The organism is Streptomyces tropicalis (assembly GCF_029269835.1).
Taxonomy (GTDB): Bacteria; Actinomycetota; Actinomycetes; order Streptomycetales; family Streptomycetaceae; genus Streptomyces; species Streptomyces tropicalis.
On record NZ_JARJBB010000019.1, the window covers coordinates 56,589 to 109,453 of the forward strand.

Genomic DNA, 52,865 nt, shown 5'->3' on the forward strand with positions numbered 1-52,865 from the left:
CTCGATGAGCCGCCACAGCGCGTCGGTGTCCGCGTGCTGTTCGATCAGGTCGCCGAGCAGGTCGAGCTGCTCCTCGCGCAGCGCGGCGAACGAGGTGTCCGGGGCCGGGACGAAGCGGCGGCCCGCGGCGGCCGCCACCTCGCGCAGGAAGGCCCGCCGGAAGGCGTCGGACTCCAGCGCGCCGTGCCAGTGCGTGCCCCAGGTCCGGCCGGACCGGCACCCCCCGAGGAAGGGCTCACCGCCCAGGACGTCGGCGACGCCGTGATGGATCTCGTAGCCCTCGACGGGCGCGCCGAGCGCTTCGCCGGACGGCCGGGCGAGGGTCTTCCCGCGGGCGAACCGCACCCGCACCGGAAGGACGCCGAGCCCGTCCACGTGCCCCTGGCGGCTCTCGACGTCGTCCTCGATGTGCTCGCCGAGCATCTGGAAGCCGCCGCAGATGCCGAGGACCGGCCGGCCCTCCGCGGCCCGCCGGACGACCGCCTCCGCCAGGCCCCGCTCGCGCAGCCACTGGAGGGCGCGGACCGTGCCGCGGGTGCCCGGCAGCACGACCAGGTCGGCGTCGGCGAGTTCCTCGGGCCGGTCCACGAACCGCACCACGACGCCCGGTTCGGCGGCCAGCGCGTCCACGTCGGTGAAGTTTGACATCAGCGGCACCGCGCAGACGGCGACCCGCAGCACCTCCTCGCCGACCGGCGGCGCCACCGCGGACTCCCGGACCGTGCCCCGGAGCGAGACGCGCAGGCCGTCCTCCTCGTCGATGCCGAGCCCGTGCCGGAACGGCAGCACCCCGTAGGTGTGCCGCCCGGTCAGCCCGTGCAGCATCTCCAGACCCGGCTCCAGCAGCGAGACGTCCCCGCGGAACTTGTTGACCAGGAATCCGGCGATCAGCTCCTGGTCCCCGCGCGACAGCAGGGCGACGGTGCCGAAGAAGGACGCGAAGACGCCGCCGCGGTCGATGTCGCCGACGACGAGCACCGGAAGTCCCGCGGTGCGGGCGATGCCCATGTTGACGATGTCGGTGCGGCGCAGGTTGATCTCCGCCGGGCTTCCCGCGCCCTCGCAGATCACCGCGTCGTGGGTGGCGCGCAGTTCGGCGAGGCAGTCCAGGACCGTGCCCAGCAGCTGCTGCTGGCGCCCGCCGTGGTAGCCGCGGGCGCTCAGCTCGCCGACGGGGCGGCCGAGCAGCACGACCTGGCTGCTCCGCTCGCCGCCCGGCTTGAGGAGGACCGGGTTCATCAGCGCGGTGGGCTCCAGCCGGCACGCCTGGGCCTGCATGGCCTGCGCCCGCCCGATCTCCGCGCCCTCGCGGGTGACGAAGGAGTTGAGGGACATGTTCTGCCCCTTGAACGGCGCGACCTTGACCCCCTGCCGTGCGAGCCACCGGCAGATCCCGGCGGTGACGACGCTCTTGCCGGCGTCGGAGGTGGTGCCGGCGACGAGGAGACCGCCGCTCATGACGTACGTCCCTTCCCGAGGATCCTGCGGACGGCGAAGCGCCCGGCCGTGCCGGCGCCGAGCGCGAGCAGGCCCACCCGGCGGGAGAGCCGTACGGCCCGTTCGATGTCGGCGCTCCGCACGGCGCGTCCGGGGCCGTTGAGCACCGGCCGGTGCTCCACGCGCCCCCCGTACGAGAGGGTGCCGCCGAGCCGCACGCCGAGCGCCCCGGCGAACGAGGCCTCCACGGGACCGGCGTTGGGGCTGGGATGCCGGGCGGCGTCGGCCCGCCAGGCCCGCACCGCGGCGCGCGGGTCGGGGCCCGCGACGGCGGCCAGCGCGGCGGTGAGGCGGGCCCCGGGCCAGCCGGCGGCGTCGTCCAGGCGGGCGGCGGCCCAGCCGAAGCGCCGGTAGCGCGGGGACCGGTGGCCGACCATGGCGTCGAGGGTGTTGACGGCGCGGAAGCCGAGCAGACCGGGCACGCCGGCGGCGGCCCCCCACACCAGGGCGCCGACCACGGCGTCGGAGGTGTTCTCGGCGACGGACTCCACCACCGCGCGGGCGATGCCGTCGGCGTCGAGGGCGTGCGGGTCCCGGCCGCACAGGTGGGGCAGCCGCGCCCGCGCCGCGGCCAGGTCGCCCGCGTCCAGCGCCCGTCCCACGGCGCGCGCCTCCCGGGCCAGCGAGGTGCCGCCGACGACGGCCCAGGTCGCGGCGGCGGTCAGTGCGGCGGAGGCGGCGGGGGAGCGGCGGACGGCGGACGCGGCGAGCGAGGCCGAGGCCACGGTGGCGCCCACGCACACGGCGGTGTGCAGGACGCCCCAGCCCCGGTGGTCCCGCCACAGCGCGTGCTCCACGGCGCCCGCGGCCCGTCCGAACGCGGCGACCGGGTGCCCGCGGCGGGGATCGCCGAGGAGCAGGTCGCCGAGGAGGCCGGCAGCGGCGCCGTACGCGAAGACGCGGTCGGCACCCATCGGTTCAGCCCGCCGTGGGGGCGGGCGGGGTGTCGCTGGTGAACCTCGGTCGGCAGCCGCGCATGGCGATGTGTCCTCACTCAGGGTGTCCGCGCCCTGGTACGACGAGACCGGAGGCGAGAGTTCCTGGCTCCCGGGGATCGCTCCCCGGTGACAGTGGCGGGACCGCGCCGGATTCGCACCGGCTTCCTCTTCTGCCTCCGTATATGGCTCCGGAAGTCCACCACGGGCCGCGAACACCCGTCAACTCGCCTTTGACCAGGGACGCACCGGTGTGCAGAACCCCACATCGCGGTCCGGACGGGCACCGGCGGGAGCGGTGCGGGCCCCGCCGCGCCGCCAGGACGCCGCGGACCCCCGTACGCGCCCCGGTGGGGGACGCGTACGGGGGTCCTGGTCGACGACGGGCCGCCGGGGTCCGGGGGACCCGGGGTACGGAGCCCGCGGGGACCGCCGGTCCGGTGGCGGGTGTCAGGCGACGATGAGTGAGATGCCGTAGGCCACGGCCGCCGCGCAGAGCGCGAAGCACGCGGAGGCGCCGACGGTCGCGGCGACCGCCGACTCGCCGCGGGTGGAGGCGGACTCACGGCGGGACAGGCCCGCGATGCCGAGGGTGAACAGGGTCACCAGCCCGACGGTGACCACGAGGCTGACCCCGAAGACGGAGCCGATGGCTGCCCAGTCGATCTTCATGCTGATGCTTCCTCAGATATCCGGGTGCGCGGACTCAGGCGGCGGCCGACGGGCTCGCCGGGGTGGCGGAGTCGGTCGTGGACGGGGACGCCTGGGCCGGGACGGAGGCCGTGAGCTCCTCGGTCACCGGGGCGGCCGGGGGCGGTGAGACGGCGGCGATGGCGGCGGTCACCACACCGGCCGGCTCCTCGTCGTTGACGTTGGTGTGGTCGACGACCTCGCGGCGGGAGAACTTCCAGATCGCGGCGCTGGAGGCCACCAGGAAGAGGGCGACGAGCGCGGTGCCCCAGTCGCCGAGGCCGGTCACGGCCTCCGCGCCGGCGCCGACGAGCGCCGCGGCCGGCAGGGTCAGCACCCAGGCCACCAGCATCCGGGTCGCGGTCGACCAGCGGACCACGCCGCCCTTGCGGCCGAGGCCCGCGCCCATCACCGAGCCGGAGACCACGTGCGTGGTGGAGAGCGAGAAGCCGAGGTGCGAGGAGGCGAGGATCGCGGTGGCCGCACTGGTCTGGGCGGCGAAGCCCTGCTGCGGCTGCAGCTCGGTCAGCCCCTTGCCCATGGTGCGGATGATGCGCCAGCCGCCGATGTAGGTGCCGAGCGCGATGGCGAGGCCCGCGGAGAGGATGACCCAGGTGGGAGGGTTGGAGCCGGGGGCCAGCGTGCCGCCGGCGATCAGGGCGAGGGTGATGACGCCCATCGTCTTCTGGGCGTCGTTGGTGCCGTGCGCCAGCGAGACGAGCCCGGCGGAGGCGATCTGGCCGGCGCGGTGGCCCTTGTCGGCGGCGCGGCCGTGCGCGTCCCGGCTCACCCGGTAGCTGAGGCGGGTGGCGGCCATGGCCGCGATGCCCGCGACGACCGGGGCGGCGACGGCGGGCAGCAGCACCTTGGTGACGAGCACGTCGCCGTGGACCGCGCCGAAGCCGGCCGAGGCGACGGTGGCGCCGATCAGTCCGCCCATCAGGGCGTGCGAGGAGCTGGAGGGGAGGCCGACGAGCCAGGTCAGCAGGTTCCAGAGGATCGCGCCGACCAGCGCGGCGAAGATGACCTCGGGACGGATGCCGGTCTCGTCGACGAGACCCTTGGAGATCGTGTTGGCGACCTCCACGGAGAGGAAGGCGCCCACCAGGTTGAGCGCGGCGGACATGGCCACCGCGACCTTGGGCTTGAGTGCACCGGTGGAGATGGTGGTGGCCATCGCGTTGGCGGTGTCGTGGAAACCGTTCGTGAAATCGAACGCGAGTGCGGTGATCACCACAATCGCGAGGATCAGCGAGAAGCTTTCCATTTACCCAGGCAATCGTTCGAGGTCATTGGCTGGTCGAACGTAGGCAACCAGGGTGAACGGAAGATGAACTGGGCCGGTCTTCGGAGTGTCCGTCCGCGGGGGTGCCCGGCCCGCCTCCGGCGGCCCGGGCCCGCGGTCACCGGGCCGCCGGGTCAACGGGCCCCCGGGCGAGCCGCTCCAGCAGGTCCGGCGACCCGTTGAAGAGATTCTGGTCACCCGGGAGGCTGCCGCGGTCGTCGTACTGCCAGAAGGTCCACGACGTCCAGCCGGGCGGCAGCGCCCCGGTGTCCGCGGCCGAGTGCCGGGCGATCCACAGGGCATGGTCCGCGGCGAAGGCGCTGCTGCCCCCGGTGCAGGTGTTCCACCAGTTCGTGGTCGTGTAGATCACCGGCCGGCGGCCGGTGATCCGCAGGACCTCGCCGCTGAAGTCCGCGATCCAGGCGACCATCGCCTCCTGGCTCAGCCCGTAGCACGGCAGTCGTGGGTCGTAGGGGTCGTCCTCGAGGTCCAGTGCGGGCGGCAGGGTCCGGCCGTCCGGCTGCCACGCGCCGCCGTGCTCCAGGAAGAACGCGGCCTGGGCCGCACCGGAGGACCGGTCCGGCAGGGCGAAGTGGTAGGCCCCGCGGAACAGGCCCGCGGCTCGGGCGCCCTCGTACTGCCCGGCGAAGTACGGGTTGCGGTAGCGCGTGGCCTCGGTCGCCTTGACGTAGACGAAGGCGGCGCCGTCGGCCTGCGCGGTCGGCCAGTCGACGGCGGCCTGGTGCGAGGAGACGTCGTTGCCCCGCGGCCGGTCCTCCGCGGCGGCCGGCGGCGCGGCGAGCACGCAGGCCCCGGCGGCGAGGGCCGCCAGGGCGGCCACGGCGGCCAGGGAGCGGCGGGCGGCGCGGGGGAGCCGGGCCCGGCTGGGCGGGGGCAGCGGGGTGCCGGTGGACGGGAGTTGTGGGGTGCGGGTGTTCGGGAGCAGGGAGGTGAGGGCGGGCGGCGGGGTGCGGGTGTCGGACATGGGTCTCCGGAGCGGCGGCGGGGCGGATGGGGCGGCGCGCCGGTCCGTCGTGCGCCGCGCGCCGCGGCGAGTGGCCATTCCAGCGGTGGGTCGCGGCGGCGAGCCGCAGACACGAGGGCATATGAACCGATCTGCACTCTTATGGAGGTGGCATTTTCGGCCACGGCCACTGCCGTGCCGCCCCGTGCCGCCCCTTCCCGCCGTCCCGGCTGGCAGGATCGGGCCATGGCGGACGAACGGCGGGACACGGGAGCGGGACGGGACGCGGGGGCGGAGCGGGACGGCCGGACCGGCGCGGGCGGGTCCGGGCCGCGCGGCCCCCGGACGCGGGCGGTGCGGCCGGAGGAGGCCGAGGCGTGGGCGGCCCTGGTCGCCACGGCCCGCCGCACAGTGGCCGACGGCCTGGTCGTCGGCACCTCGGGAAACGTCTCGGTACGGGTCGGCGACACGGTGCTGCTCACCCCGTCCGGAGTGCCCTACGACCGGCTCGCCCCGGACGACGTCACCGGCGTCGGCCTCGACGGCCGCCAGGTGCTCGGCACGCTCGTGCCCACCAGCGAGCTGCCCCTGCACCTGGCGATCCACCGCACCACCGACGCGGGCGCCGTCGTCCACACCCACGCCGTGCACGCGACCGCCGTGTCGACACTCGTCCCCGAACTCCCGCCGATCCACTACATGACCGAAGCGCTCGGCGGACCGGTCCGGGTCGCCCCTTACGCGACCTACGGCACCCCGGAACTGGCCGAGAACATGCTCCGGGCGCTCGACGGCCGCACCGGCTGCCTGCTCCAGAACCACGGGACCGTCACCTACGGCGCCACCCTCGACCAGGCCTACGACCGCACCGCGCAGCTGGAGTGGATGTGCCGCGTCTGGCTGACGGCCTCCTCGCTCCCGGGCCGTACCCCCTCCCTGCTGTCCCCGGAGCAGCTCGCGGCCGCGCAGGAGCGGCTGCGCGGCTACGGGCAGCGGACGTAGGAACCGCCGGGCGGCCGCCCGGCTCCGTCACCCCGACCCCGCCTCCCACTGGCCTGTGGCCCGGTGCGCCGGGACACTGGACCCGTGCGCACAGTCAAAGCGACGGCGGCGGCCGTCACCGCAGCCCTGGCGGCCGGCACGGCCGGCGTCGCCGCCGGCCGGCTCGCCAGCGACGCCGCGCTGAAGGCACCCCCCGGCCGGCCCCTGCCCACCGAGCCCCGGCTCACCGTGCACGCCACCGCGCCGGGCCGGATCACGCTCACCCGGCACCTGGCCTCCCTGCGCCCCGGCACCTACGGCCTGGCGGGCGACGGCTCCCACGCCGTCGTCGGCCCCGTGCTGCCCACGGCCCCGCACCACGCCGACGCCGTCGTCCGCCGTCTGGAGAGCGTCACCCACGGCTCGCCGGCGAGCGGCGACAGGATCTGGCTCACCCCGAACCTGCACGTCGGCAACCCCCGTTCCGCGCTCGGCCTGGACTACGCCGACGTCGACGTGCCGGGCGAACTCGGCGCGCTCCCGGCGTGGTTCGTGCCCGGCGTCCGGGACACCTGGGTGATCACGGTGCACGGCCTCGGCAGCACCCGCGAACTCGCCCTCAACGTCATGGGTTTCCTGCACCGTCGCCGCTTCCCGGTGCTGGGCCTCTCCTACCGCGGGGACCTCGGCGCCCCCCGGCCCCCGGACGGCCTCAACCACCTCGGCGACACCGAGTGGCGCGATCTGGACGCCGCCATCCGCTACGCCGTCCGCTACGGCGCCGAGCGGGTCGTCCTGCACGGCTGGTCCACCGGCGCCACCATGGCGCTGCGCGCCGCCGCCCTCTCCGGACTGCGCGAGCGCATCTCCGGGCTGGTCCTCGACTCCCCGGTCCTCGACTGGGAGGCGACGGTACGGGCGCTGGCCGCCGCCCGGCACACCCCGGCCGCCCTGCTCCCGCTCGCGGTGCGCGCCGCACAGGGCCGCACCGGACGGTACGGCGACCACGCCGCCGACCCGGCCGACCCCGCCCGGCTCTCCGTGCCGACGCTCGTCTTCCACGGGCCGGACGACCGGGTGGCCCCCTGGCTGCCCTCCCGCCGCCTCGCCGAGCGCCGCCCCGACCTGGTGGCCCTGCAGACGGTGCGCCAGGCCCCGCACTCGGCCATGTGGAACGCCGACCCGGAGGCCTACGAGGAGGCCCTGCGCCGCTTCCTGATCCCGCTGATGTGAGGGACCGTCGCGGCGCCCGGCACCGGGACCGGCGTTCGCCCGGCACCGGGACCGGCGTTCGCCCGGCACTGGGACCGGCGTTCGCCCGGCACTGGGACCGGCGTTCGCCCGGCACCGGGACCGGCGTCCGCCCGGCACCGGGACCGGTGCGCGGAACGGCCGGGGGCGCTGCCCCCGACCCCCGGGCGGCCTGGCCTGATCATGCCGCCCGGGGCGCCGCGCGAGGCGGTGCGTTGGCCATCCCCGTCGCCGCGGGTGACATTCCGTTTGGGTTTTCGGACCGTCAACCGGAAGACTGCTCCCGTGACGTCCCGTATCCCGCGCGACTCAAGGCTTCGACTCGTCCGCCCGCGACCCCTGGCCGCCGCCCCCCGAGCCGTGAACCAGCGACGCACGCGCCGCCCCGCACCGCGCCCGCCGGAGGGCACCCCGGCCCCCGCGGAGCTGGCCGGAATGGCGCGCTCCTGTCTGGCCGGGGCGGCCCGCGTCGCCCGCTGGGCCGACACCGCACTCGGCCCCGGCGGCGACGCCACCGCCGACGGCCGGGCCACTCTCTCCGACCCGGCCTCCGAACGGGCCGCCCGGGAACTGGGCCTGACCACGGCTCAGGTCCGCGCCGACTGGGACACCTCCCGGCTCGCCGGCCTCATCGAGGTGCACGGCGGTACCGCCCTGCCCGGCTGGCGGCTGCGCGCCTGGGACCGGGACGACGGCGCCGTGCTGCGCGGCTGGGTCGCCCTCTTCGACGCCTGGTCGCTCGCCAGCCCCGAGCCCGACGGCCACGAGGCCGCCGCGGTCGCCGAGGTGGTCTCCGCGATGCCTCAGGTGCTGTCCTTCCTCCAGCTGTCCGCCGGACCCGTCCCGGTCGAGCAGCTCCTGGACCTCCTGGAGCAGCGGGTCACCGAGCTGCGCACGGAGCGCTGCGAGGTCCCGTACGGGCCGCATCCGGTGTCCCCGCGGTCCGCGGCCGCCCCGGTGCCCGTCGTCCCGGCCGCCGCCGTCCCCGAGCCCGTCGCCCCGGACCCGGCGCCGCTGGCCCCGCTCCTGCAGTGGGCGCTCGGCGCCCTCGCCGCCGTCGGCGCGCTCACCTGCGGCGACGGCCAGGCCACCCTCACCCCGCTCGGCAGCTGGGCGGTGTGGGTCAAGCTGGAGCAGATCTGCGTGGCCGCCCAGAGCCCCGCCGGGAACATCGAGCAGTCCGCCGGCGACATGCTGCGCGGCTGCGCCCAGCTGCGGCCGAACGCGGCCCGGGCCGAGTACCGCGCCTGGCTCGCCGCCCGCCCCGTGGGCAGCGCCGTCACCGAGCTGCTCGGCGCCGCCCGCGGCGAGGACGCCCTGCTGCGGGGCCTCGCCTTCGAGGCGCTGCGGGTCGTGGGCGCCCCCGCCGAACCCGACGTGCGGGGCGTGCTGGACGAGTCCGCCCTGCGGCCGTACGCCCTGCTGTGGCTGGCCGAGCACGACGGGATCGACCCCGAGGACGCGCACGAGGTCCTCACCCGCGAGGAGGCCACCTGGCTGTGGGTGGACACCGCCGCCGCCGTCGCCGACCACGGCGAGGCGCCGATGCTGGTGCGCCACCTGGAGTCCGCGCTGCAGCCCACGGTGCCCGCGCTGCTCGCCGAGGTCCGCGCGGTCGGGCACCCGCGCACCGTGCAGGTGCTGGTCGCCCTCGCCGCCGCGCACCCCGACCCTGCGCTGGCGAAGGCCGTGCGGCGGGCCGCCTTCCAGGTCCACACCTGGGGGAGCTGACCCGGTGCGGGCGGCGGCTCCCGCCGCCCGGGCCCAGCCCTCCGGGCGGGGGCGCAGGTGCCGAAGCCCCGGATGCCGCCGTCGAGGTCCCGGGCCGTGCAGTCCCGGGACGCGCACTCCTGGTCCGTCGGGTGCATCAGGATCTCCACGCCGTGGTCCATCGCGCGCCGGCAGTGTCCGTCCCCGTCGTCCACGACGCCGTACACCCCCGCCGGCCCGGCGCCCCGCATCGCCTCGTCGAAGCGGCCGCCGCGGCCCCTGGAGCGGGGCGTCACGGCGCCGTGCCCAGGCTCGGCCCGGCATGCCGCACCAGGCCGTCCTCGCCCTCGTAGCCCTCGTACACGGACAGCCCGGTGAAGCCGGAGGCCCCGGTGAGCCGGCGCACCGCCGCGCGGGCGTCCGCGTGCGGCAGGGCCGGGAAGACGCCCGGGCGTCCGCCGGACGTGTCCGCCCTGCCGGTCGCTCCCCGGTGGGTCGTCGGTGCCGGCGCGTCCGGCCCGGCCCGCCGCCCGGTGCCGCAGCGGGCGCCCCCGGAACCCGGCAGCCCGGCTTGGACCGTGCCGCCGGGGCACCCGACGGCACGGAAATGAGCTTGCACCGCCCCGTTAGACTGGCTCCCATGGCCATTCTCCTCGCGCATTAGACGGCGGGAACGTCCTCAGCCGCCCATCCCGCCACCGCCCCCGAGCAGGGGCCCACGCTCCAGGAGTCTGTCCGTGATCTCCGCGTCCGGTATCGAGCTGCGCGCCGGTGCCCGCATCCTCATCGAGAACGCCACGTTCCGCGTCGCCAAGGGCGACCGCATCGGCCTGGTCGGGCGCAACGGTGCCGGCAAGACCACCCTCACCAAGGTGCTGGCCGGCGAGGGCCAGCCCGCCGCGGGCGCCGTCACCCGCTCCGGCGAGGTCGGCTACCTCCCGCAGGACCCCCGCACCGGCGACCTCGACGTGCTCGCCCGGGACCGGGTCCTCTCCGCGCGCGGCCTGGACGTGCTGATCCGCAAGATGCGCGACAACGAGCAGCGCATCGCGAACGGCCAGGGTGCCACCCGCGAGAAGGCCCTCAGGCAGTACGAGCGCCAGGAGACCGAGTTCCTGACCAAGGGCGGGTACGCCGCCGAGGCCGAGGCCGCCACCATCGCCGCCGCGCTCAACCTGCCCGACCGGGTGCTGGGGCAGCCCCTGCACACCCTGTCCGGCGGTCAGCGACGCCGCATCGAGCTGGCCCGCATCCTGTTCTCCGACGCGGACACGCTGCTGCTGGACGAGCCGACGAACCACCTCGACGCGGACTCGATCGTCTGGCTGCGGGACTACCTCAAGACCTACCGCGGCGGCTTCATCGTGATCTCCCACGACGTCGACCTGGTGGAGACGGTGGTCAACAAGGTGTTCTACCTGGACGCCAACCGCTCCCAGATCGACGTCTACAACATGGGCTGGAAGCTCTACCAGCAGCAGCGCGAGGCCGACGAGAAGCGCCGCAAGCGCGAGCGCGCCAACGCCGAGAAGAAGGCCGCGGCCCTGCACTCGCAGGCCGACAAGATGCGCGCCAAGGCCACCAAGACGGTCGCCGCGCAGAACATGGCCCGCCGCGCCGACAAGCTGCTCTCCGGCCTGGAGGCCGTCCGGCAGTCCGACAAGGTGGCCAAGCTCCGCTTCCCCGACCCCTCGCCCTGCGGCAAGACCCCGCTGATGGCCGAGGGCCTGTCCAAGTCGTACGGCTCGCTGGAGATCTTCACCGACGTCGACCTGGCCATCGACAAGGGCTCGCGCGTCGTCATCCTCGGCCTCAACGGCGCGGGCAAGACGACCCTGCTGCGCCTCCTCGGCGGCGCCGAGCAACCGGACACCGGTGCGGTCGTGCCCGGCCACGGCCTCAAGCTGGGGTACTACGCGCAGGAGCACGAGACCCTCGACGCGGACCGCACCGTCCTGGAGAACATGCGCTCGGCCGCCCCCGACATGGACCTGGTCGAGGTCCGCAAGGTGCTCGGCTCGTTCCTGTTCTCCGGCGACGACGTGGACAAGCCGGCCGGGGTCCTCTCCGGCGGTGAGAAGACCCGTCTCGCCCTGGCCACCCTCGTGGTCTCCTCGGCGAACGTCCTGCTCCTCGACGAGCCCACCAACAACCTCGACCCCGCCAGCCGCGAGGAGATCCTCGGCGCGCTGCGCACCTACAAGGGCGCGGTCGTCCTGGTCACCCACGACGAGGGCGCCGTCGAGGCGCTGCAGCCGGAGCGGATCATCCTGCTGCCCGACGGCGTCGAGGACCTGTGGGGCTCCGACTACGCGGACCTCGTCGCCCTGGCCTGAGGCTCCGGGCCGCCCGGTCCCGAGGGGTGCGGGCGGGCTCCCGGGGGGCGCGTCCGCACCGCGGGAGCGGTGATCACGGGCCGCTGGATCATTCGGCCCATCCGTGATCCATCATCTGTGTGAGATCTCCTCGTACCGAGGTGTGTCGTACACCGATTTCCCGGCCGAGCCCTTATGTAGCAAGGGTTCGGCCGTCCCGCGCCGCTGACCTGGTACTTCGCGGAACAACCCGATCGGCCCCCCGGGCCCCGGCGTGTGGAATTGCTAATTCCGCTTGTGGGGACCCGCTCCCGTCGTCACAACCCTGTCCCACGGACCTTGCCGAATGGGTGGCCATCCCGCCCCGGAGGGGTGATCATGAGGAGACCAGAGCGCACTTCCCATGAGGAGGCACGGGTGGCCGAGACTCTGAAGAAGGGCAGCCGGGTGACCGGCGCCGCGCGCGACAAGCTCGCGGCAGACCTGAAGAAGAAGTACGACGCCGGTGCGAGCATTCGGGCGTTGGCCGAGGAGACCGGCCGCTCGTATGGCTTCGTCCACCGCATGCTCAGCGAGTCGGGCGTCACGCTCCGTGGGCGTGGCGGCGCGACCCGGGGCAAGAAGGCCACGTCGGCCTGACGTCGGGCGGCCATCGGCCACTCCGGTGGCCACCCGGTCGGTCTGCCGATCGGCCGGGTGGTTACTGTGCAGTCACTTAGGGATGTCCCGTCACGGCATCCCGGATGACCGCACCCATCGGAGGCGCCCCATGGCTTCGCCCGAGCACGAACTCGATCCGGTACTCGACAAGGACGGCGTACGGCTCACCGTCGACGACGCGATCGCCACGGTGACGCTGGCCAACCCGGCCAAGCGCAACGCGCAGAGCCCCGCTCTGTGGCGCGCGCTCACCGAGGCCGGGCGGCTGCTGCCGGGCTCCGTCCGCGTGGTCCTGCTGCGTGCCGAGGGGAAGTCCTTCTCGGCCGGGCTGGACCGGCAGGCGTTCACGCCCGAGGGGTTCGACGGGGAACCGTCGTTCATCGACCTCGCGCGGGGCGGCGACGCGGAGCTCGACGCGACCATCGCCGAATACCAGGAGGCGTTCACCTGGTGGCGGCGCAACGACATCGTGTCCGTCGCCGCGGTCCAGGGCCACGCCATCGGAGCCGGCTTCCAGCTGGCCCTGGCCTGTGACCTGCGCGTCGTCGCGGACGACGTGCAGTTCGCCATGCGCGAGACCAGCCTCGGGCTGGTGCCGGACCTCACCGGTACGCACCCCCTGGTCGGCCTCGTCGGGTACGCGCGCGCCCTGGAGATGTGCGTCACCGGCCGCGCCGTCACCGCCGAGGAGTCGGTGCAGTCCGGCCTGGCGAACGTCGCGGTGCCGCTGGACCAGCTCGACGCCACGGCCCGCGACCTGGCCGGGGCGCTCCTCGCCGCGCCCCGGGACGCCGTGATCGAGACCAAGGCGCTGCTGCGCGGCGCCCAGGGCCGCTCCTACGAGGAGCAGCGCACCGCGGAACGCGCGGCCCAGGCCCGCCGCCTGCGCGACCTGGCCGGTACCGGCGACTGACCGCCCCCCCCCGGGGGCTCGCAGCCCGGCAGTCCCGGGGAAGACACCCCGTGCCCGCCCCGTCGGCGCGACCCGGTCGCGGAGGCCGGGCCGGCGGTGCCGTCGCGTCCGCCGGGGAGCACGGGTGTCAGCCGACCTCGGTGATCAGTACCGCCACGCTCGGGCGGTCCGGCAGGGAGGCCGTCACGGCCGCGCGGACCGCGCGGGCCACCGCCACGGCGCGGTGATCCGCGCGCACGGCCAGCTCCACCCGCACATGCCGGTGCGGCAGGGCCGCGGCCCGGCTCCGTGTCTCCACGAGCACGACACGGTCCGGGCCGCCGCCGAGCGCGCCGGTCAGCCGGAGCACGCCGGGCACCGCGAGAGCCGCGCCCGCCGCCCGCCGTGCGTCGGCGGCAACGGAGCCGCCGGCCCCGCCGCCACCGATGCCCCTGCTTCCGCCGACGCCCCTGTCCTCGGCCCCGCCGTCGCCGACGCCGCCGGCACCCGTGCCTGCGGGGCCCGCCGTGTCCGCCGCGGTCGGGCCGCCTGCCGCGTCCGGGGCGTCCGCGGGGCCGGTGGGGTGCGCGGGGCGCGCCGAGAACGCGGTGTCCGCGGGAGCAGCGGTGGTGTGCGCCGGGCCCGCCGTGTCCGCCGCGCGGGCGGTGTCCGCAGAGCCGGCCTGGGGCGTCCGGGCCGCCAGGCCCGTCGTGCCGGATCGGTCCGCCGGGCCGGTTCCCCCGTTCAGCAGAGTCGTGACGTGCAGGTCGACGTCGGTCACCGTCAGGCCCAGGGAGCCGGTCGCGGCGGCGGCCAGGACCTCCCGCAGCCGGGCCGCCACGGCGGGCAGCGGCTCGTCCGCAGTCGCCGCGAACTCCGCGCGGACACGCAGGTCACCGGGCGGCAGCGCGCTCGGCGGCGGCGGTACGACCGGGGCCGCGGTCAGGGCCGGGTCGCTCAGGGCGATCCGCAGCGCGCCCAGCCGGACCCCCGGCGCGTCCTGCGCGGCGCGCCGCAGCACCGCCTCGGCCGCCCGCTCCGCGATCCACGCGCCGTCCCGCGGCCCGCCCAGGGGCAGCAGCCGCCCGAGCGTCATCCTGCTCCGCACCGTTCGGGTCCATCCGGCATCCGTCATTGCCCCAGCCTGCCGTATGCCGGGCGCGCGACACGGCAGCCCCACTTACGGTGGTCGGGGGACGACCGAAAGGGGCGTGAGGCGATGAGCGACATGACGGAGCCGAACCGGACGGACGCGCCGGACCCGTCCGGGGTGCGCAGGACCCAGGGAACCCGGCGGGGCACGGGCGACCCCGGCACCCGGGGGCGGACGACCATCGCCGACGGGGTCGTGGAGAAGATCGCCGGACTGGCCGCGCGCGACGTCCTCGGCGTGCACGCCATGGGCAGCGGGATCTCGCGGACCTTCGGCGCCGTGCGCGACCGCGTGCCCGGCGGGGCCAAGTCGGTGACGCGGGGCGTGAAGGCCGAGGTCGGCGAGGTGCAGACGGCGCTCGACCTGGAGATCGTGGTCGACTACGGCGTGTCGATCTCCGACGTGGCCCGGGACGTCCGGGAGAACGTGGTCGCGGCGGTGGAGCGGATGACCGGCCTGGAAGTGGTCGAGGTCAACATCGCGGTGAGTGATGTGAAGCTGCCCGAGGAAGAGGACGAGGAGCCGGAGCCCCGGCTCCAGTGAGTTCCGGACCCCCGCAACCCGTGGCCCCGCGACCCGCGGCCGAGCTGAGGAGCGCACCATGAGCATGGCCGTGGCCGGCATGATCGCCGGCATGGCGTTGGGCTTCGCCGGGTACTTCGGCGGATTCGGCGCCTTCCTGCTGGTGGCGGCCCTGGGCGCCGTCGGCTTCGTCGTCGGCCGGTTCCTGGAGGGGGACCTGGAACTCGGCGACTTCTTCCGCTCGCGTGACAACCGCCGGCGGTGACTCCGGTGAGCGGCGGCGCCGAACAGCTCCGCAGACCCCCGGGCCCCGTCGCGCCGGGTGAGCGCGGCGCGACCCGGATCGCCGACCGGGTGGTGGCGAAGATCGCCGCGCAGGCCGCCCGCGAGGCGGTCGGACCGCTCCCGCCGGACGCCGCGATCCCGCACGCCACCGTGGCCGTCCGGCACGACACCGCGCACGTCCACGTGTACCTCGACCTGGGCTATCCCTGCGACATCGGCCGGACTTGCCACGAGGTGCGTCGTCAAGTGGTCGAGCGGGTAGGCGCGTTGGTGGGCATGAAGGTGCCGGAGGTGGCCGTCCGCGTGGAAGGGCTGCACACGGCACCCGGACACGGCGCGGCACGCGGGAGGACGGTATGAGCGAGCCAGGGGGATCAGAAGGCACCACCCAGCCCCTTCCTGTCATCGACAAGGGGGCGGACCCGGGGCCGTGGGGCCCGGCGGAACCCGCCGCGTACGAACCGGCGCCGGTGCTGGACGGCACGGACGGCCGCAGCCGGCGCTTCTGGTCGGCGCGCCGGGTCCCCGCCGGCATCGTCGCGGCCGTGGTGCTGGTCGCGTCCGCCGCGTTCCTCTACGACGTCGCGGCGGTACGCGCCCACCACCCGGCCATGCGATGGCGCCGTGAACTGGCCCGCCAGCTCGCGCGGCGGCCCCTGGACGACACCTGGGTCCTGGTCGGCGCGGGCGTCGCGGCGGTCCTCGGCCTGTGGCTGCTCGTGCTGGCGCTCACTCCCGGGCTGCGCCGGCTGCTGCCGATGCTCCGCCCGCACCCCGACGTCCGGGCCGGGCTGCACCGGAACGCGGCCGCGCTCGTGCTGCGCGACCGGGCCATGGAGATCGCCGGGGTGCAGTCGGCGCGGGTGCGGCTGCGCCGGCGGCGGGCCGAGGTGCGCACGATCGCGCACTTCCGGGAACTGGACGAGGTACGCGCCGATCTGGACGTCGTGCTCTCCGACGCGGTGAGGGGGCTGGGCCTGTCCCGGCCGCCCGCGCTGTCGGTGCACGTGGCCCGGCCCGGCCGGAAGGGGTGAGGACGGTGCTCGCGGTCGTCAACCGTGTGCTGATCGGATTGGCCGGCCTGGTGCTGCTGGTGCTCGGCGGCTCGGTGCTGGCGGTGGGGCTGGGGGTGCGGCCGCCGTCGTGGTGGATCCACCACGGGCGGCACGACGTGCTGCTCACCGCGGCCGAGCGGACCCGCTGGCGGGACCAGGGCTGGTGGTGGCCGACGGTGATCGCGGTGCTGGCGGTGCTGGTGCTGCTCGCCCTGTGGTGGCTGGCGGCGGTGCTGCGCAGGCGGCGGCTCGCCGCGGTGCTCGTCGACACCGGCGACGGCGCCGGTGCCCTGCTGCGGGGCCGGGCCCTGGAGGACGTACTGGCCGCGGACGCCCGTGAGCCCGACGGTGTCGAGCGGGCGCAGGTCCGCCTCGTCGGCCGCCGCCACGCCCCCGCGGCCCGGATGCAGCTCCTGCTGGAGCCGCACGTGGACCCGGGGACGGCGCTGTACGACCTGTCGTCCGGCGCGCTGGCACACGCCCGCGAGTCGGCCGGCCTCGCGTCGCTCCCCGCCGAGGTCCGCCTCCGCAGCGCCCGCCACCGCGCGGAACGCGTCACCTGACGCACCGGCACGGAGGCACCGGCACCGTTCCCGGCCCCGCGGTCCACGCGGGGTCCGGGACGCCGGGCCGACTGTGCCGGGTCGTCAGAACCCGTGCCGCATGCCGCCGTCCACCGGGAGCATGATGCCGGTCAGGTACGAGGCCGCCGGCGACAGCAGGAACGCCGCCGTCCGCCCGAACTCGTCCGGTGTGCCGTAGCGGCGCAGCGGGATGCGGGACTCGTTCGCCGCACGCGTCGCCTCCGGGTCCGCCGACATGCCGTCCAGTTCGCGCACGCGGTCGGTGTCGATCCGGGCCGGGAGCAGCCCGACGACACGGATGCCGCGCGGGCCCAGCTCGTCGGCGAGGGACTTCGCGAACCCGGCGAGGCCGGGACGCAGGCCGTTGGAGATGGTCAGCGCCGGGATCGGCTCGTGCACCGAGCCGGACAGCACGAAGCCGACGACGCCGCCCGCCTCCAGCTCGGCGGCCGCCGCGCGGGCGAGCCGCACCGCGCCCAGGAAGACCGACTCGAAGGCGGCCCGCCACTGGTCGTCGGTGTTGTCCGCGACGAAGCCGGGCGGCGGCCCCCCGACGCTGATGAGGACGCCGTCGAAGCGGCCGAAGTGCTCGCGGGCGGCGGCGATCAGCCGGTCCGGCGCCTCCGGGTCCGCGTTGTCCACGGCCAGGCCGACCGCGCCGTCGCCGAGCGCTGCCGCGGCGTCGGCGACCCGCTGCTCGTCCCGGCCCGTGACGACCACCTTCGCCCCGTCGGCGAGCAGTTCGCGCGCGGCGGCGTGGCCCAGCCCGCGCGTGGCCCCCGTGACGACGTACACCCGGTCCTTCAGTCCAAGATCCATGGCGCCTATCCTGCCTCCTCGTCCGCGTGCAGGGCGAGGGCGGTGCCGACCAGGCCGATGTGGCTGAAGGCCTGCGGGAAGTTGCCGAGCTGCCGCCCGGCCACCGGGTCGTACTCCTCCGAGAGCAGTCCCACGTCGTTGGCGAGGCCCGCCAGCCGCTCGAACAGCGCGCGCGCCTCCTTCGTCCGGCCGGTCAGGTGCAGCGCGTCCGCCAGCCAGAACGAGCAGACCAGGAAGGCGCCCTCGCCGCCGGGAAGCCCGTCGACGGTGCCCGCGTCGGTGCTGTAGCGGCGCAGCAGCCCGTGCTCGTCCAGCTCCGCGCGGACCGCGTCCACGGTGCCGAGCACGCGCGGATCGTCCGCGGGCAGGAACCCGACCCTCGGTATCAGCAGCAGCGCGGCGTCCAGTTCGGCCGAGCCGTAGGACTGGGTGAAGGTGTTGCGGTCGGGGTCGTATCCCTTCTCGCACACCTCGCGGTGCACCTCGTCGCGCAGCTCCCGCCAGCCGTCGAGGTCACCGGGCAGCTCCGGGTCCTCCTCCAGGGTGCGCACCGCGCGGTCGGCGGCCACCCACACCATGACCTTGGAATGCACGAAGTGCCGGCGCCTGCCCCGCACCTCCCACAGCCCCTCGTCCGGCTCCCGCCAGGTCCTGCGCAGGAACTCCAGCAGGGTGCACTGGAGCGACCAGATGTGCGGCCGGGACGGCAGACCCGCGCGCCGGGCCAGCCACAGCGAGTCCAGCACCTCGCCGTACACGTCGAGCTGGCGCTGGCCGACGGCCTCGTTGCCGATCCGCACCGGCGCCGAGCCGGCGAAGCCGGACAGCCACGGCAGCTCGAACTCCGGCAGCCGCCGCTCGCCCGCCACCCCGTACATGATCTGCAGGTCCGCCGGGGCGCCCGCGACCGCGCGCAGCAGCCAGTTCCGCCACGCCTCGGCCTCGTCCCGGTAGCCGGCGGCGAGCAGCGCGCCGAGGGTGAGGGTGGAGTCGCGCAGCCAGCAGTAGCGGTAGTCCCAGTTGCGCACGCCCCCCGGATCCTCCGGCAGGGACGTGGTGGCCGCGGCGACGATGCCGCCGGTGGGCTGGTAGGTGAGCGCCTTGAGGGTGATCAGGGAGCGCACGACCGTGTCCCGGTAGGGCCCGTCGTAGCGGCAGCGGGACGCCCAGGCCCGCCAGTCCTCGACGCTCTGCGCGAGCGCCTCGTGGGGGTCGATCAGCGCCGGCCGCGGTTCGTGCGAGGGGTGCCAGGTCAGGACGAACGCCACCGTCTCCCCGGGACCGACGGTGAACTCCGCGTGGGTGCCGAAGTCCTCGCCCCAGGTGTGCACCTCGGGCTCGCTGCGCAGCCACGCCGAGTCCGGCCCGGCGACGGCGACCCGGTGGCCGTCGGACCGGCGCACCCACGGCACCACGGAGCCGTAGTCGAAGCGGAGCCGGAGCGTACTGCGCATCGTCACCCGGCCGCTGAGCCCCTCCACGATCCGGACCAGGTCCGGGGCGTGGTCGCGCTGCGGCATCAGGTCCGTGACGCGTACCGAGCCCTCGGGGGTGTCCCACTCGGTGTCGAGGACGAGGGTGTCCCGGCGGTAGGCGCGCCGGGTGCAGGGGCCCGTCGCGTCCCTGGGCGCGAGGCGCCAGTGGCCGTTGTCCTCGTCGCCGAGCAGCCGGGCGAAGCAGGCCCCGGAGTCGAAGCGGGGCAGGCAGAGCCAGTCGACGGAGCCGTCCCGGCTCACCAGGGCGGCGGTCTGCTCGTCGCCGATCAGCGCGTAGTCCTCGATCCGTGGATGCACGGATGTCCGCATTCCCCGAGGTCCGGGGCGCAATCAGGGGCCGCGGCGCCGGTCGGGACCCGGGCGGGGCCTCAGACCGTGGCCGGCTCCGCCTCCTCGACGTCCTTCCGCGCGGCCGTGGCGGTGCGCTCCCTGGCCTCACGGCGGGCCAGGGCGGCCCAGCCGACGGGGACGGCCGCCGCGAACAGCCACCACTGCACCGCGTACGGGAGGTTGATGTCCCCCAGGCCGATCCAGCTCGTGTCCTCCTGGGGCGACGGGATCAGCCGGGGGCCGCCGCTCCCGGGCGCGGGCGCGAGGAGTTCGACGTAGCCGCCGAGCACCGCCCTGGCGGAGGTGTCGCCGGAGCCGCGCAGCAGCGCGCCCACCTGCCCGCTGTTGATCAGCATGATCTGGCGGTCGGGCAGGCCCCTGACGTTCTTGATGCCGCTCGCGGCCGTCGTCTCGTCCCGCATGAGCCGGCCGGTGACGGTGACCTCTCCGGCGGCGGGGGCCGGGATGTCGGGGAAGGCGGTCTGCGAGGCGGGTGAGGGCACCCAGCCCCGGTTGACGAGGAGCACCTTGCCGTCGTCCAGCACGAACGGGGTCAGCACGTGGTAGCCGACCTGGTCGTCCGCGTTCGTCCGGCGGCGCACCACCAGTTCGTGCGCGGTGTCGAAGCGGCCCTTCGCGGTCACCCGGCGGTAGATGTCGTCGTGTGCGACCGTCCCGCCGACCGAGGTGAGCGACTCGGCGGCCACGGGTTTCGCCGCCAGCGAGGCGTCGATCACCTTGTTCAGGGCCTGCCGGTGGTCGTGGCGGTGCAGCTGCCAGAAACCCAGCCGGATCATCGTCGGGATGAGCAGCAGGGCCACGAGGGTGAGGATCACCCACTGGCGGGTCAGGAGGAAGCGGTACACCCCACGACGGTACCTCTCGGGCCGTGGGGTGTTTTCGCCAGGGGTGTCCCGCAGGTCCGTACCGGACCCGGTCGGCATTCCGTCAGACGCGATCGACGATCCCGGCCCTCCCCTCGGCGCGGGCGCAGTGGGCGCCGCAGTAGAAGTGGCCCTCGACCTCGACGCCCTGGCCGATGATCTGCACCCGGCAGTGCTCGCAGATCGGGGCCATGCGGTGGATCGCGCAGGAGAAACAGTCGAAGACGTGCACCGCGCCCTGCGCGTGCACCTCGAAGGTCATTCCGTAGTCATTGCCGCATACTTCGCATCTCGCCATGCGCCACAGGGTGAGCCGTGCCCGCCGCCCGTGCGAGCGGGCTGCGGGCGAGTCGCCCGGCAATCACCCGTCCGTACGGTCGCCCGCGGGCCGCACCCGTCACCCGGGTGGCGGGGGAGCGGGGCGGGGCGTCCGCGCGGGGGCGTGTGCCGTGCCCGGCGCGGGAGTGTGTGCGGGGCACCACGACGGTCAGGGGCGCGGCGCCGTCCCCCCGGCGCCGTCCGCCGGTTCGACGTCCCGGAGCAGCTGCCCGAAGGCGGCCTCGTCCACCACCGGCGTCCCGTACTGCCGGGCCCGGGCTGTCTTCGACGTGCCCGAGTCCGGGTCGTTGGTCACCAGCAGGCTGGTCAGCCGGGACAGGCTCGTGGCGACGTGCAGCCCCGCCTCGGTCGCCCGGTCCTCCAGCAGCTCGCGCTCGACGGAGGTGTCGCCGGAGAACGCCACCCGCATGCCCTGCTTGAGCCTGCGGCCCTCCTCGTACCGGCCCGGGTTCGGGTGGGGGCAGGCGGGCCGCTTCCGGGAGGGCCGCCAACTGCTCGCCCGGTAGCCGCCGTAGCCGCCCGACGGCTGACGCGGCACGGCCCGGTCCGACCACTCCGTCAGCGGCCGGCACTCCAGCAGCGGCAGCCGCACGCCGCGCTCCGCCGCCGCCCGCAGGCTCGGCCGGAACGCCTCCGCCAGCACCCGCGCGTCGTCCAGCGCGTGGTGCGCCCGCTGCTGCACGACGCCGAAGTGCGCGGCCAGGGACTCCAGCTTGTGGTTGGGCAGCGGCAGGTCCAGCTCCTTCGCCAGCGCGATGGTGCACAGCCGCTGCCGCACCGGCGCCCGGCGCTCCGCGCGCGCGTACTCGCGGGCGATCATCTGCCAGTCGAAGACGGCGTTGTGCGCGACGAGCACCCGGTCCGCCAGCCGTGCCGCGAACTCCCCGGCGACGTCCGCGAACAGCGGCGCGCCCTCCAGCACCTCGCTCGTCAGACCGTGGATCCACACCGGACCCGGGTCCCGCTCGGGATTGACGAGCGTGTACCAGTGGTCCTCGACCTCGCCGCGCGCGTCCAGCCGGTAGACGGCCGCCGAGATGATGCGGTCGTCCCGGGCCAGACCCGTGGTCTCCACGTCAACGACCGCGTATCCCTGCGGATACGCGGCCGGCCACGCTGCGGGGGCGGGCGCTTCCGTCGTGCGGTCTTCGAGCATGGTCACTGAGGATACGGGCCACGACCGACAGCCCCGCCCCGCAGGGGCCCGCCGCCGCACCCACCACCGACGGCCTCCCGGACCGGCGCCCGCGCCCCCGCACAGCCCCGGTGCAGCCTCCGGAGCGCGCTCCGCGCCCACCCCGCCCGCCACGCAGGGAAGTTCACGGCCTCCGACGGCCCCGCCCGGCCGGTGCCGTCCGGACTCCGCGACCGGGCCCCGCAGCCGCCTGCCGGACGTGCCGCACCCCGAGGCGGGCCCGCTGTGGGGCGGCCCGGCGCCGCCGCCGCACCGCCGGGACACCGCCGCCGCGGCGGCCCCGCGGCCAACCCGGCGCGTTCCGGCGCCGCTTCACCGGCGGCACACCGGCGCCCCGGACCGCCCGCCGCGCGCCCGCGCCCCACGCCACCGCTCCGGGAGCGGACCCGGAAGCCGAACTCCCCGCCAGGACCCCCGGGTACCGGCGGGAGCGCCACCGACCGCCGACGGCGCGCGCCCCTGCCGCGCGCCGGACGGGCACCACCCGTACGCCCCCGCGGGGCCGTCGCATGCCGCACCGTCAGGTCCCGCAGCCCCGCGCGGCCGGGCAGGGGCGCCGGAGCGGGCCCCGGCCGGTACGGTCCGCTTCCCCTGCGCCGGTCCGCGCACGGCGGCACCGCGGATGGGATCCTGCCGGATGTGACGCAACCCACGCACGCCGAGGAGCACGGCGCCCTCGGCTCCCGCCTCAACTGGCTGCGCGCGGCGGTCCTCGGCGCGAACGACGGCATCGTCTCCACCGCGGGCCTCGTCGTCGGCGTGGCCGGAGCGACCGACTCCCGCTCGGCGCTGCTGACCGCCGGGCTGGCCGGACTGCTCGCCGGGTCGATGTCGATGGCGGCCGGGGAGTACGTCTCGGTGTCCACCCAGCGCGACTCGGAGAAGGCCGCGCTCGCCACCGAGAAGCGGGAGCTGCGCGACCAGCCCGACGCGGAGCTCGAGGAGCTGACCTGCCTGCTCGCCGACCGCGGTTTGTCCCGGGAGGTGGCCCGGGAGGCGGCGGAGCAGCTCACCGAACGGGACGCGCTGCGCGCCCACGCCCAGGTCGAGCTCGGCATCGACCCCGACGAGCTGACGAACCCCTGGCACGCGGCCGGGGCGAGCTTCCTCGCCTTCACCGTGGGCGCGCTGCTCCCGCTGCTCGCGATCGTCCTGCCCCCGGCGGCCTGGCGGCTGCCGGTCACCGTGCTGTCGGTGCTCACCACCCTCGTCCTCACCGGCTGGGCCGGCGCCCGGCTGGGCGCCGCGCGGCCGGGCCGCGCAGTGCTGCGCAACGTCGCCGGCGGCGCGCTGGCGATGGCCGTGACCTACGCGGCGGGCGCACTGCTGGGCGCGGCCGGGGTCTGACCGCCCGGGCCGGCGCGGTCCGGGGGACCCTGCCCGCGCACCGGCCCACGGTGACGTCGTACCGTGAAGAACGCGCCCGACCACCCCCCGGGCGCACACCCCCAGCAGCCTGAGACCGAGAAGGATCCTCGTCATGCGCGCCACCACCATCCACGCCCCCTTCGACATGCGTGTGGAGGAGGTGCCCGAGCCCGTGGTGCAGTTCCCCACCGACGCCGTCGTGCGGGTGCTGCGGTCGTGCATCTGCGGCAGCGACCTGTGGGCGTACCGCGGCGAGGCCGCCCGGCAGCCGGGGCAGCGCATCGGGCACGAGTTCCTCGGCGTGGTCGAGGAGACCGGCTCCGACGTGACCACCGTGCAGCGCGGCGACCTCGTGGTGGCGCCCTTCATGTGGTCCGACGGCGTCTGCGACTACTGCCGCGACGGACTGACCACCTCCTGCGAGCACGGCGGCTTCTGGGGCACGGTCGGCTCCGACGGCGGCCAGGGCGAGGCCGTGCGGGTGCCCTTCGCCGACGGCACCCTGGTCCAGCTGCCCCGGGAGGCCGCCTCCGACGACCGGCTGCTGTCGGCGCTGCTGACCCTGTCCGACGTCCTGGGCACGGGCCACCACGCGGCCCTCGGCGCCGGGGTCCGCCCGGGCGCCACCGTGGCCGTGGTCGGCGACGGCGCCGTCGGCCTGTGCGCGGTCCTCGCCGCGAAGCGGCTGGGCGCCGAGCGCATCATCGCCCTCGGCCGGCACCAGGTCCGCACCGACATCGCCCGCCGGTTCGGCGCCACCGACGTCGTCGCCGCGCGCGGCGACGAGGCCGTGGCCGCTGTCCGGGAGCTCACCCGCGGCCAGGGCGCCCACGCCGTCGTCGAGGCGGTCGGCACCGAGCAGTCCATGCGCACCGCCATCGGCGTCACCCGCGACGGCGGCGCCGTCGGCTTCGTCGGCGTCCCGCACGGCAGCGGCACCGGCGTGGACCTCGGGGTCATGTTCGACCGGAACATCGCGCTGCGCGGCGGTGTCGCCCCGGTCCGCTCCTACATCCCGGAGCTGCTGCCCGACGTCCTCGACGGCACGATCGACCCGTCGCCGGTGTTCGACATGACCGTCGACCTGAACGGCGTGCCCGACGGCTACAAGGCGATGGACGAGCGCGTCGCCCTCAAGGTGCTCGTCACCAACGGCTGACCGGTCGGCCCCACCCGGCCCGGTCCGCGCCGGTCCGACCCTTTCCGCGCCGCCCGGCGCGGACCGCGGCGGCCGGCGGGGACCTCACGGCCGGCCGGACGGCAGGGGCAGCGCGGTCAGCAGGCCCGACACCGCGACCACCGCCGCGAGCACGGCGATCTCCGCCCGCGCGGGGGCGCACGCGGCCAGCGGGTCCCGTGACCGGGCCAGCCGGATCCGCGCGCACAGCGCGAGCAGGGCGACGGCCGCCACCAGGACCGCCTTGGCGAGCAGGGTGCGCCCGTACGCCGTCGCCGTCAGCTGGTGGCCGAGGGTGCCCGCGGGCATCCGGCGCAGCGTGCTGCACACGCCGGTGGCGGTGACCGCGGCCACCAGCACGCCCGCCGTGCGCGCGTAGCGCCCCAGCAGCGCGGCACCGGCCCGGTGGCCGCGCCAGCACCGCAGGGTGCGCAGGACGTGCAGCAGCGCGCCCGCCCACAGCGCCGCGCACGCCACGTGCACCAGCGTCAGCGCGGACCCGGTCAGCGGGCCGTGCTCGGCGGGCGGGTGGGCGCGCAGGGCCTCCGCCACGATCACCAGGGCCGCGGGCCACAGCTGCGTCGCGGGGCGGCGCGGCACCGGGCGGCGCGACACGGAGCAGACACCCGCCACGAGGAACGCGCCGGCCTCCAGCACGGCGAGCGAGCCGTCCCGGCTCCCGAGCACGGCACCGGGACCGCCCGCGCCGGGGGCGTGCGCCGGCGGTGCGCCGCGGGCGGCCAGGACCGCCGTCCCGAGCGCGGCGAGCAGCCCGGCGGCGGCCGCGTACGGCGCCCAGCTCGCGGGCCGGTCCTCCGGGGCGCCCGGCAGGCGGCGGGCGATCCCGACGACGGACAGCTCGCCCAGCGGTATGCACACGGCCGCGAACAGCACCGCCCGCAGCAGGGCGGTCGCGCCCGTGCCGGGGGCGGCCGCCTGCCCGGTGCCGTGCAGCGCGACGGCCGGGCCGAACAGCGGGACCAGCGTGGCGAACGCCACCAGGACGAGGGCGGCGAGAGCCCGCACCGTCGCCGAACGGCGGTCCGCCCGGCGCGTATCGGCGTCGGCGGGCGGACGTATCAGCGTCATCCACCGAGCTTCACCAGCCGCCGGGGCGGGGACAACCGGAGGAGCGGCAACCGGGGGACACCCGGCGGCGCGCCGCCCCGGTGTCCCCGTGTCAGCCGTCCGCCGTGCCCCAGCGGGCCGGGTCCGTGCCCCAGGGTCCCGGCGGGCGGTCCCAGTCGGCGGGACCGCCGTCGTACGCCACCGCGGGCCGGGCGTGCCGCAGCCGCCCCAGCCGGCTGTCCCGCTCCACGAGCCAGGGCCCGGGCCCCTCGTACGGCGCCGCGACCTCCTCCACCGCCGCCGGGTCGGCGCCCTCCCTCCCCGCCTCCGCGGACCCGTCCTCCGGCCGCGCACCCGGTGCCTTCCAGGAGCCGGCCGCCACGGCCCCACCCGGCCCGGCCGCCCCACCCGTCCCGGCCGCCGTGCCGTCCACCGCTCCCGTCAGCCACCCGCCCGTCCGCGCCAGCGCGAGCCGGACCAGACGGCCGCCGCCCTCCTGCGACTGCTCCGTCAGCGCCCGCAGCACCCCCGCCGCCAGCAGATACCCCGAGCCGTGGTCCAGCGCCTGCGCGGGCAGCGCCCCGGGCCGCCCGGGCGCACCCTCCGTCGCGGCGATCCCGGTGGCCGCCTGCACCAGGCTGTCGAAGCCGCGCCGGCCGCTCCACGGGCCCTCGGTTCCCCAGGCCGACAACTGCGCCACGACCAGGCCGGGCCACCGCTCGGCGAGGGCCTCGGCGCCCAGCCCGAACCGGTCCAGGGCCCCGGGCCGGTACCCGGTGACCACGACGTCCGCCGCCCCGAGCAGCTCCTCCAGGACCGCGCGGTCCGCGCCGAGGCCGAGGGCGGCCGACCGCTTCCCGAAGCCGGTGTCCGCGTGCTGGTCGGGCAGCTCGGGCAGGTCCGGGGGATCCAGGCGCAGGACGTCCGCGCCCAGCAGGGCGAGCGTCCGGGTGGCGACCGGACCCGCGATCACCCGGGTCAGGTCCAGCACCCGCAGTCCCGCGGCGGGCCGCCGCGCGGCCCCGCCGCTCCCCGTGACCGGCGGGAGCACGCGCGGGCCCGCCTCGTCGAGCCGTGCCCGCGCGACCAGCGGCAGCCCGGCCACGGCCCTGCTCTGCGGATGCGCCGCCCACTCCTCGGGCGTGCGCACCGCGACGGCGAGTCCGCCGGCCGCGTACACGGCGTCCTCCACCTCCGCGGCGGACCGCCGTGCGAGCCGGCCGGCCAGGTCCTCGGGCGACGCCTGCGCACCGAGCCCGAGGACGCGCAGCAGCGGGGCCCGGTGGTGCGGGTAGTTGGCGTGGGTGCGCACCCAGCCGTCCGCGGTCGGCCAGAAGCCGGACAGCGGCGCGAATCCGGCCGTGGCCCGGCCGTCGATCCGCAGGTGCCGGTCCCCGGTGAAGGCGGTGGCCACGGCGCCGTCGTCCACCCGCACCGCGGGCACCTCGGGCAGTCCCGCGCGCCGTGCCGCCAGCTCCGCGGCGGCCAGGGAACACGCGGCGACGCAGGCGCGTGCCGTCCGCCGCACGGGCAGCCGCGCCGGGAGGGCCCCGCTGCGCACCACGGCGGACACCCGGGGGAGCAGCGCGGAGTCCCCGCCCAGCGCGGCCCATGCACAGGCGATGTCGTCGATCATGCTCCGTACTCTGCCGGGTCGCCCCGGCGTGCGAAAGACCCGGGCCCCGCCGGACGGCTCGGGACGACGGCCGCCCCGGTGCGAGGACCGGCCCGCGAGCCAGGGCGACCGGCCCCCGGGTCACGGGGACCGGTCCTGGCGGCAGGCCCGCCCGGACGCCCGCCGGCACGGTGTGCCGGGGACCTAGTGGGTCACCGCGGCCAGCGCGTCCGCCGTGCCCCGGCCGTAGAAGCCGTTGCGGTTCTTCGGCCCCTGGCAGACCGCGTCGACCTTGCCGTCGCCGTTGATGTCGTACGGGTCGGTGCACGCGGTGGCGTCCGCCTCCGCGTACAGCAGGGCCTTCACCCGGGCCGCCGACGCGTGCGGGTGCGTCGACCTGATCAGTGCGGCGACACCCGCCACGTGCGGCGACGCCATCGACGTACCCGCCATGTAGCCCCACTTGCCGCCGGGCAGCGGGCCCAGGATCAGGCCGCTGGTCGCCGGGGCGTCCGGCTTCTGGTACGCGGTCGAGTCGCCGCCGGGCGCGGCGATGTCGATCACGCCGCGGCCGTAGTTCGAGAAGGACGACTTCAGTCCCCTGGCGCCGGTGGCCGCGACGGTGACGACCCCGGGCAACTGGGTCGGTATGTCGAAGCAGGTGTGCGGGTCGATCACCCGGTCCCCGGGCGTGGAGTCGTTCGGGGAGGCCGGGTCGGTGATCGAGTGGGACGCCAGGTCGTAGTTCTCGTTGCCCGCGGCCGCGACGTTGACCGTGCCCTTGTGCTCCGCGTACCGCGAGGCGCGGGAGACCGCCTCCACGAGTGCCTTCTGGTCCGGGTCGCCGGAGCAGTTGAAGTACCACGGGTCGGTGTAGTAGCTGTTGTTGGTCACGTCGACGCCGTGGTCGGCCGCCCACACGAAGCCGCACACGACGGCCTCCGTGTAGAAGAACCCGTCCGGATTGCCGACCTTGATGCCGGCCACCTTCACGCCCGGTGCCACGCCGGTGACGCCGACGCCGTTCCGGGCGGCCGCGATCTCCCCGGCGACGTGCGTGCCGTGCGGGCTCTCCGACGCGCTCGGCCGCCAGGCGCCGTCGGTGGTGTCCGGTCTGCCGGACACGCAGTTGACGGAGGCCCGGCGGTCGAAGTTCGGGGCGATGTCGGGGTGGGTGTCGTCGACGCCGGTGTCGATCACGCCGACGGTGACCCGCGGGCTGCCGAGCGTCCTCTCGTGCGCCTTGTCCGCCTTGATGGCGGGCAGGTCCCACTGCAGCGGCTCCAGCGGGTCCTGCCCGGCGGCCGCGTGCGCGCCGGCTGCGGCCATCTGCGCGGCGTCGAGCACCTTGGGCGTGCCGACGTCGGTGGTGGACTGGGCGGGCAGCGGCGCGGTGCGCGTGGCGCCTGCCGAGTCGACGCCGCGGACCGCGCGCACGGCCCGCGCGAAGCCGGGGTTCGCGGAGTGGACCACCACGACGCCGATCGGGTCGTACGAGGTGACGACGGTGCCCCCGGCCCGGGCGATCGCCTCCCGCACGGTGGCGGAAGGACCGTGTCCGGGGCGGACGTTGACGACGTAGCTCAGGTTCCCGGAGCCGGCCGCGGCCGCCGGGCCCGCCTGGGCGGGGGTGTCCGCCGCGGACGCCGTGACGCCGGGCAGGAAGGCGACCGCGGTCGCGAGGGCCATGCCGAGCGGAAGGGCGAGAACGCGGCGGGAGCGCGGGTGGAGCGCTGTCATCGGTCGGGGTCTCCAGTTCGTCGGCGGAACGGATGTGCCGTGCGGTGGTGCGGTGCGGGAAGGCGGGTGCCGTGCGGGCCGGTGAGGGACCTCCGCGCGGCTACCGGACCGCGCGCAGCGCGTCCACGATCCCGAAGCCGTAGAAGCCGTTGACGCGCCCGCCGCCGACGCAGGTCGCGTCCGTGACGCCGTCGCCGTTCCCGTCGTACGGCCCGGCCGGGCAGCCCGGGTTGTCCGCCTGGGCCTTGAGCAGCGCCTGCAACTGGGCCGGAGTCGCGTGCGGATGGGCCGACTTCAGCAGCGCGGCCACCGCGGCGACGTGCGGCGTGGCCATCGAGGTGCCCTGCAGGAAGCCGTACTGGCCGTTCGGCAGGGTGGACAGGATGCGGCCGTTCTTCGACGGGGTGTCCGGGATCTGGTACTTGTCGCCGCCCGGCCCGGCGACGTCGATCACGCCGGCGCCGTAGCTGGAGTAGTAGGACTTGGCGCCCTTGACGCCGACCGCGCTCACCGTGACCACGCCCGGCAGCTGGGTCGGCACGTCGAAGCACCGGTGCGGGTCGACCGTGCGGGTCGTCGGCGCCGAGTCGTCGGGGCTGGAGGCGTCGGTGAGCGCGTCCGCGTCGAGGTCGTCGTTCGAGTTGCCGGCCGCGGCGACGTTGAGCGTGCCCCGGCTCTGCGCGTACCGCTGGGCCCGGTCCACCGCGTCGACGACGGCCCGCTGGTCGGGGTCGTCCAGGCAGTTGTAGAGCCACGGGTCCACGTAGTAGCTGTTGTTGGTGATCTGCACCCCGTGGTCGGCGGCGAACACGAAGGCGCAGACGACGCTCTCGGGGTAGAAGAGCTGCCCCGCGTCCGGCTGGGCGACGGTGATCCCGGCGACCTTCACGCCCGGCGCGACGCCCGCGACGCCGATGCCGTTGCGGGCCGCGGCGATCTCGCCGGCCACATGGGTGCCGTGGTAGTGGTCGGCGTCCACCGGCCGCCACGAGCCGTAGGTGGTGTCCGCCCGGCCGCTGACGCAGTTGGCGGACTGCGCGGGCGAGAAGTTGGGGGCGATGTCCGGGTGGGTGTCGTCCACGCCGGTGTCGATCACGCCGACGGTGACGCTGCGGCTGCCGGGGTCGATCCGCGCCGCCTTGTCCGCGCCGATCGCCCGCAGGTCCCACTGGTCCGCCTCGAGCGGCTCGGTACCGTCCGCGGCCGCCTTCGCGACCCGGGCGGCCTCCGCCTTCGAGAGGTACTGGACCGCGCCCTCGTCGGTGGTGCCGGACGGGGCCAGCGGCGCGGTGCGCGTGGCACCGGCGGACTGCACGCCCCGCACGGCCCGCAACCTCCGGCCGAAGTCCGGGTCGGCGGAGTGGGCGACGATGACGCCGATCCGGTCGTACGTCACGACGACGGTGCCCCCGGCGGCGGTGACCGCCCGCTGCACCGACGCGAGGGTGCGGGGGTCGGTCCGGGTGTTGACGACGTAGGCCAGGACCGGCGCGTCCGCCGCCCGGGCGGCGGCCCGGGCGGCCGGCCCGGTGGGCGTCGCGGAGGCGGCCGACGGCAGGAAGCCGAGTGAGGCGGTCAGCGAGAGCACGACCGGCACGGCGAGCCCGAGCCGGCGTCCGGAACGCGAATGAGCCATGGGGTCTCCACATCATCCGGGTGCAAAACCGCCCGAGACGCAGGTGGTTCTCGGGCAGGTACATGACGGGTGTGCAGGGCGAAAGCTATCCCCCCGCCTCATGGGTCGGCAATGACTTGTTAAAGACCACTCCTGAAAGTGACCGGATGACGTGAACCGGTTCTCCCCCGGAGCCGTGGACGGTGGGCAGGGAGCGCCCGCTGCCGCAGCCGTGCCCCACGTCCGCACCGCGAGGAGACCCCGTGGCCACCGAAACACCGCCCCCCGCGAAGACACCGGCCCCCCTCCCGTCCGGCGAGGAGTTCGTCGCCGAGCAGGAGAGCGCGGAGTTCGGTGAACTGCGCCGCGCCCACCGCTCGTTCGCGTTCCCGCTGACCGGCGCGTTCATCGCCTGGTACCTGCTGTACGTGCTGCTGTCGAACTACGCGGGCGGCTTCATGGGCACCAGGCTCTTCGGCAACGTCAACGTCGCCCTCGTCCTGGGCCTCGCCCAGTTCCTCACCACCTTCCTCATCGCCTGGTGGTACGCGCGGCACGCCGCCGCGCAGCTCGACCCCAGGGCGGAGGCCATCAAGTCCCGGATGGAGGGCCGCGTATGAGCACCGCACCGCACGCCCTGCTGGCCGCCGGCGAGGCGAGCCGGCACCGGCCGCTGATCATCACCCTGTTCGCCGTCTTCGTCGCCGCGACCCTCGTCATCACCGTGTGGGCGGGCCGGCGGACCAGGGGCGCCGCCGACTTCTACGCCGGCGGACGCCAGTTCACCGGGTTCCAGAACGGACTCGCCGTCTCCGGCGACTACATGTCCGCCGCGTCCTTCCTGGGCATCGCCGGCGCCATCGCCCTCTTCGGCTACGACGGCTTCCTGTACTCCATCGGCTTCCTGGTCGCCTGGCTGGTCGCCCTGCTCCTCGTCGCCGAGCCGCTGCGCAACTCCGGCCGCTACACCATGGGCGACGTGCTCGCGTACCGCATGCGCCAGCGCCCCGTCCGGACCGCGGCGGGCGTGTCCACGATCGTCGTGTCGATCTTCTACCTGCTGGCGCAGATGGCCGGCGCCGGTGTCCTGGTCTCGCTGCTGCTCGGCATCACCAGCGACGGCGGCAGGATCGGCATCGTCGCCCTGGTCTGCGTCCTGATGATCGTGTACGTGACCGTCGGCGGCATGAAGGGCACCACCTGGGTGCAGATGGTCAAGGCGGTGCTGCTGATCGCCGGTGCCCTGCTGCTGACCCTCCTGGTCCTGCTGAAGTTCCACTTCGACGTCTCGGACCTGCTCGGCTCGGCCGCCGGCACCAGCGGCAAGGGCACCGCCTTCCTGGAGCCCGGCCTGAAGTTCGGCGCGAGCGGCACCACCAAGCTGGACTTCCTCTCCCTCGGCCTCGCCCTGGTCCTCGGCACCGCGGGCCTGCCGCACATCCTCATCCGCTTCTACACGGTCCCCACCGCCAAGGCCGCCCGCACCTCCGTGATCTGGGCGATCGGCCTGATCGGCGCCTTCTACCTGATGACGCTCGCCCTCGGCTTCGGGGCCGCCGCCCTCATCAAGCCCGCGGAGATCACCGCCTCCAACAAGGCCGGCAACACCGCAGCCCCGCTGCTCGCCCTGCACCTGGGCGGTGTCGACTCCAGCTGGGGCGCCGCACTGCTCGCGGGCATCTCCGCGGTCGCCTTCGCCACCATCCTCGCCGTGGTCGCGGGCCTCACCCTCGCCTCGTCCTCCTCCTTCGCCCACGACATCTACGCCAACGTCATCAAGCGGGGCACCGCCTCCGAGAAGCAGGAGCTGGGCGCGGCACGCTGGGCGACCGTCGGCATCGGCGCCGTCTCCGTCGTCCTGGGCGCCCTCGCCCGCGACCTCAACGTGGCCGGCCTGGTCGCCCTCGCCTTCGCGGTCGCCGCCTCCGCCAACCTGCCGACCCTCCTCTTCAGCCTCTTCTGGAAGCGGTTCACCACCACGGGCGCCCTGTGGTCGATCTACGGCGGCCTCGTCGTCGCGGTCGGCCTGGTGCTGTTCTCCCCGGTGGTGTCCGGCGCGCCGACCTCGATGTTCCCCGGCGCCGACTTCCACTGGTTCCCGCTGGAGAACCCGGGCCTCGTCTCCATCCCGGCCGGCTTCCTGCTGGGCGTCGTCGGCACGCTGCTGTCGAAGGAGACCCCGGACCGCGCCAAGTACGCGGAACTGGAGGTGAGGTCCCTGACCGGAACCGGAGCGCACTGACCCCGGCGGCGGCCGCGTCGTGGGGATCTACGACGCGGCCGCGGGGCCGCTCGTGGGATCGGGCCGCTGTCGATGTCGGCGGCGTCACGTAGGCTCGCAGGTGACGGCAGAAGAGTGATCCGCTAGGGAGGGGGCCGACGTGCTCATCGACACCTACGGCCGGGTGGCCACCGACCTGAGGGTCTCACTGACCGACCGGTGCAACCTCCGCTGCACGTACTGCATGCCCGAGGAGGGCCTGCAGTGGCTCGCCAAGCCCGACCTGCTCACGGACGACGAGATCGTCCGCCTCGTCGACGTCGCCGTCACCTCGCTCGGCATCCGGGAGGTCCGCTTCACGGGCGGCGAGCCCCTGCTGCGGCCGGGTCTGGCCGGCATCGTGGAGCGGGTCGCCGCCCTCGACCCGCGCCCCCGCACCTCCCTGACGACCAACGGCATCGGGCTGCGGCGCACCGCCGCCGCCCTGAAGGCCGCCGGCCTGGATCGGGTCAACGTCTCCCTGGACACCCTGCGCCCGGACGTCTTCAAGACCCTCACCCGCCGTGACCGGCACCGGGACGTCCTCGACGGCCTGCTCGCCGCCCGCGACGCCGGCCTCACCCCGGTCAAGGTCAACGCGGTCCTGATGCCCGGCCTCAACGCCGACGAGGCCCCGGACCTGCTCGCCTGGGCGATCGAGCACGACTACGAGCTCCGCTTCATCGAGCAGATGCCGCTGGACGCCCAGCACGGCTGGAAGCGTGAGGGCATGGTGACCGCGGTCGACATCCTCGCCTCGCTGCGCACCCGCTTCGCCCTGGCCCCCGAGCCCTCCGAGGAGCGCGGTTCGGCGCCGGCCGAGCGCTGGATCGTCGGCGGCGGGCCGCACCGGGTCGGGGTCATCGCCTCCGTCACCCGCCCCTTCTGCGCGGCCTGCGACCGCACCCGCCTGACGGCCGACGGGCAGATACGCACCTGCCTGTTCGCCACCGAGGAGACCGACCTGCGCGCGGCCCTGCGCTCGGGCGCGCCCGACGAGGAGATCGCCCGCGTCTGGCGGCAGGCGATGTGGGGCAAGAAGGCCGGCTCGGGCCTCGACGACCCGTCGTTCCTCCAGCCGGACCGGCCGATGTCCGCGATCGGCGGCTGAGCCGCGACGCCCCCACGGCCCCGCCCGCAGCGCGTCAGGGCCGCTCGGAGGCCTGCCAGTCGGTGAGCAGGACGACGTCCTTGAGGAATCCCCGGACCCCGAGGAACTGCGCCAAGTGCTCCCGGTGCTCCTCGCAGGCCAGCCACGTCTTGCGCCGGTCCGGAGTGTGCAGCTTCGGGTTGTTCCACGCGAGCACCCACACGGCGTCGGCACGGCAGCCCTTGGCGGAGCAGGGGGGAGTTTCGTCGGTCACGGGGTCGTCTCACAGCCGCGGCGAACAGACAAGGCGACGCCGAGCAGCCACGGGGGGAGCTGCCCGGCGTCGGTCTGTCGCTCCGACGGGGGATGCGGAGCGCGTACGAAGTATGTCACGGGTCACCCGCCCACCGGCACCGGAACAGCATGATTGATCTGAGGTTTTCTTGAGCTTGGCGGCCGCCGTTATTCCGGTTGCCACCTGCCCGTCGCGCTCACGAAGGGTTCGCGGCGCCGTCGCCCGAGCCGGCCGCCGGGCCGTTCCCCGAGTCCGCCGCGGGGCCGGTGCTCCGGCCGCCCGGAGCGGCCTCCGCCGTGCCGTCGTCCGCCGGGGGCGGCGAGATCATCGTCCGCATCGGAGTCGTCACGAAGGTCGACGGCAGTGAGGGCGCCCGCTCCCGCCCCGCGTTGGCGATCACCACCGCGATGTAGGGGAGTGCCGCACCGAGGACCAGCGCCACGATCGCGACGTACCGCTCCACGTTCCACAGCGCCACCGCGAGAATCACCGACACCGTGCGGATCGACATCGAGATGATGTAACGGCGCTGCCGGGCACGCACGTCCTCCTGCAGACCCGTCCGGGCCCCGGTGATCCGGAACACCTGGGCGCTGCCGCCGCCATGCTGTTTCCGCATCGCACTTCCACCATCCGCCCGCTCCGGACACTCCCGGGTCCGTCCGCATCCGGTCCGCGACCGGGCGCGGAACCCGGCCCGCACAGCCACCACGTTACGCCGGGACGGCCGTGCCATCGAGACCGGGGCCGCCCCCGGCCTGCATGGACGGCCGCACCCCGCGCGGACGGCGGAACCCGAGGTGCGGCCTCCGGCGGACCCGCCGACACTGGGCGTAATGCTCACGTCGAGCCGGACGAGGAGGCAGCCATGGGCTGGTTGTGGGCGATCATCGTGGGGTTCGTGCTCGGTCTGATCGCCAAGGCGATCATCCCGGGCAAGCAGCACAGCCCCCTGTGGCTGACGACCATCTTCGGCATGATCGGCGCCATCATCGGCAACTCCCTCGCCCGCGCGTTCGGCGTCGCCGCCACCCCCGGCATCGACTGGACCCGGCACCTCTTCCAGCTCATCGCGGCGATCGTGGTCGTCGCACTCGGCGACATGGCGTACATGGCGCTGTGGGGCAACAAGAAGAAGCAGCGGGAGACGACCGTCGTCTAGACACCACCCGAACCCGGACCCGGACCGGACCCGGAACGGCGACGGCGGGGGGAGCGGCACGCGTGCCGCTCCCCCCGCCGTCGTGATCCGTCCGCCGCGGGCCGCCCGGTCAGGCGCCGGCGACCTCGACCGCCGCCAGGTTCTTCTTGCCCCGGCGCAGCACCAGCCAGCGGCCGTGCAGCAGGTCCGCGGTGGCGGGCACCGCGTCCTCGGCGGCGACCTTCACGTTGTTCACGTACGCACCGCCCTCCTTGACCGTGCGGCGCGCGGCCGACTTGCTGCCCACCAGGCCGACCTCGGCGAGCAGGTCGACCACCGGACCGAGCTCGGTGACCCGCACGTGCGGGACCTCCGACAGCGCCGCGGTCAGCGTCGCCTCGTCCAGCTCCGCCAGCTCGCCCTGGCCGAAGAGGGCCCGGGACGCGGCGATCACGGCGGCCGTCTGGTCGGCGCCGTGCACCAGCGTCGTCAGCTCCTGCGCCAGCGCCCGCTGCGCGGCCCGGGCCTGGGGCCGCTCCTCGGTCTGCCGCTCCAGCTCCTCCAGCTCCTCGCGGGACCGGAAGGACAGGATGCGCAGGTACGTCGAGATGTCCCGGTCGTCCACGTTCAGCCAGAACTGGTAGAACGCGTACGGCGTCGTCATCTCCGGGTCCAGCCAGACGGCCCCGCCCTCGGTCTTGCCGAACTTGGTGCCGTCCGCCTTGGTCATCAGCGGCGTGGCCAGCGCGTGCACGCTCGCCTCCGGCTCCAGCCGGTGGATCAGGTCCAGGCCCGCCGTGAGGTTGCCCCACTGGTCGCTGCCGCCCTGCTGCAGCGTGCAGCCGTGGCGCCGGTAGAGCTGCAGGAAGTCCATGCCCTGCAGGATCTGGTAGCTGAACTCGGTGTAGCTGATGCCCTGGTCGGACTCCAGGCGCCGGGCCACGGAGTCCTTCGTCAGCATCTTGTTGACCCGGAAGTGCTTGCCGATGTCGCGCAGGAACTCGATCGCGGTCAGGCCCTGCGTCCAGTCCAGGTTGTTGACCATGACGGCCGCGTTCGCGCCCTCGAAGGAGAGGAAGGGCTCGATCTGGCCGCGCAGCCGGTCCACCCAGCCTGCCACGGTCTCCGGGTCGTTCAGCGTGCGCTCCGCGGTGGGGCGGGGGTCGCCGATCAGGCCCGTGGCCCCGCCGACCAGCGCCAGCGGCCGGTGCCCGGCCTGCTGGAGCCGGCGCACGGTGAGCACCTGCACCAGGTGCCCGACGTGCAGCGACGGCGCCGTCGGGTCGAAGCCGCAATAGAACGTGACGGGACCGTCCGCGAGCGCCTTGCGCAAGGCGTCCTCGTCGGTGGACAGGGCGAACAGCCCACGCCACTTCAGCTCGTCGACGATGTCCGTCACGGTTCTCGTGTCTCCTCGATGGTCCCTCGGGCGGTCGGGTGACAGCCGCCTACGAGGTTATACGCCCTGGCTGACCGAGCTCATATTGAAATCCGGGACGCGCAGCGCGGGCATCGCGGCCCGGGTGAAGTAGTCGCTCCACTCCCGCGGCAGCGTCTTCTCGGTGCGCCCGGCCTCCGTGGCCCGGTCCAGCAGGCCCACCGGCGACTCGTTGAACCGGAAGTTGGTCACCTCGCCGGTCACCTCGCCGTTCTCCACCAGGTACACCCCGTCCCGGGTCAGCCCCGTCAGCAGCAGGGTCGCCGGGTCCACCTCGCGGATGTACCACAGGCAGGTCAGCAGCAGCCCGCGCTCGGTGCCCGCGACCATCTCCTCCAGGGAGCGCTCGCCGCCCCCGTCCAGGATCAGGTTGCCGACCGCCGGCGCGACCGGCAGTCCGGTCAGGCCCGCGGCGTGCCGGGTGGCCGTCAGGTGCTTCAGCTCGCCCCCGCCGATCCACTCGGTGGCCCGCACCGGCAGCCCGTTGTCGAACACGGACTGGTCGCCGCCGGAGGAGTGCGCCACCACGAACGGCGCGCACTCCAGCCCCGGCTCGTGCGGGTCGCTGCGCAGCGTCAGCGGCAGCCGGGCCAGCCGCTCGCCGAGGCGGGTGCCGCCGCCCGGGCTGGAGAACACCGTGCGCCCCTCGGCCGCGTCCCGGCCCGACGACGACCAGTACTGGTAGATCAGCAGGTCCGCGACCGCGGTCGGCGGCAGCAGCGTCTCGTACCGCCCGGCGGGCAGCGACCTGCGCCGCTCGGCCCAGCCGAGCCGCACCGCCAGCTCCGCGTCCATCGCCGCCGGGTCGACGTCCTTGAAGTCGCGCGTGGACCGGCCGGCCCAGGCCGAGCGCGTCCGGTCCGGCGACTTGGCGTTGACCTCCAGCGTCCCGCTCGGCTGGTCGTGCCGCAGCCGCAGCCCTGTGGACGTGCCCAGGTAGGTCGACACCAGCTCGTGGTTGGCGAAGCCGTACAGCTCCCGGCCGCCGTCGCGGGCACGGGCGAACGCCTCGCCGAGGGCCGGCGCGAAGTCGCCGAACACCGCCGACGACGTCTCCGCGGGCGCGTCCGTGAAGTCGGGGGACGCCGGCACGTCCGCGACCAGCGGCTGTGCGTCCTCGGCGGGTCCGGCGTCGCGCGCGGCGGCCTCCGCGGCCCGCACCAGCGGCTCCAGCTCGTCCGCGGTGACCGCGGACCGCGACACCACCCCCGAGGCGGTGCCCTCCCGGCCGTCCACCGTGGCGACGACGGTCAGCGTGCGCCCGCGCGTCACGCCGTTCGTGGTCAGGGCGTTGCCCGCCCAGCGGAGATTGGCCGAGGAGTGCTCGTCGGCGATCACCACGCAGCCGTCGGCCCGGGACAGTTCCAGCGCCCGCTCGACGATCTCGTGCGGCTTGTGGTTGCGCGCGCTCATCGACCGGCCTCCTGCGTGGTGTTCAGAATGTTGACGCCCCTGAAGAGGGCCGAGGGGCAGCCGTGCGAGACGGCCGCGATCTGTCCGGGCTGGGCCTTGCCGCAGTTGAAGGCGCCGCCCAGGACGTACGTCTGCGGGCCGCCCACCGCGGCCATCGAGCCCCAGAAGTCGGTGGTCGTCGCCTGGTAGGCCACGTCCCGCAGCTGCCCGGTGAGCCGCCCGTTCTCGATCCGGAAGAACCGCTGCCCGGTGAACTGGAAGTTGTAGCGCTGCATGTCGATGGACCAGGAACGGTCCCCGACCACGTAGATGCCGCGGTCGACGCCGCCGATCAGGTCCTCGGTGGACAGCCCCGCCGGATCCGGCCGAAGCGACACGTTGGCCATGCGCTGCACCGGCACGTGCCCGGGGGAGTCGGCGAAGGCGCACCCGTTGGACCGCTCGAAGCCGGTCAGCCGGGCGATGCGCCGGTCCAGCTGGTAGCCGACCAGGGTGCCGTCCTTCACCAGGTCCCAGGACTGCGACTCGACGCCCTCGTCGTCGTAGCCGACCGTGGCCAGGCCGTGCTCGGCGGTGCGGTCCCCGGTGACGTTCATCAGCTCGGAGCCGTACTTCAGCCGGCCCAGCCGGTCGAGTGTGGCGAACGAGGTGCCGGCGTACGCGGCCTCGTAGCCCAGGGCCCGGTCCAGCTCGGTGGCGTGCCCGATCGACTCGTGGATCGTCAGCCACAGGTTCGACGGGTCGACCACCAGGTCGTACGGGCCCGGCTCCACGGTCGGGGCGCGCATCTTCACGGCGAGCAGCTCCGGGATGCCGTCCAGCTCGCTCTCCCAGTCCCAGCCGGTGCCCGTCAGGTACTCCCAGCCGCGTCCGGCCGGCGGGGCCAGCGTGCGCATCGAGTCGAACTCGCCGCTGGAGTCGTCCACCGACACCGCGGTCAGCTGCGGATGCAGCCGCACCCGCTGCTGCGTGGTCACCGTCCCCGCCGTGTCCGCATAGAACTTGTTCTCGTGCACGGTCAGCAGCGATGCGTCGACGTGACTGACGCCGCGGCCCGCCAGCAGCCGCGCGCTCCAGTCGGCCAGCAGCGCCGACTTCTCCGCGTCCGGCACCGCGAACGGGTCCGTCCCGTACGCGGACACCCAGGTGCGGTCGGCGTGCACCGGCTCCGCGGCCAGCTCGACGTGCTCCGCCGAACCCGCCGCCCGCAGCACCTGCGCGGACAGCTTCGCCATCGCCACCGCCTGGGAGGCGACCTTGGCGGCCGCGTCGGGCGTCAGGTCCACTCCGGAGGCGAAGCCCCAGGTCCCGCCGTGCACGACCCGGACCGCGTATCCGAGGTCGGTGGTGTCCGACGACCCCGCGGGCCGGGCGTCCCGGAAGCGCCAGGACGCGCTGCGCACCCGCTCGAACCGGAAGTCGGCGTGCTCGACCCCGAGCGCACGCGCGCGTGCGAGGGCGGCGTCGGCGAGAGCGCGTAGGGGAAGTGCCAGGAACGACTGATCGACTTCATGGGGCACGGGCGGGTTTCCCTTCCGGAAAGCTCTCCTGCGGTGACCGTCGCAGGCAGTGAATCATGTCCCGCGCCCGGCGACTCCCCGGAAGGAGAGACCGTCCCGCGACGGACCCCCCGCACTGTAGGGATCCGACAGGAGCGGGGGCGCGCCACTGTCACGGCCCGATTGCCCGCGGACGCGATCAGACCGATAGATTTTCGGTGAAGCCGCCTGTCACTCACGTGTTCGGGCGGGCTCCCGAATGCTTCAGACCGCTATCGAAAGGGTGATCCGTTGAGCCGCTCGGTTCTCGTCACCGGAGGCAACCGGGGCATCGGCCTCGCCATCGCCCGCGCATTCGCCGACGCCGGCGACAAGGTCGCCATCACGTACCGCTCGGGCGAGCCGCCGGCCGGCTTCCTCGCCGTCCGGTGCGACATCACCGACCCCGAGCAGGTGGAGCAGGCCTACAAGGAGATCGAGGCCGAGCACGGCCCGGTCGAGATCCTGATCGCCAACGCCGGCGTCACCAAGGACCAGCTGCTGATGCGGATGACCGACGAGGACTTCACCTCGGTCATCGACACCAACCTCACGGGCACCTTCCGTGTGGTCAAGCGCGCCAACCGCGGCATGCTGCGCGCCAAGCGGGGCCGGGTCGTCCTGATCTCCTCGGTGGTCGGGCTGCTCGGCTCGGCCGGCCAGGCGAACTACGCCGCCTCCAAGGCCGCCCTGGTCGGCTTCGCGCGCTCCCTCGCCCGTGAGCTGGGCTCGCGCAACATCACCTTCAACGTCGTCGCCCCCGGCTTCGTGGACACCGACATGACGCGGGCGCTCAACGACGAGCAGCGCGAGGCGATCATGTCGCAGGTCCCGCTCGGCCGGTACGCGCAGCCGGAGGAGATCGCCGCGGCGGTGCGGTTCCTCGCCTCGGACGACGCCTCGTACATCACTGGAGCCGTCATTCCCGTTGACGGCGGACTGGGAATGGGTCACTGATCACCATGAGCGGAATTCTCGAGGGCAAGCGCATCCTGATCACGGGTGTGCTGACGGAGTCCTCCATCGCCTTCCACGCGGCCAAGCTGGCCCAGGAGCAGGGTGCCGAGATCATCCTGACGGCCTTCCCGCGGCCGACCCTGACCGAGCGGATCGCCAAGAAGCTGCCGAAGCCGGCCAAGGTCATCGAGCTCGACGTCACCAACGACGAGCACCTCGGCCGCCTCGCCGACATCGTCGGCGAGGAGCTCGGCGGCCTGGACGGCGTCGTCCACTCCATCGGCTTCGCCCCGCAGGACGCCCTCGGCGGCAACTTCCTGAACACGCCGTTCGAGTCCGTCGCCACCGCCATGCACGTCTCGGCGTACTCCCTGAAGTCGCTGACCATGGCCTGCCTGCCGCTGATGCAGAACGGCGGCTCGGTCGTCGGCCTCACCTTCGACGCGCAGTTCGCGTGGCCGCAGTACGACTGGATGGGCCCGGCCAAGGCCGCCCTGGAGGCCACCAGCCGCTACATGGCCCGCGACCTCGGCAAGCAGAACATCCGCTGCAACCTGGTCTCCGCCGGCCCCCTCGGCTCCATGGCCGCCAAGTCCATCCCCGGCTTCTCCGAGCTGGCCTCGGTCTGGGACGACCGCGCCCCGCTCGAGTGGGACCTCAAGGACCCGGAGCCGGCCGGGCGCGGCATCGTCGCCCTGCTCAGCGACTGGTTCCCGAAGACCACGGGCGAGATCGTCCACGTCGACGGCGGTCTGCACGCCATCGGCGCCTGACGCCCCCGGACGCGGTCCGCACGGCCCGTACCCCTGCGCGGGGTGCGGGCCGTGCCGCGTCCCGGGACGCACGGCCGGGCGGGCGGTTCGTACGGCCGCACGGTGCCTGCCGGCCGTACGGTGCCCCGCCGGTCGCCGGGTGCCGGATCCGCCCGGCGCGGGTCAGCCGTCCGCGGGCGGGGCGAGCCGGCCCGGGCGGCACAGGAAGGGATAGCCGGCGGCCTGCTCCGCCGCCGCCTCCGCGTCCCCCGTGCGGATCGCGTCGACCAGGCGCGTGTGGTCCATGTACGACTCCGGGGTCAGCTCCTCGCCCACGTCCGCGCGCAGCCATGCGCGCAGCACCTCGCCGAGGTCCGCGTACATCGCCGTCATCACGTCGTTGTGGGAGGCCGCCACCACCGCCAGGTGGAACGTCGCGTCCGCCGTGACGAACGCCTCCGCGTCCCCCGACCCCCACGCCTCCTCGCGCCGCACCAGCAGCGCGTCGAGCTGCTTGAGGTCCTTCTCCGTGCGCCGCTCGGCGGCCAGCTTCGCCGCCGCCGACTCCAGGGTGGACCGCAGCTCCGCGATGTGCCGCGGATCGGCGCCGGCGAAGCGGCGGTGCATCACGCCCGCCAGCTCACTGGTCGCCACGACGTAGGTGCCGGAGCCCTGGCGGATGTCCAGCAGGCCGTTGTGCGCGAGCGCGCGGACGGCCTCCCGGACGGTGTTGCGGGCCACCCCGAGCTGCTCCACGAGCTCCGGCTCGGTGGGGATGCGGGAGCCGACCGGCCACTCACCGGACGTGATCTGCTGCCGCAGTGCGGCGATGACCTGCTCGGACAGCGCCGACCGGCGGGGATGGCTCAGGGGCATGGCACACCTTCGCACGACAGGTCCCGGAGCGTGCTGCGGGCCCATGGACAACCAATCATCCCATGATTCTATGATGGACCCATGGCATCCGAGGAAACCTGCACGACGGCACCGGCGACACCGGAGACGGCACCGACGGCCTCGCGCGCCCCGGACGCGGGCGGCCCCTCCGCGTCCCGCGAGGGGACCGCCCGCCCCTGGGCGACGCGCCTGGTCGTCGTCGGCGTCGTCCTCTCCGCCCTGAACCTGCGCCCCGCCATCACCAGCCTCGGCGCGCTGCTGGAGGAGGTCCGCGACGGACTCGGCATGAGCGGCGGCGTCGCCGGCGTGCTCACCTCGGTCCCCCCGCTCTGCTTCGCCGTCTTCGGCGTCATGGCGCCCCGGCTGGCCCGCCGCTTCGGGCCCGCCGCCGTGGTCTGCGCGGGCATGGCCGCCATCACCGCCGGCCTCCTCATACGCCCGTACGCGGGCGGCCCCGCCGCCTTCCTGGCCGCCAGCGCACTGGCCCTCATGGGCATCGCCGTGAGCAACGTCCTCATGCCGGTCATCGTCAAGCGCTGGTTCCCGGACCGCGTCGGCTCCATGACCGGTCTGTACTCGATGGCGCTCGCGCTGGGCACCTCCTCCGCCGCGGCGGCCACCGTGCCCCTCACCGACGCCCTGGGCGGCGGCTGGAGGCCGGGGCTCGCCGTGTGGGCCGCGCTCGCCGCCGTCGCCGTCCTGCCGTGGCTGCCCCTGGTCCGCGCCCGGGGGACCGGCCCGGCCGCCGCCCCTGCCCCGGCCGCCGCCCCGGCCCCGGCCGCCGCCCAGGCCCCGGCCGCCGGCGGGGAGCCCGCCCCCGCGCTGCGCATCACGCGCAGCCGCACCGCCTGGGCCCTGGCCGTCTTCTTCGGGCTCCAGGCCACCGCCGCCTACGTCACCATGGGCTGGATGGCCCAGATCTTCCGCGACGCGGGTGTCGCCGCCGGCACCGCGGGCGTGCTCCTCGCCGTCACGATGGTCATGGGCGTGCCGCTGGCCTTCGTCATCCCGCGGGTGGCGACCCGGCTGCCCCACCAGGGCCCGATCGTCCTGGTCCTCGGCGTCTGCGGCCTCGCCGGATACGCCGGCCTGTACGTCGCGCCCGCCGCGGGCGCCTGGGCCTGGGCCGTCCTGCTCGGCATCTCGAACTGCGCCTTCCCGCTGGCGCTCACCATGGTCGGCATGCGGGCCAGGACCGGTGCGGGCGTGGCCCAGCTGTCGGCGTTCGCCCAGAGCACCGGCTACCTGATCTCCATCCCGGGGCCGCTGCTGGTCGGCGTGCTCTACCAGGGCAGCGGCGGCTGGGGGCTGCCGATCGCGCTGATGAGCGGCCTGATGATCCCGCAGATGGTGGTGGGCTTCCTGGCCGGGCGCAACCGCACCGTGGAGGAGGAGGCGGCGCGCTGAGCGCCCCCGACGGCCCCGCGGCGGGCGCGGGGTGCGAGACTGGCCCCATGCCAGTGCTGGATCCGAACCCCCAGAACAGCCAGAAGAAGATGCTGCTCGTCTTCGGCTCGTTCTTCGCCGTCTTCGTGCTCATCGCCATCGTCGCGACGCTCGCCTCCCCCTGAGGCCCCCGGGCCGCCGGGCCCCGGGTTGTCAAGGCTGCGGGCGCGACCGTCCGCGGCCGGGCCGGCGTGGTGGGGCTGTCCCCACCGTCCCCTAGGGGGCCGGAGTCAGGGTCGCGTGGGTGGGTCACCGGATGGGAGGCCGCCCCGGCCCTCCGTACCGTCGAGGAGTGGCCGCACGACGCGGACCACGCACCACCCCGAGGGACCAGCGGAGGCAGCCATGCGCGCCCACACGCACACCCGGCCGACCGCCCCGGCCACGGGCGCCGCCGGGACCCGGCCGCCGTGGTGGGCGCTGGCGCTGCCCCTGCCGGCCTTCGCCGTCCTGCTCGTCCTCGTGCTGCATCCCGCGCACGCCCACACCGCCGTCGACCCGGCGATCGCCCAGCTCCTCCACCGTGCCGGACTGCTGGTCGCCGCGCACTGAGCGGTGCCGGCCCGCCCCGGAAAGTCGCATGTCAACTCCCTGCGCCCCGTGGCCTGTTTCGTGCGAAGCTGGGTTTCATGAGCGTCGCAGAACCCCGCAGGATTGTTCTCTTCCGGCATGCGAAAGCCGACTGGCCCCAGGTGACCGACCACGAGCGACCGCTCGCTGAGCGGGGCCGCATGGACGCCGCGGTCGCCGGACGCAGGCTGGCCGACAGCGGCATCCCCCTGGATCTGGCCCTGTGCTCCACCGCGCACCGGACCCGCGAGACCTGGAAACTCGCGGTCCACGAACTCCCGCACCGGCCGAAAACGGTCTACGAGGAGCGGATCTACGAGGCCTCGCCCGGCGAGCTGATCGCCGTGCTCAACGAGATCCCCGACGACGTGCAGAGCGTCGTCGTGATCGGGCACAACCCGGGCATCCACGGGCTCGCCGAGGTCCTGTCCGGGTCCGCCGAGGGCGACGCCCGGGAGCGGATGGGCCGCCGCGGCTTCCCGGCCGCCGCCTTCGCCGTGCTCTCCTGCGACGGCTCCTGGAAGAGCCTGGAACCGGGCGCGGCCGCGCTGGTCGACTACTGGGCGCCGTCCGAATAGCTCCGGCGCACGGGGACTGGGCCCAGGGCCACCCCGCCCGGCGCGCCCCCCGGGGCCCCGGGCCTCCGCCCCGGCGGCCCCGGGAGCGTGCCCGGCCCCGGCCCCGCAGGGGTCCCGGCTCCCGCGCCGCCTCGCTCACGGGCAGGGCCCGGCACCGCACCGGTGCCGGGCCCTGCGCCGTCCCGCGGGGGCGGAGGCGCTCAGTCCTCCACGTGCGCGTCCGCCGACTCGACCTCTTCGCGGGTCACGCCGAGCAGATACAGCACCGTGTCGAGGAACGGTACGTTCACCGCGGCGTGTGCCGCCTCCCGCACCACCGGCTTCGCGTTGAAGGCGACCCCGAGACCCGCGGCGTTCAGCATGTCCAGGTCGTTGGCGCCGTCGCCGACGGCCACCGTCTGCGCCAGCGGCACCCCCGCCTCGGCGGCGAACCGGCGCAGCAGCCGCGCCTTGCCCGCCCGGTCCACGATCTCCCCGGTGACCCGGCCCGTCAGCCTGCCGTCGACGATCTCCAGCGTGTTGGCCTGGGCGAAGTCCAGCCCCAACCGGTCCTTCAGATCGTCCGTGACCTGGGTGAACCCGCCCGACACCACGCCGACTTGGTAGCCGAGCCGCTTCAGGGTGCGGATGAGGGTGCGGGCGCCCGGCGTCAGCCGGACCTCGCTGCGCACCTTGTCCACCACGGAGGCGTCGAGCCCCTCCAGCAGGGCCACGCGCGCGTGCAGGGACTGCTCGAAGTCCAGCTCGCCGCGCATCGCGGCCGCCGTGACCTCGGCGACCTTGTCCTCGCAGCCTGCGTGCGCGGCGAAGAGCTCGATCACCTCGTCCTGGATGAGTGTGGAGTCCACGTCCATCACGACCAGGCGCTGCGCCCGCCGGTGCAGGCCCGCCGCGACGACGGCGACGTCCACGCCGAGCGCCGCCGCGTCGGTGACCAGTGCGGTGCGCAACGGCTCCGTCTCCACTCCGGACACCGCGAACTCGACCGCCGTCACGGGGTACTTGGCCAGCCGGAAGATACGGTCGATGTTGCCGCCGGCCCGGGTGATGCGGGCGGTGATCTGCGCGGTCGCCTCCGCGGAGAGGGGGTGGCCGAGGACGGTGACCAGAGAGCGCCCCAGTCCCCGAGGCCGGTTGTCGCCCCGCCCGGAGATGATCTCCGCCTGCATCTTCATCGACTCGGCCCAGCTGTGCACGGTGGCCCGCAGGTCGCCCTCCAGCCCGGCCGGCGGCGCGGACACCAGGGCGCACAGCACCATGCGGCCACGGGTGACGACCTGCTCGATGTCGACCACGTCGACGGAGTAGGCCGCGAGGGTGTCGAAGAGTCCGGCCGTGATGCCCGGCCTGTCCTTCCCGAAGATCTTGACGAGAAGGGTGAGGTCGTCGGATTTCTGCGCAGCGCTCATGGTGCGTCCACCGTATCCGGCACGCAGTGCCCTCCGCCCCTCCGGTCCGCCAGGCGGACAGGGAACATCGGGTGTCGCGGAGATGGCCGCCGGCCTCCGGGCCCGGTCCCTTCCCGGGCCACGTCCCGTGTCAGGGACGGTTCTTGGGCGCGCGCGGCGGGGGAGGCGGCGGCGGGGGCGGCGGCCACTCGCGGGGGCGGGGCCGGCGCGGCGGCGGGGGCGGGAGCGGCGCCATCACGGTGGGCGCGCCGGACACGTCGTCCCCGGAACCCCCGCCCTTCCCCGACCGGCCCGGCCCGGGGCCGTCCTGCCCGCGGTCGCCGTGCCCGCAGCCGCCTGCTCCGGACCTGCCCGCCCCGGTGTCGTCGGCCTCGGGGCCGTCCCCCGGGGAGTGCTCCTTCCCGGAGCGGTCCGGAATGCCGTCGGCGCGCGTGCGGTCGGCGACCGGTGGCCGCGCGTCCTCCGGTTCCGGTTCCGGTTCCCGGAGCCCCGCGGGCAGGCGGAGGTACGGGTTGGTGGCCGGGTTCGGGGGACGGTGGGGCCTGCCCGGCGTGTACGGGCCGGCCGGGCCCGTCCCGTCACCCCCGTACGAGGGGTACGGGGTGCCTGGGCCTGCTGCCCCGACCGATCCCCGTCCGGCACCCCCGTCGCCCTCCGCCCCCGGGGACGGACGCGCCCCCGCCCCCGGCGCCTCCGTTCCCGCATCCGGCCGCGGCCCCGCAGCCGCAGCCGCAGCCGCGGACCAGGCCGCCGTGCCTGCCGCCCCGCCCGCCGCGTCCCCCGCCCCGCTCCTCGTGCCCACTGCTCCGGGCCACCCGCCTGCCGCGCCCGCCGCCCCGCCCTGCACCTCCCCCGCTCCGGCCGCCGCGCCTGCCGGACCTTCCGCCGCACCCCTCGCGCCTGCCGCACCGGCCGAACCGCCCGCCGTGCCGGCCCACTCGTCTGCCGGACCCCCCGCCACCTCGCCCCGGGCCCCCGACGCTCCCGCCGGGGCAGCAGCGCCCGCCCCGCCCGCCATGCCCTCCGCCCGCGGGGACCCCGCACCCCGTGCCCACGGTGTCGCGCGCCGTCCCGCCGCCCCCGCCGCATGCGCCAGCAGGGCCCCGGCCGCTCCCGCCCCGGCGCCCCAGACCGCGCCGAGCAGCAGGGCCGCGCCCGGGTGGCCGTGCAGCTCGATCCCCGCGTCGACGGCGTCGACGCCCAGCAACGACAGCGATGCCCCCACCGAGACCCGGGTCAGCCGGCCGAGCAGCGGGAGGGCCACCGCGGTCGCGACGCCCAGCCGCAGCGCGCACCACCCCGCGAGTCCGAGCGCAGCGGACCCCCGTGATCCACCCGGCACGGCGTCCCGGGCGCCCGCCCCGGCCGGTGCCGCCGCACCGGACCCGCCCGTCGCCCACCGGCCCGCCGCCGCGGCGCGTACGGCAGACCGGTCCGCCCCGGCAGCGCGTACCGTCGCGGTCCGCCCCGGCAGCGGAGTGCGTGCCGCCGTGAGCACCCGCCCCGGCACCGGAGTGCGTACCGCCGTGAGCACCCCCGCCAGCAGCATCAGCAGGGCCGCCGCGACCCCCAGGAGCCACACCCGCCCGTCCAGTTCGGCCAGCCGCGGCAGCGTGACGGGCCGGTCGGTGCGCACGGTCAGCAGGCGGCCGAGGGGAGCGGGGAGCAGCCCGGCCGGAGCGCCCGCCGCCCTGCCGTCCCACGGGACGAGGAGTCCCACCGGCAGCCCCACCCACACCCCGTTGGGCGCGCCGAGCAGCGCGGCCCCGGCGATGCGCCCCGGGCGGGCGTCGCCGGCCGCCGCGTACGCCGCCGCCGCGAGCCCGGCCACCACCGCGACCAGTCCCGCGCCGGCCAGCGCGGACACGGCCGGGCGCACCACCCGGTGCAGGGCCCCCAGGCCGCGCGGCAGCGGGGTACGGCGGGAGGCGAGCAGGGCGATCAGCAGGACCCCGGCGGACCAGCCCAGCGCGCCGAGCAGGGTGGGCGCCTGCTCGGCCCGGAAGGCGAGCGAGACCTTGGCGCCCGCGATCCGCCCGAGGCCGGGCAGCAGACCGCCGAGGTCGCCCAGGTCCCCCAGGTCGCCGAGCCCCGGCACCGTCACCCCGCCGGTGCCCGGCAGCCGGTCCGGGAGGAACCGGCCCGCGTCGACCGTGACGGTGCCGTGCCCGACCCAGGCCACCGTGCCGAGCCCGGCCGTGAAGACGGCGACCACCGTGCCCGCTCGGGCGAGGAGTTCGGCCGGCGCGATCACAAGTCCCGCCCGGCGCACGGACCGCAGGAAGCACCACGCCAGCAGGAGCGCACCGACCAGGCTCACGCCCAGTGGCGTGATTCCGAGGGCCGTGTGCGCCTGTGCGCCGTGCAGGCCGAAGGCGGACACGTCGGCGGACGGCGTGACGGAGCCGCCCGCGCCGAGGGCCACCACCGCCGCGGTCATCGGCCCCAACGCCCCCGCCGCGTCCGCCCGCAGCAGGTGCAGGCCGAGCGCGGCGGTCGCCGCCATCCCCGTCAACGCCCAGCTCACGGCTGCGACGGCGGACAGCGCCACGTCGGCCCACGGCACCCGCGCGCCGCGCCCGTTCGTCCCCGGTCCCGTCCCGACGCTCATGGCAGACCCCCCGATCCGCGGCGCGACCCGGCCGTCGCGCATGTCCCCCTCGCGGGGGATTACCACTCTCCGGGCCGTTTTCACCCCCGTCAACGGGACCGGGCCGATGCGCAGATGCGCACTCTTCCCAAGGCCCGGCTTTCGGTCAGCGGGCCGAGCCTGGAATAGTTCCCCACGATGTTCGACATCCCTAGACTCCCTGTGATGGGGGCAACTCGGGGGACAAATCAGTGGGGCTTGGAGTGCCGGAACTCGTACTGGAATCAAACGGACGGACCTGGACGCTCGATCCGTCCAGGCCATACACACTCGGACGCGATCCTCAGGGAGACATCGTGTTCGACGACGCCAGGGTCTCCTGGCGCCATGCCACGGTCAGCTTCGACGGCCGCGGTTGGGTCATCGAGGACCACGGCAGCACCAACGGCACGTTCGTGCAGGGGCAGCGGATCCAGCAGGTGGACCTCGGTCCCGGCTCCGCCGTGCATCTCGGGAACGCGACCGACGGCCCGCGCGTGACCCTGTCGGGCGCCGAGGCCGCCGTGGCCGCGCCGCAGGCACAGTCCCAGCAGCAGCCGTTCGCCGCCCAGGGGGCGGGCCCGGGCTGGGCCCAGCAGCCGGCGCCGCAGCAGCCGCAGTCCGGCGTGCCGCAGCAGGCACCGGGCGCGGCGTCGATCCCGCAGCAGCAGGGCTCCGGCGGCGCGGCGGGGGCGCCACCGGTCCACGGCGACCGCAGCCCGACGACGTTCCACCAGTTCTCCCTCGGCCGCGTCATGCGCATCGGCCGTGCCCTGGAGAACGACCTGGTGGTCTCCGACCTCCAGGTCTCCCGCAACCACGCGGAGTTCCACGCCACGCCCGACGGCCGGATGGAGATCCGCGACCTCGGGTCGCACAACGGCACGTACGTCAACGGCCAGCCGATCCCCAAGGGCGGCTCGGTGCAGCTGGGCCCCACCGACATCGTCGGCGTCGGCCACTCGACGTTCCGGATCGTGGGCGACCGGCTCGAGGAGTTCGTCGACACCGGTGAGGTGTCCTTCTCCGCCCGCCATCTGACGGTCACCGTCGACGGCGGCAAGCAGATCCTGAAGGACGTCTCCTTCGGTGTCCCGGAGAAGTCGCTCATCGCGGTCATCGGCCCGTCCGGCTCCGGCAAGTCGACGCTGCTCAAGGCGCTGACCGGCTACCGCCCCGCCGACCAGGGCGAGGTCCTGTACGACAACCGCAACCTCTACAAGCAGTTCGCCGAGCTGCGCCAGCGCATCGGCCTGGTTCCGCAGGACGACATCCTGCACAAGGAGCTGTCGGTCAAGAAGGCCCTGAAGTACGCGGCCAAGCTGCGCTTCCCGGCCGACACCACGGCCGCCGAGCGCGACGCCCGCATCGACGAGGTGCTGCGCGAGCTGAAGCTGGACATCCACAAGGACAAGAAGGTCACGTCCCTGTCCGGCGGTCAGCGCAAGCGTGTCTCGGTGGCCCTGGAGCTGCTGACCAAGCCGTCGCTGATCTTCCTGGACGAGCCGACGTCCGGCCTCGACCCGGGCATGGACCGCGACGTCATGCAGCTGCTGCGCGGTCTCGCCGACGACGGCCGCACGGTCCTGGTCGTCACCCACTCCGTGGCCGAACTGGCGATCTGCGACAAGCTGCTCGTGATGGCGCCCGGCGGCTCCGTGGCCTACTTCGGCCCGCCGGAGGAGGCGCTGAACTTCTTCGGCTACGACACGTGGGCCGACGTCTTCTCCGCCTTCGAGAACTACCGCGACTACGACTGGGCGGGCCGCTGGAAGGGCTCGCAGCACTACCAGATGTACGCCGCGGACATCGACGCCGTCGCACCGCAGTCCGTACACATGCCTCCGCCGCAAGCCATCAAGCCGCCCAAGCCGCAGGCCTGGGGGTCACAGCTGATGACCCTGATCCGGCGGTACACGGCCGTGATCGTCTCCGACAAGGGCTTCCTGGCGCTGACGGTGATCCTGCCGGCGGTGCTCGGCGCGGTGAGCCTGCTCATCGACTCGAAGAAGGGCCTGCTGGTCAACCCCGCGGTCAATCCGCGCACCGGCCTGCACATCCCGAACGGCACGGCGACCACGGTCCTGCTGATCCTCGCGGTGGGCGCCTGCTTCGCCGGCGCGGCGAACTCCGTCCGTGAGCTGATCAAGGAACGGGTCATCTACGAGCGGGAGCGCGCGACGGGCCTGTCCCGCTCGGCGTACCTGATGTCCAAGGTGGTCGTGCTCGGTGTCGTCACCGTGCTCCAGGGCCTCATGGTCGGACTGATCGGCTTCTCCAGCCGGGACATCCCCGACCAGGGTGTCGTCCTGGGCGGCTCGACGCTGTTCGAGCTGTGCGTGCCGATCATGGCGCTCGGCTTCACCTCGATGATGGTCGGCCTGGTGATCTCCTCGCTGGTGAAGACCGCCGAGAAGACCATGCCGCTGCTGGTCATGTTCGCGATCGTCCAGGTCGTCTTCACCGGCTGCCTGTTCACCCTGAACGGCGCGGTCGGCGTCAACCAGTTCTCGTACCTGATGCCGTCGCGGTGGGCGGTGGCCGCCGCGGGCGCCACGCTGGACTTCAACAACATCGCCCCGAACGCCGACGACCCGACCAACACGGACCCGCTGTGGAACCACACGGCGGGAGCCTGGTCGCTCGACATGATCGCCCTGATCGTGCTCGGCGTCGCCTGCGGCTTCCTCGTGGCGCGCTTCCTGCGCCGCCACGAGCCGGAGGTCATGCGCAAGTGACCCCGGCGACGCGCCGAAGGTGAAAGGGCGGCACCCCGATGGGGTGCCGCCCTTCTGCGTGTGTCAGAGGTCCGCGCAGCCTCAGTACGCGCTGTTCACGTTGTCGATCGAACCGTACTTGTCCGCCGCGTAGTTGGCGGCCGCGGTGATGTTGGCAACCGGGTCGTAGATGTTCGCCGAGGTGCCCTTCACGTGGTATGCGTGGAAGGTCGGCGGGATGACCTGCAGCAGGCCCTTCGACGGCACACCGTTGATCGCGTTGACGTCCCAGTCGTTGATCGCGTTCGGGTTGCCGGAGGACTCACGCATGATGTTGCGGTGCAGGCCCTGGTAGGAGCCGGGGATGTTGTGCTGGTGCATGATGCTCAGCGCCTGCCGGATCCAGCCGTCCAGGTTGTTGCCGTAGGACGTGCTCTGGGCGACCGCCGCCATCTTCGGGCGCTGCGCGGACCGGGAGGCGGCCTCCTTGGCCTTGCGCGCGACCTCGGCCTTGTGCTGGGCGGCGGCCTTGGCCTTCTGCTGCGCGGCGGCGGCCTGCTTCTTGGCCTGGGCGGCCTGGATCTTCAGGCTGTCGGCGGCGAGCTGGTCGGTGACGCTGGCCTTCACACCCTTGACCGGCTGGGACGCTATCTGCGCAGGGGCCGCGGCGCCCGCCTCGGACGTGGTGGTGGTGCCGGCCTGGCTCGGAGCGGCCGAGAAGGCGAGGGCGGCGGCGCCGAGGGTGGCGGCACCGGCAAGGGCGACCTTGTGGGTCTTGGTCAGGTTCGGACTACGACGGAGAGTGAACTTCTTCAGCATGCGAAAGGGACCTCTTCGGATAGCGCGGATGCCGCTCTCCGGACTGCGGGGGGCGTGGGGCCCGGCCCGCACGAACGCCGCGGGGAGAACCGCGGCGCCGAGCGACGTGAGCCATTGTTAGCGGCCGCAAAAACGCGTGGCAAAGGTGTGACGTACGAAGCAAGGTAGTGGATCGCGAACGGACAAATCAGGACAGACAGGGTCGTCTGCCCCGTTCATCCCGTACCTGGTTGTCTCCTATGTCCGTTCGTACGTGATGTGCGCCCTATGCGCGTCATCACACCGGTGCGGCTTTTGTCTTACGTGGAGTTGCCGCTGCAACGCACTGTGTGAGCATGTTCCGGCCCGTCGGCGGACCGCCCGCCGGCGCCCCCCGCCTCCCGGGGCGGCCCCCTGTCGGACGGGGACGTCTGTACCCGCACGCCCACCCGCGCGCGATACCCCGTCCCCCCCCCCCCCCCCCCCCCACCCCCCCCCCCCCACCCCCCCCC

Annotated in this window: 48 protein-coding genes, 1 pseudogene and 1 riboswitch (1 of these 50 only partly in view); of the genes and pseudogenes, 24 read left to right on the plus strand and 25 right to left on the minus strand. The window is 74.8% G+C overall.

All coding sequences use genetic code 11. The annotated features are described in order from the left end of the window. The 5 genes from P3H78_RS26870 to P3H78_RS26890 form a co-directional block, all read right to left on the minus strand. A protein-coding gene (locus P3H78_RS26870; protein WP_276111756.1) for a cobyric acid synthase crosses the window boundary here: on the minus strand, nucleotides 1-1,458 show its 5' portion. 51 nt of this gene lie to the left of the window's left edge; the window shows 1,458 of its 1,509 coding nt (coding positions 1-1,458); the start codon lies at nucleotides 1,456-1,458; its stop codon lies off the left edge, out of view. Beyond that, a complete protein-coding gene (locus tag P3H78_RS26875) occupies nucleotides 1,455-2,411 on the minus strand; it encodes a cobalamin biosynthesis protein (protein ID WP_276111757.1) in 957 nt (318 codons plus the stop codon). The genes P3H78_RS26870 and P3H78_RS26875 overlap by 4 nt, the downstream gene beginning before the upstream one ends. A gap of 98 nt (nucleotides 2,412-2,509) precedes the next feature. After that, nucleotides 2,510-2,654: riboswitch (cobalamin riboswitch) on the minus strand. 228 nt (nucleotides 2,655-2,882) lie between these two features. After that, nucleotides 2,883-3,104 (minus strand): hypothetical protein, encoded by a 222-nt coding sequence (locus tag P3H78_RS26880; RefSeq protein ID WP_276111758.1) that lies wholly within the window; start codon nucleotides 3,102-3,104, stop codon nucleotides 2,883-2,885. Nucleotides 3,105-3,138: 34 nt separating this feature from the next. Next, nucleotides 3,139-4,389 (minus strand): inorganic phosphate transporter, encoded by a 1,251-nt coding sequence (locus P3H78_RS26885; RefSeq protein ID WP_276111759.1) that lies wholly within the window; start codon nucleotides 4,387-4,389, stop codon nucleotides 3,139-3,141. Between the two features lie 136 nt (nucleotides 4,390-4,525). Further along, complete coding sequence (locus P3H78_RS26890) at nucleotides 4,526-5,392, minus strand: GH25 family lysozyme (RefSeq protein WP_276111760.1); 867 nt, start codon at nucleotides 5,390-5,392, stop codon at nucleotides 4,526-4,528. A 225-nt stretch (nucleotides 5,393-5,617) separates the two neighbouring features. Between P3H78_RS26890 and P3H78_RS26895 the strand changes: the two genes are divergently transcribed. The 3 genes from P3H78_RS26895 to P3H78_RS26905 all read left to right on the plus strand — a co-directional run bounded on the left by P3H78_RS26895 (nucleotide 5,618) and on the right by P3H78_RS26905 (nucleotide 9,334). After that, on the plus strand, nucleotides 5,618-6,373 hold the full coding sequence (locus P3H78_RS26895; protein ID WP_276111761.1) for a class II aldolase/adducin family protein: 756 nt from the start codon (nucleotides 5,618-5,620) through the stop codon (nucleotides 6,371-6,373). 84 nt (nucleotides 6,374-6,457) lie between these two features. Then, a complete protein-coding gene (locus P3H78_RS26900; protein WP_276111762.1) occupies nucleotides 6,458-7,585 on the plus strand; it encodes an alpha/beta hydrolase in 1,128 nt (375 codons plus the stop codon). Between the two features lie 303 nt (nucleotides 7,586-7,888). Continuing rightward, nucleotides 7,889-9,334 (plus strand): hypothetical protein, encoded by a 1,446-nt coding sequence (locus P3H78_RS26905; RefSeq protein WP_276111763.1) that lies wholly within the window; start codon nucleotides 7,889-7,891, stop codon nucleotides 9,332-9,334. A gap of 47 nt (nucleotides 9,335-9,381) precedes the next feature. On the opposite strand, the pseudogene P3H78_RS26910 reads toward P3H78_RS26905, so the two are convergent. Beyond that, nucleotides 9,382-9,746 (minus strand): annotated as a pseudogene (locus P3H78_RS26910) (VOC family protein); the annotation flags it as partial. Nucleotides 9,747-10,050: 304 nt separating this feature from the next. On the opposite strand from P3H78_RS26910, the gene P3H78_RS26915 reads away from it, so the two are divergent. The 3 genes from P3H78_RS26915 (at nucleotide 10,051) to P3H78_RS26925 (ending at nucleotide 13,201) form a co-directional block, all read left to right on the plus strand. Next, nucleotides 10,051-11,649: an ABC-F family ATP-binding cassette domain-containing protein gene (locus P3H78_RS26915; protein ID WP_276111764.1), complete on the plus strand. Its 1,599-nt coding sequence runs from the start codon at nucleotides 10,051-10,053 to the stop codon at nucleotides 11,647-11,649. Between the two features lie 396 nt (nucleotides 11,650-12,045). Beyond that, a complete protein-coding gene (locus P3H78_RS26920) occupies nucleotides 12,046-12,267 on the plus strand; it encodes a helix-turn-helix domain-containing protein (RefSeq protein WP_003976983.1) in 222 nt (73 codons plus the stop codon). A gap of 130 nt (nucleotides 12,268-12,397) precedes the next feature. Then, a complete protein-coding gene (locus P3H78_RS26925) occupies nucleotides 12,398-13,201 on the plus strand; it encodes an enoyl-CoA hydratase/isomerase family protein (RefSeq protein WP_276111765.1) in 804 nt (267 codons plus the stop codon). A gap of 127 nt (nucleotides 13,202-13,328) precedes the next feature. On the opposite strand, the gene P3H78_RS26930 is transcribed toward P3H78_RS26925, so the two are convergent. Further along, nucleotides 13,329-14,288 (minus strand): hypothetical protein, encoded by a 960-nt coding sequence (locus P3H78_RS26930; protein WP_276111766.1) that lies wholly within the window; start codon nucleotides 14,286-14,288, stop codon nucleotides 13,329-13,331. 111 nt (nucleotides 14,289-14,399) lie between these two features. On the opposite strand from P3H78_RS26930, the gene P3H78_RS26935 reads away from it, so the two are divergent. The 5 genes from P3H78_RS26935 to amaP are packed head-to-tail and all read left to right on the plus strand — an operon-like array spanning nucleotide 14,400 to nucleotide 16,758. Then, nucleotides 14,400-14,876 (plus strand): Asp23/Gls24 family envelope stress response protein, encoded by a 477-nt coding sequence (locus tag P3H78_RS26935; protein ID WP_276111767.1) that lies wholly within the window; start codon nucleotides 14,400-14,402, stop codon nucleotides 14,874-14,876. Between the two features lie 58 nt (nucleotides 14,877-14,934). Continuing rightward, nucleotides 14,935-15,120 carry a hypothetical protein gene (locus tag P3H78_RS26940; protein ID WP_276111768.1) on the plus strand — a complete coding sequence of 62 codons (186 nt, stop codon included), beginning with the start codon at nucleotides 14,935-14,937 and terminating at the stop codon, nucleotides 15,118-15,120. Continuing rightward, a complete protein-coding gene (locus P3H78_RS26945) occupies nucleotides 15,117-15,500 on the plus strand; it encodes an Asp23/Gls24 family envelope stress response protein (RefSeq protein ID WP_276111769.1) in 384 nt (127 codons plus the stop codon). Before P3H78_RS26940 ends, P3H78_RS26945 begins: the two co-directional genes overlap by 4 nt. Further along, nucleotides 15,497-16,174, plus strand: a complete 678-nt coding sequence (locus P3H78_RS26950; protein ID WP_276111770.1) for a DUF6286 domain-containing protein — start codon at nucleotides 15,497-15,499, stop codon at nucleotides 16,172-16,174. Before P3H78_RS26945 ends, P3H78_RS26950 begins: the two co-directional genes overlap by 4 nt. Before the next feature lie 5 nt (nucleotides 16,175-16,179). Then, nucleotides 16,180-16,758, plus strand: a complete 579-nt coding sequence (gene amaP / locus P3H78_RS26955) for an alkaline shock response membrane anchor protein AmaP (protein WP_438828047.1) — start codon at nucleotides 16,180-16,182, stop codon at nucleotides 16,756-16,758. Between the two features lie 84 nt (nucleotides 16,759-16,842). Here the strand turns inward: amaP and P3H78_RS26960 are convergent, their stop codons facing one another. The 5 genes from P3H78_RS26960 to P3H78_RS26980 all read right to left on the minus strand — a co-directional run bounded on the left by P3H78_RS26960 (nucleotide 16,843) and on the right by P3H78_RS26980 (nucleotide 21,803). Then, a complete protein-coding gene (locus P3H78_RS26960; protein ID WP_276111772.1) occupies nucleotides 16,843-17,598 on the minus strand; it encodes an SDR family oxidoreductase in 756 nt (251 codons plus the stop codon). Between the two features lie 5 nt (nucleotides 17,599-17,603). Then, on the minus strand, nucleotides 17,604-19,391 hold the full coding sequence (locus P3H78_RS26965) for a glycoside hydrolase family 15 protein (protein ID WP_276111773.1): 1,788 nt from the start codon (nucleotides 19,389-19,391) through the stop codon (nucleotides 17,604-17,606). A gap of 71 nt (nucleotides 19,392-19,462) precedes the next feature. Beyond that, nucleotides 19,463-20,290 carry an SURF1 family cytochrome oxidase biogenesis protein gene (locus P3H78_RS26970; protein ID WP_276111774.1) on the minus strand — a complete coding sequence of 276 codons (828 nt, stop codon included), beginning with the start codon at nucleotides 20,288-20,290 and terminating at the stop codon, nucleotides 19,463-19,465. A gap of 82 nt (nucleotides 20,291-20,372) precedes the next feature. Then, on the minus strand, nucleotides 20,373-20,606 hold the full coding sequence (locus P3H78_RS26975) for a metallothionein (protein WP_276111775.1): 234 nt from the start codon (nucleotides 20,604-20,606) through the stop codon (nucleotides 20,373-20,375). A 189-nt stretch (nucleotides 20,607-20,795) separates the two neighbouring features. Next, nucleotides 20,796-21,803, minus strand: a complete 1,008-nt coding sequence (locus P3H78_RS26980; RefSeq protein WP_276111776.1) for a DEDDh family exonuclease — start codon at nucleotides 21,801-21,803, stop codon at nucleotides 20,796-20,798. 678 nt (nucleotides 21,804-22,481) lie between these two features. On the opposite strand from P3H78_RS26980, the gene P3H78_RS26985 reads away from it, so the two are divergent. Both P3H78_RS26985 and P3H78_RS26990 read left to right on the plus strand, forming a co-directional pair. Beyond that, nucleotides 22,482-23,189: a VIT1/CCC1 transporter family protein gene (locus tag P3H78_RS26985; RefSeq protein ID WP_276111777.1), complete on the plus strand. Its 708-nt coding sequence runs from the start codon at nucleotides 22,482-22,484 to the stop codon at nucleotides 23,187-23,189. A 133-nt stretch (nucleotides 23,190-23,322) separates the two neighbouring features. Beyond that, nucleotides 23,323-24,369 carry a zinc-dependent alcohol dehydrogenase family protein gene (locus P3H78_RS26990; protein ID WP_276111778.1) on the plus strand — a complete coding sequence of 349 codons (1,047 nt, stop codon included), beginning with the start codon at nucleotides 23,323-23,325 and terminating at the stop codon, nucleotides 24,367-24,369. 84 nt (nucleotides 24,370-24,453) lie between these two features. On the opposite strand, the gene P3H78_RS26995 is transcribed toward P3H78_RS26990, so the two are convergent. The 4 genes from P3H78_RS26995 to P3H78_RS27010 all read right to left on the minus strand — a co-directional run bounded on the left by P3H78_RS26995 (nucleotide 24,454) and on the right by P3H78_RS27010 (nucleotide 30,446). After that, nucleotides 24,454-25,476 carry a CopD family protein gene (locus P3H78_RS26995; RefSeq protein ID WP_276111779.1) on the minus strand — a complete coding sequence of 341 codons (1,023 nt, stop codon included), beginning with the start codon at nucleotides 25,474-25,476 and terminating at the stop codon, nucleotides 24,454-24,456. Between the two features lie 91 nt (nucleotides 25,477-25,567). Further along, the gene (locus P3H78_RS27000; RefSeq protein ID WP_276111780.1) at nucleotides 25,568-27,091 is read right to left on the minus strand and encodes a CoA transferase; all 1,524 of its coding nucleotides are present in this window, start codon (nucleotides 27,089-27,091) and stop codon (nucleotides 25,568-25,570) included. A 183-nt stretch (nucleotides 27,092-27,274) separates the two neighbouring features. Continuing rightward, nucleotides 27,275-28,810, minus strand: a complete 1,536-nt coding sequence (locus tag P3H78_RS27005) for a S8 family serine peptidase (RefSeq protein WP_276111781.1) — start codon at nucleotides 28,808-28,810, stop codon at nucleotides 27,275-27,277. A gap of 100 nt (nucleotides 28,811-28,910) precedes the next feature. Next, nucleotides 28,911-30,446 carry a S8 family peptidase gene (locus tag P3H78_RS27010; RefSeq protein ID WP_276111782.1) on the minus strand — a complete coding sequence of 512 codons (1,536 nt, stop codon included), beginning with the start codon at nucleotides 30,444-30,446 and terminating at the stop codon, nucleotides 28,911-28,913. A gap of 242 nt (nucleotides 30,447-30,688) precedes the next feature. On the opposite strand from P3H78_RS27010, the gene P3H78_RS27015 reads away from it, so the two are divergent. The 3 genes from P3H78_RS27015 to moaA all read left to right on the plus strand — a co-directional run bounded on the left by P3H78_RS27015 (nucleotide 30,689) and on the right by moaA (nucleotide 33,796). Further along, entirely contained in the window at nucleotides 30,689-31,045 is a 357-nt protein-coding gene (locus P3H78_RS27015) for a DUF485 domain-containing protein (protein WP_276111783.1), read from the plus strand. Next, on the plus strand, nucleotides 31,042-32,667 hold the full coding sequence (locus P3H78_RS27020) for a monocarboxylic acid transporter (RefSeq protein WP_276111784.1): 1,626 nt from the start codon (nucleotides 31,042-31,044) through the stop codon (nucleotides 32,665-32,667). The genes P3H78_RS27015 and P3H78_RS27020 overlap by 4 nt, the downstream gene beginning before the upstream one ends. 139 nt (nucleotides 32,668-32,806) lie before the next feature. Then, nucleotides 32,807-33,796, plus strand: coding sequence for a GTP 3',8-cyclase MoaA (gene moaA / locus P3H78_RS27025; RefSeq protein ID WP_276111785.1), 990 nt, complete (start codon nucleotides 32,807-32,809; stop codon nucleotides 33,794-33,796). 34 nt (nucleotides 33,797-33,830) lie between these two features. Here the strand turns inward: moaA and P3H78_RS27030 are convergent, their stop codons facing one another. Then, nucleotides 33,831-34,049, minus strand: a complete 219-nt coding sequence (locus P3H78_RS27030) for a hypothetical protein (RefSeq protein ID WP_276111786.1) — start codon at nucleotides 34,047-34,049, stop codon at nucleotides 33,831-33,833. Between the two features lie 217 nt (nucleotides 34,050-34,266). Next, nucleotides 34,267-34,689 (minus strand): DUF3099 domain-containing protein, encoded by a 423-nt coding sequence (locus P3H78_RS27035; RefSeq protein ID WP_276111787.1) that lies wholly within the window; start codon nucleotides 34,687-34,689, stop codon nucleotides 34,267-34,269. 249 nt (nucleotides 34,690-34,938) lie between these two features. On the opposite strand from P3H78_RS27035, the gene P3H78_RS27040 reads away from it, so the two are divergent. Next, a complete protein-coding gene (locus P3H78_RS27040) occupies nucleotides 34,939-35,232 on the plus strand; it encodes a GlsB/YeaQ/YmgE family stress response membrane protein (RefSeq protein WP_276111788.1) in 294 nt (97 codons plus the stop codon). 109 nt (nucleotides 35,233-35,341) lie between these two features. On the opposite strand, the gene tyrS is transcribed toward P3H78_RS27040, so the two are convergent. Genes tyrS through P3H78_RS27055 form a run of 3 tightly spaced genes read right to left on the minus strand, consistent with a single transcriptional unit; the run spans nucleotide 35,342 to nucleotide 39,582 of the window. Continuing rightward, nucleotides 35,342-36,610 carry a tyrosine--tRNA ligase gene (gene tyrS / locus P3H78_RS27045; RefSeq protein WP_276111789.1) on the minus strand — a complete coding sequence of 423 codons (1,269 nt, stop codon included), beginning with the start codon at nucleotides 36,608-36,610 and terminating at the stop codon, nucleotides 35,342-35,344. 57 nt (nucleotides 36,611-36,667) lie between these two features. After that, entirely contained in the window at nucleotides 36,668-38,062 is a 1,395-nt protein-coding gene (locus P3H78_RS27050; protein ID WP_276111790.1) for a metallopeptidase TldD-related protein, read from the minus strand. Further along, on the minus strand, nucleotides 38,059-39,582 hold the full coding sequence (locus P3H78_RS27055) for a TldD/PmbA family protein (RefSeq protein WP_276111791.1): 1,524 nt from the start codon (nucleotides 39,580-39,582) through the stop codon (nucleotides 38,059-38,061). The genes P3H78_RS27050 and P3H78_RS27055 overlap by 4 nt, the downstream gene beginning before the upstream one ends. Nucleotides 39,583-39,852: 270 nt before the next feature. On the opposite strand from P3H78_RS27055, the gene fabG reads away from it, so the two are divergent. Both fabG and fabI read left to right on the plus strand, forming a co-directional pair. Then, nucleotides 39,853-40,557: a 3-oxoacyl-[acyl-carrier-protein] reductase gene (fabG, locus tag P3H78_RS27060; RefSeq protein WP_276111792.1), complete on the plus strand. Its 705-nt coding sequence runs from the start codon at nucleotides 39,853-39,855 to the stop codon at nucleotides 40,555-40,557. 5 nt (nucleotides 40,558-40,562) lie between these two features. Continuing rightward, nucleotides 40,563-41,330: an enoyl-ACP reductase FabI gene (fabI, locus tag P3H78_RS27065; RefSeq protein WP_276111793.1), complete on the plus strand. Its 768-nt coding sequence runs from the start codon at nucleotides 40,563-40,565 to the stop codon at nucleotides 41,328-41,330. Between the two features lie 162 nt (nucleotides 41,331-41,492). Here the strand turns inward: fabI and P3H78_RS27070 are convergent, their stop codons facing one another. Further along, the gene (locus tag P3H78_RS27070) at nucleotides 41,493-42,185 is read right to left on the minus strand and encodes a FadR/GntR family transcriptional regulator (RefSeq protein ID WP_276111794.1); all 693 of its coding nucleotides are present in this window, start codon (nucleotides 42,183-42,185) and stop codon (nucleotides 41,493-41,495) included. Nucleotides 42,186-42,266: 81 nt separating this feature from the next. Between P3H78_RS27070 and P3H78_RS27075 the strand changes: the two genes are divergently transcribed. The 4 genes from P3H78_RS27075 (at nucleotide 42,267) to P3H78_RS27090 (ending at nucleotide 44,800) form a co-directional block, all read left to right on the plus strand. Then, complete coding sequence (locus P3H78_RS27075) at nucleotides 42,267-43,613, plus strand: CynX/NimT family MFS transporter (protein WP_276111795.1); 1,347 nt, start codon at nucleotides 42,267-42,269, stop codon at nucleotides 43,611-43,613. A gap of 47 nt (nucleotides 43,614-43,660) precedes the next feature. Next, nucleotides 43,661-43,777 (plus strand): SGM_5486 family transporter-associated protein, encoded by a 117-nt coding sequence (locus P3H78_RS27080; RefSeq protein WP_276111796.1) that lies wholly within the window; start codon nucleotides 43,661-43,663, stop codon nucleotides 43,775-43,777. A gap of 220 nt (nucleotides 43,778-43,997) precedes the next feature. After that, on the plus strand, nucleotides 43,998-44,204 hold the full coding sequence (locus P3H78_RS27085; protein ID WP_276111797.1) for a hypothetical protein: 207 nt from the start codon (nucleotides 43,998-44,000) through the stop codon (nucleotides 44,202-44,204). Nucleotides 44,205-44,281: 77 nt separating this feature from the next. Next, entirely contained in the window at nucleotides 44,282-44,800 is a 519-nt protein-coding gene (locus tag P3H78_RS27090) for a SixA phosphatase family protein (protein WP_276111798.1), read from the plus strand. 200 nt (nucleotides 44,801-45,000) lie between these two features. On the opposite strand, the gene serB is transcribed toward P3H78_RS27090, so the two are convergent. Both serB and P3H78_RS27100 read right to left on the minus strand, forming a co-directional pair. Continuing rightward, nucleotides 45,001-46,209 carry a phosphoserine phosphatase SerB gene (gene serB / locus P3H78_RS27095; RefSeq protein ID WP_276111799.1) on the minus strand — a complete coding sequence of 403 codons (1,209 nt, stop codon included), beginning with the start codon at nucleotides 46,207-46,209 and terminating at the stop codon, nucleotides 45,001-45,003. 130 nt (nucleotides 46,210-46,339) lie between these two features. After that, complete coding sequence (locus tag P3H78_RS27100) at nucleotides 46,340-48,820, minus strand: streptophobe family protein (RefSeq protein WP_276111800.1); 2,481 nt, start codon at nucleotides 48,818-48,820, stop codon at nucleotides 46,340-46,342. A gap of 242 nt (nucleotides 48,821-49,062) precedes the next feature. Between P3H78_RS27100 and P3H78_RS27105 the strand changes: the two genes are divergently transcribed. Then, nucleotides 49,063-51,576: an FHA domain-containing protein gene (locus P3H78_RS27105; RefSeq protein ID WP_276111801.1), complete on the plus strand. Its 2,514-nt coding sequence runs from the start codon at nucleotides 49,063-49,065 to the stop codon at nucleotides 51,574-51,576. A gap of 81 nt (nucleotides 51,577-51,657) precedes the next feature. Here P3H78_RS27105 and P3H78_RS27110 read toward each other — a convergent pair whose 3' ends face one another. Next, a complete protein-coding gene (locus P3H78_RS27110) occupies nucleotides 51,658-52,374 on the minus strand; it encodes a transglycosylase SLT domain-containing protein (RefSeq protein ID WP_276111802.1) in 717 nt (238 codons plus the stop codon). Between the last annotated feature and the right edge of the window lie 491 nt (nucleotides 52,375-52,865).

Coding starts and splice junctions, on each gene's coding strand:
- P3H78_RS27040 (WP_276111788.1), top strand. CDS start 34,939: ATGGGCTGGTTGTGGGCGATCATCGTGGGGTTCGTGCTCGGTCTGATC.
- P3H78_RS26875 (WP_276111757.1), bottom strand. CDS start 2,411: ATGGGTGCCGACCGCGTCTTCGCGTACGGCGCCGCTGCCGGCCTCCTC.
- P3H78_RS27010 (WP_276111782.1), bottom strand. CDS start 30,446: ATGGCTCATTCGCGTTCCGGACGCCGGCTCGGGCTCGCCGTGCCGGTC.
- P3H78_RS27080 (WP_276111796.1), top strand. CDS start 43,661: ATGCCAGTGCTGGATCCGAACCCCCAGAACAGCCAGAAGAAGATGCTG.
- P3H78_RS26995 (WP_276111779.1), bottom strand. CDS start 25,476: ATGACGCTGATACGTCCGCCCGCCGACGCCGATACGCGCCGGGCGGAC.
- P3H78_RS27075 (WP_276111795.1), top strand. CDS start 42,267: ATGGCATCCGAGGAAACCTGCACGACGGCACCGGCGACACCGGAGACG.
- P3H78_RS26980 (WP_276111776.1), bottom strand. CDS start 21,803: ATGCTCGAAGACCGCACGACGGAAGCGCCCGCCCCCGCAGCGTGGCCG.
- serB (WP_276111799.1), bottom strand. CDS start 46,209: ATGAGCGCTGCGCAGAAATCCGACGACCTCACCCTTCTCGTCAAGATC.
- P3H78_RS27070 (WP_276111794.1), bottom strand. CDS start 42,185: ATGCCCCTGAGCCATCCCCGCCGGTCGGCGCTGTCCGAGCAGGTCATC.
- P3H78_RS26960 (WP_276111772.1), bottom strand. CDS start 17,598: ATGGATCTTGGACTGAAGGACCGGGTGTACGTCGTCACGGGGGCCACG.
- P3H78_RS26885 (WP_276111759.1), bottom strand. CDS start 4,389: ATGGAAAGCTTCTCGCTGATCCTCGCGATTGTGGTGATCACCGCACTC.
- P3H78_RS26990 (WP_276111778.1), top strand. CDS start 23,323: ATGCGCGCCACCACCATCCACGCCCCCTTCGACATGCGTGTGGAGGAG.
- fabI (WP_276111793.1), top strand. CDS start 40,563: ATGAGCGGAATTCTCGAGGGCAAGCGCATCCTGATCACGGGTGTGCTG.
- P3H78_RS27100 (WP_276111800.1), bottom strand. CDS start 48,820: ATGAGCGTCGGGACGGGACCGGGGACGAACGGGCGCGGCGCGCGGGTG.
- P3H78_RS26950 (WP_276111770.1), top strand. CDS start 15,497: ATGAGCGAGCCAGGGGGATCAGAAGGCACCACCCAGCCCCTTCCTGTC.
- P3H78_RS27020 (WP_276111784.1), top strand. CDS start 31,042: ATGAGCACCGCACCGCACGCCCTGCTGGCCGCCGGCGAGGCGAGCCGG.
- P3H78_RS26880 (WP_276111758.1), bottom strand. CDS start 3,104: ATGAAGATCGACTGGGCAGCCATCGGCTCCGTCTTCGGGGTCAGCCTC.
- P3H78_RS26895 (WP_276111761.1), top strand. CDS start 5,618: ATGGCGGACGAACGGCGGGACACGGGAGCGGGACGGGACGCGGGGGCG.
- P3H78_RS27050 (WP_276111790.1), bottom strand. CDS start 38,062: ATGAGCGCGCGCAACCACAAGCCGCACGAGATCGTCGAGCGGGCGCTG.
- P3H78_RS26925 (WP_276111765.1), top strand. CDS start 12,398: ATGGCTTCGCCCGAGCACGAACTCGATCCGGTACTCGACAAGGACGGC.
- P3H78_RS27090 (WP_276111798.1), top strand. CDS start 44,282: ATGAGCGTCGCAGAACCCCGCAGGATTGTTCTCTTCCGGCATGCGAAA.
- P3H78_RS26935 (WP_276111767.1), top strand. CDS start 14,400: ATGAGCGACATGACGGAGCCGAACCGGACGGACGCGCCGGACCCGTCC.
- P3H78_RS26940 (WP_276111768.1), top strand. CDS start 14,935: ATGAGCATGGCCGTGGCCGGCATGATCGCCGGCATGGCGTTGGGCTTC.
- P3H78_RS27085 (WP_276111797.1), top strand. CDS start 43,998: ATGCGCGCCCACACGCACACCCGGCCGACCGCCCCGGCCACGGGCGCC.
- P3H78_RS27035 (WP_276111787.1), bottom strand. CDS start 34,689: ATGCGGAAACAGCATGGCGGCGGCAGCGCCCAGGTGTTCCGGATCACC.
- P3H78_RS27000 (WP_276111780.1), bottom strand. CDS start 27,091: ATGATCGACGACATCGCCTGTGCATGGGCCGCGCTGGGCGGGGACTCC.
- P3H78_RS27005 (WP_276111781.1), bottom strand. CDS start 28,810: ATGACAGCGCTCCACCCGCGCTCCCGCCGCGTTCTCGCCCTTCCGCTC.
- P3H78_RS27110 (WP_276111802.1), bottom strand. CDS start 52,374: ATGCTGAAGAAGTTCACTCTCCGTCGTAGTCCGAACCTGACCAAGACC.
- P3H78_RS26890 (WP_276111760.1), bottom strand. CDS start 5,392: ATGTCCGACACCCGCACCCCGCCGCCCGCCCTCACCTCCCTGCTCCCG.
- P3H78_RS26975 (WP_276111775.1), bottom strand. CDS start 20,606: ATGGCGAGATGCGAAGTATGCGGCAATGACTACGGAATGACCTTCGAG.